The 57671-nt window shown below is 35.1% G+C and carries 26 protein-coding genes and 2 tRNA genes (1 of these 28 running past the window's edge); 2 read left to right on the top strand and 26 right to left on the bottom strand.

The features are described 5' to 3' along the window. Both Z053_RS0120200 and Z053_RS30400 read left to right on the top strand, forming a co-directional pair. A protein-coding gene (locus tag Z053_RS0120200) for a hypothetical protein (RefSeq protein WP_025666784.1) crosses the window boundary here: on the top strand, positions 1-379 show its 3' portion. It extends 299 nt beyond the left edge of the window; 379 of the gene's 678 nt are visible here — the last part of the coding sequence; the start codon falls outside the window, past its left edge; the stop codon is at positions 377-379. 13 nt (positions 380-392) lie between these two features. Continuing rightward, the gene (locus Z053_RS30400) at positions 393-1325 is read left to right on the top strand and encodes a TolB family protein (RefSeq protein ID WP_025666783.1); all 933 of its coding nucleotides are present in this window, start codon (positions 393-395) and stop codon (positions 1323-1325) included. Positions 1326-1401: 76 nt separating this feature from the next. On the opposite strand, the gene Z053_RS0120190 is transcribed toward Z053_RS30400, so the two are convergent. From Z053_RS0120190 to Z053_RS29000, 26 genes are all read right to left on the bottom strand, one after another. Further along, complete coding sequence (locus Z053_RS0120190; RefSeq protein WP_025666782.1) at positions 1402-3495, bottom strand: PepSY-associated TM helix domain-containing protein; 2094 nt, start codon at positions 3493-3495, stop codon at positions 1402-1404. Beyond that, positions 3495-3797 carry a hypothetical protein gene (locus Z053_RS0120185; protein ID WP_025666781.1) on the bottom strand — a complete coding sequence of 101 codons (303 nt, stop codon included), beginning with the start codon at positions 3795-3797 and terminating at the stop codon, positions 3495-3497. Before Z053_RS0120185 ends, Z053_RS0120190 begins: the two co-directional genes overlap by 1 nt. A gap of 3 nt (positions 3798-3800) precedes the next feature. Beyond that, positions 3801-4130, bottom strand: coding sequence for a hypothetical protein (locus Z053_RS0120180; protein WP_025666780.1), 330 nt, complete (start codon positions 4128-4130; stop codon positions 3801-3803). A 64-nt stretch (positions 4131-4194) separates the two neighbouring features. Further along, the gene (locus Z053_RS0120175; RefSeq protein ID WP_025666779.1) at positions 4195-6621 is read right to left on the bottom strand and encodes a TonB-dependent receptor; all 2427 of its coding nucleotides are present in this window, start codon (positions 6619-6621) and stop codon (positions 4195-4197) included. A gap of 508 nt (positions 6622-7129) precedes the next feature. Further along, positions 7130-7816, bottom strand: coding sequence for a DUF4386 domain-containing protein (locus Z053_RS0120170; protein WP_025666778.1), 687 nt, complete (start codon positions 7814-7816; stop codon positions 7130-7132). Positions 7817-8038: 222 nt separating this feature from the next. Then, positions 8039-8248, bottom strand: coding sequence for a phosphopantetheine-binding protein (locus tag Z053_RS0120165; protein WP_160170128.1), 210 nt, complete (start codon positions 8246-8248; stop codon positions 8039-8041). Positions 8249-8507: 259 nt separating this feature from the next. Continuing rightward, positions 8508-9167, bottom strand: a complete 660-nt coding sequence (locus tag Z053_RS30395) for a 4'-phosphopantetheinyl transferase family protein (RefSeq protein WP_025666776.1) — start codon at positions 9165-9167, stop codon at positions 8508-8510. Positions 9168-9169: 2 nt separating this feature from the next. Then, entirely contained in the window at positions 9170-10099 is a 930-nt protein-coding gene (locus Z053_RS0120155; RefSeq protein WP_025666775.1) for a phosphoglyceromutase, read from the bottom strand. Next, positions 10100-11290 carry an ACP S-malonyltransferase gene (gene fabD / locus Z053_RS0120150; protein ID WP_025666774.1) on the bottom strand — a complete coding sequence of 397 codons (1191 nt, stop codon included), beginning with the start codon at positions 11288-11290 and terminating at the stop codon, positions 10100-10102. 34 nt (positions 11291-11324) lie between these two features. Beyond that, positions 11325-12605, bottom strand: a complete 1281-nt coding sequence (locus Z053_RS0120145; RefSeq protein ID WP_025666773.1) for a beta-ketoacyl synthase N-terminal-like domain-containing protein — start codon at positions 12603-12605, stop codon at positions 11325-11327. A 78-nt stretch (positions 12606-12683) separates the two neighbouring features. Continuing rightward, entirely contained in the window at positions 12684-12944 is a 261-nt protein-coding gene (locus Z053_RS0120140) for an acyl carrier protein (protein WP_025666772.1), read from the bottom strand. Between the two features lie 55 nt (positions 12945-12999). Next, the gene (locus Z053_RS0120135; protein ID WP_025666771.1) at positions 13000-13725 is read right to left on the bottom strand and encodes an MBL fold metallo-hydrolase; all 726 of its coding nucleotides are present in this window, start codon (positions 13723-13725) and stop codon (positions 13000-13002) included. Between the two features lie 33 nt (positions 13726-13758). Continuing rightward, positions 13759-13833 (bottom strand) — tRNA-Cys (locus tag Z053_RS0120130). A gap of 56 nt (positions 13834-13889) precedes the next feature. After that, a tRNA-Cys gene (locus Z053_RS0120125) sits at positions 13890-13964 on the bottom strand. A 68-nt stretch (positions 13965-14032) separates the two neighbouring features. Further along, a complete protein-coding gene (locus tag Z053_RS0120120) occupies positions 14033-14983 on the bottom strand; it encodes an acyltransferase domain-containing protein (RefSeq protein ID WP_025666770.1) in 951 nt (316 codons plus the stop codon). A 180-nt stretch (positions 14984-15163) separates the two neighbouring features. Next, positions 15164-16516: a DUF1302 family protein gene (locus Z053_RS0120115; RefSeq protein WP_025666769.1), complete on the bottom strand. Its 1353-nt coding sequence runs from the start codon at positions 16514-16516 to the stop codon at positions 15164-15166. A 185-nt stretch (positions 16517-16701) separates the two neighbouring features. Further along, on the bottom strand, positions 16702-17493 hold the full coding sequence (locus Z053_RS0120105) for an enoyl-CoA hydratase/isomerase (protein WP_025666768.1): 792 nt from the start codon (positions 17491-17493) through the stop codon (positions 16702-16704). Then, positions 17481-18740, bottom strand: coding sequence for a hydroxymethylglutaryl-CoA synthase family protein (locus tag Z053_RS0120100; protein WP_025666767.1), 1260 nt, complete (start codon positions 18738-18740; stop codon positions 17481-17483). Before Z053_RS0120100 ends, Z053_RS0120105 begins: the two co-directional genes overlap by 13 nt. Positions 18741-19165: 425 nt before the next feature. After that, positions 19166-21160 carry an aminotransferase class V-fold PLP-dependent enzyme gene (locus tag Z053_RS0120095; RefSeq protein WP_025666766.1) on the bottom strand — a complete coding sequence of 665 codons (1995 nt, stop codon included), beginning with the start codon at positions 21158-21160 and terminating at the stop codon, positions 19166-19168. Positions 21161-21228: 68 nt separating this feature from the next. After that, positions 21229-21849 carry a class I SAM-dependent methyltransferase gene (locus Z053_RS0120090; RefSeq protein ID WP_025666765.1) on the bottom strand — a complete coding sequence of 207 codons (621 nt, stop codon included), beginning with the start codon at positions 21847-21849 and terminating at the stop codon, positions 21229-21231. A gap of 167 nt (positions 21850-22016) precedes the next feature. Continuing rightward, positions 22017-23228 carry a cysteine desulfurase family protein gene (locus Z053_RS0120085; RefSeq protein WP_035096486.1) on the bottom strand — a complete coding sequence of 404 codons (1212 nt, stop codon included), beginning with the start codon at positions 23226-23228 and terminating at the stop codon, positions 22017-22019. A gap of 17 nt (positions 23229-23245) precedes the next feature. Beyond that, positions 23246-24067, bottom strand: coding sequence for a C-GCAxxG-C-C family protein (locus Z053_RS0120080; RefSeq protein WP_025666763.1), 822 nt, complete (start codon positions 24065-24067; stop codon positions 23246-23248). A gap of 192 nt (positions 24068-24259) precedes the next feature. Beyond that, the gene (locus Z053_RS31145) at positions 24260-38119 is read right to left on the bottom strand and encodes an SDR family NAD(P)-dependent oxidoreductase (RefSeq protein WP_025666762.1); all 13860 of its coding nucleotides are present in this window, start codon (positions 38117-38119) and stop codon (positions 24260-24262) included. Positions 38120-38355: 236 nt separating this feature from the next. Continuing rightward, a complete protein-coding gene (locus Z053_RS0120070; protein ID WP_025666761.1) occupies positions 38356-39591 on the bottom strand; it encodes a hypothetical protein in 1236 nt (411 codons plus the stop codon). A 23-nt stretch (positions 39592-39614) separates the two neighbouring features. Then, positions 39615-53807, bottom strand: coding sequence for an SDR family NAD(P)-dependent oxidoreductase (locus Z053_RS31140; protein WP_025666760.1), 14193 nt, complete (start codon positions 53805-53807; stop codon positions 39615-39617). Positions 53808-53840: 33 nt separating this feature from the next. Next, on the bottom strand, positions 53841-57671 hold a 3831-nt coding region (locus Z053_RS29000; protein ID WP_035096475.1), incomplete at its 5' end, for a type I polyketide synthase.

The following is a 57671-nucleotide window of genomic DNA, read 5'->3' as shown; positions in this document are numbered from 1 at the left end:
TCATCCAATTCATCATGGTTTCAACGACTTTTTAAAATTCGTAAAGAAAAACTATAAAGTAAAACATCAAAAAATTCATTTTATAGGATATAAAGATGGTTGTATTCCCGCACAAACATATATCACTGCTTTAGAATATCCCCCAGCCTCTCTTACCCTATTCTCTAGTAATTATTGGGAGCATTATAACAATAAAGAATATACCCTATTGACACAACTAAAAATCCCGATACGATTGTTTTACACTAAAAAAGATAAAAATGCATCACAAGTAAAACAAAACATAGTTAAAAAATTAAAGAGTTTGAATATAGATGTACAATATAAAATAATTGACACCTATACTGAAGAGTTAGATAACTTGCTACTTAAAAAATAGAGAATTAAAACCAATGAATTTACCTAAAACAACCTTTCTTTTCTGTTTAATAACTATTGTAGGATATTCTCAATCCAAAATTCTTTTTGCTAGAAAACAAGGCAATGATAGAGGATGGTCTATATTAAGTATCGATCCAAACGATTTTAGCGAAAAAACAGTTGTTCCTTATTCATCTGGGATGGGAGAATATAACCCCGATATTTCACCAGATGGGAAAATAATTCTTTTTAACACCTATCGTTATGGTGGCTGGAAACTGGCTATCCATGATCTTACCACTACCTCTACAAAAAAAATTAGTCATTCGTCAAGCTACTACACTAATGGTGTTTTTTCTCCAAAAGGAGATATGATCGTTTATGAAAAAAACGTTGGAAGAAACACTCATATTTTTATAGCCGATAAAAATGGAAAAAACGAAGTAATACTTACCAAAAATATGGGTCAAGAAAACAGAATTCCTGTATGGTCGGCAGACGGTCGTTATATAATTTTCTATAGTAATAAAAACGGTGTAAACGATATCTACAGTATCGCTTTAAAAAGTAAAAAAGTTACAAATTTAACTAACAATATATCTGGAAATGATTTTGCACCATCGGTATCTCCTGATGGAAAATATATTGCTTTTTTTTCGGATAGAAATGGGTATTTAGATCTGTACAGAATGGATATTACCGGTGCAAATCAAATTAATTTAACCAATACACTACAAAGTACATACAATAGGTACAATTATTATAAAGATCGTAATATGTATTGGAGATTTAAATCATCTTGGTCTCCCGACAGTTCGGCTATCGTCTTTACTAATATAACAACTGATAATTTTGATTTATTTGTTACCAAAATTGATGGAAATGATATACAACAAATTACAAATTCTTCAAGTTCAGAATATACTCCAGTTTGGGCTATATTACATTCAGGAATTCGGGAATAAAAAAACCTGGAAAAATTCCAGGTTTTTTTATTGTTGATCACCAACATTTGCTACTTCTGCAAATTGAGAAACCATTTTATGCTATTTGAATATTTTTCCACTTATTCAAGTTTATAACCAGAAAGATACTTGCAACTGCCATTAGCAGTAAAATAAAAATCTCGGAGTAATTAGCTGCTTCATGCATAATAGCTTCAATAACATGATATACATTAAATAAGGCTACAATAAGTCCCCAAATAAATGAAATCCATCTAAACCATTTTTTAGATACTTGTACAGTCATTACTGCAAATAAGAAGGCCAATCCTTCCATTAAAATACGCCACTGATGTGCCCAAAAAGGTGTTTCTCCGGTTGAACCTTCGATAAGCACCGATTCTTTAAAAAACACATTAGCTAATCCATAAATGTGATGAAATATAAATCCAAGGATAATAAATATCCACAATATGATAATTTTTGTTCTCATGGTTATCGAATTATGATTTTCGTCTTTTATATTTAATTTAGTAGCTTCTATATCATTGCTACTATTTTGTTTTGCTTTAGCTTTTTTAATTTCTTCAGCTTTTAAAGCTGAAATATTTTTATAATCTATCTGATTTTTATCAAAGGAACTTTGTGCTTTTACTTCTGGTTGTATCTTAAAGTAAAAAACAAGTGAAATTGAAGCAATTATGCCCCACAGAACATCAACCAATACAATTTCAAATTGATGTTGATTAAACGTATTCCATATCCAATTTCCTGATATAACTCCGTTACTAATCGGGATCAGAAATCCAAAAATGGCTCCAAGTAACAAACTGTATTTATTGGTAGCATAATTATCTCTCTTAAATCGAAAAAAGAAAATAGCGATCAACCATGTAATAAAATAGAAGTAATAGATCGCAGTTTGCTTATCTTCAAAATAGCCATTCGAAAATTTGACAAATAAAAATGCTAGTGCAGTTACAGGAAGCATTGACAAACAAATAGCTAAATAAATGTGACCCACCCTAGCGGTATATAATCTTTGGCTAATTGTCATGCTCTTTTTATTACGAGCCTCAATCCAAATTAAAACTCCGGTAATAATAACAAAACACGTTATCATTGCTAAAATGAAATAGATAATTTTCATTGGGATCCCACCATAATCTCCAAAATGTAAGCGACTTATAACACGTTGAACATCTTCACTATAAACCGCTTTATCAGGACTTTTCTGTTCTTCTATTTCTCCCGAAAAGACATCAAGCACGGTACGACCTGTGCCAATAAAGCGTTTATTATCTTTATACTCACCAATTAAAACATATTTCATATTGGTGCCTCCATAGTTTTTTATAAAACCTCTCGTTAAATGAAAATCAGACCGATCATTTGTTGTTTTTTTCGAAAAGGCATTAAAACTGGGGATTTCTTTTTCGGCTCTAGCAATCCACTCATACGTTTTTCGTTCAGGACGTAAGTCCTCCATTAATTTGGTTTGATTATTATTATATAAAGTATTAGCAGGAAGCAATACCAAAATACTTAAACAAAAATAGGCTCCGGTAACTGCAAAAATAAATTGAAAGGGTAACCCTATTACTCCAAGAGCAGTATGGGCATCTACCCAAACACGTTTTAAAGCTGCTTTTGGATTAAATGTATAAAAATTAGGAATGATTTTTTTCCAATGTACAATAACTCCGGTAACAATAGCAAATAAGAAAAATAATGCTACAAAACCGGCTAGATATATCCCAATTGAAGGTAGTTGCGCAAAAAAATGTAATCGATATAAAAACTCTCCTAAACTGTATTGCTCTGGATACGTTTTGGTATCGATAGAATTAATATCAACATAGAAATAATTAGGTTGTTTTCCTTTTTCTGATGCCAAGGAGTCTTTACTCGCTCCCATGAAAACATAGATATGGTCACGATCTTCTCCAAAGCTAAGCTGTAAATCTCTACCAGTTAGTTCATATTGATCATCCAACGTTTTAAACATTCTATCATAATCAATGTCATTTCTTTCAATATGACTTATAGGTTTTCCTTCTTCCCATATTGCAATTTCTTCTTTAAATAAAGCAAATGCACCCGCAAAAAATATAATGTATAAAGCGACACTAATCACAATACCGCTTACAGTATGTGTATTAAAGAATATATTATGATTTCTCTTACTCATTATACAAAAGGATTATTTTGATTTCCTAAATAATATATCCCAAACAATACTATAGCTACTAGTATATATAATAACCACGCTTTCCAACCATTTTTAAATAAAAAGGGAACAATTAGAAGTGCACACCAAACGATGAACAATGTAAATATCGAGGTAATTAAAATCTCATGTGGATTAGGCAACCAAAGTGGTAAACACATATGTAATAATGCAGAAATGATATAGCCTCCTATAATTCCTGCTGAAATTTTAGCAAATTGTTGCCAGGGAGATTTATCTAAATATTTTGGGTTTGCTGGCATAATTTATAATATTAATTCAAGTATTAATAGCCCTAAAAATAAAACTGAAATCTGTTTGTATGTTACTTTTTTGAATGGAGCCATAATGATGATTAATCCTAAAATCATCATCATCAAAAAAAGCCAAAACAGTATCCCCGATGTTCTTCCAAAAGAGACAACGATAATAATCAATGAAGTCAATAAAAATATAACTGCTATTACCTTTGAAATGACTTTGTTTAATTGAGCCCATTTTTCAGCAGGTAAATCATAGCTTATTAGTCCCTTTTCTGAGGTGTGATATAATAAAAAACTTCCAAAAAAAATTAATAATATACTAACTGTTATCATTCTATTTTTATAAACCAAAACCACTCTAAATAAAATATTTAGAGTGGTTTTCTATTAGATTATTTTAAAACTTATATATTAAATTTGCATATATAGCTCTCGGAGATTGGGGTGTTATAGTTGACCAACCTTTGTAATATTCTTTATTAAATGCATTATTCAGTTTTAGGCTAATTCTATATTTTTTAGCCTGATAAAAAATAGAAGCATTAGCAACAGTATAACTCGGAAGAATAAACTCTCCGGTAGATGCATAGTTGATTGCAAAACGCTCACTCGCACCGTTGAAGCCTAAGCCCAGTCCAAAACCATCTAGTTTACCATTTTGAAATTCATAACTCGTCCAAAAGTTATAAAGCGTCTCAGGGCCAGCTTCTAATGGTCTACGATTTAATATTTCTGCATTATCAGATTTTGTGGTTTCACTATCATTATTACTAAAGCCTGCTCTAATATTAAGGCCATCAATAGGACTAGCGTTTACTTCAATTTCAAAACCACTACTTTCTACTTCTCCTCCTTGTATTTTATTGAACGGTGAAGCTGGATCTGTAATAACACGATCTTTTACTTTAATATCATAATAACTCACCGAAGCATTTAATCGATTATTAAACAAATTAGTCTTAACACCAAATTCTAATTGATTAGCCTGCTCTGGATCAAAAGTTTGTAACGTCTGCGGACCAGCATTTGGATCTCCTACTAAAGCAGGTGCTACATTGGTGAATCCATTTTGATAATTAGCAAATACCGATAATTTATCTATTATAGGTTGATATAAAAGACCGAATTTTGGGGAGAAAGCTGTTTGATCATAATCATCTTCAAAGTTTGCAAGATCACCTTCATTATCGAATACGTCTAATCGTAAACCTACCATAGCCGATAAAGATGGAAGAATATTAACGACATCAGAAATATAAGCACTATATACATGTGATTTAGATTTTATATTAGCGATTCCCTGAGATGCAAGTGCGGCATCTACACTAGCCGCTGATAATGTATATGTATCAGTCTCAACATTTGGTGTAAAAGGATTATCCCCACTAGAACCTCCCTCAGGAGTTATATTTCCATAAAAAGCAAAGCCACTACTATTATCCGTTTGTGTTGAATTAAAATAGTCTATACCAAAAACAACCCTGTTTCTAATTGATCCTAACTTAAAATCTCCTGTAAAGTTTTGTTGAATATCCGTTGTCTGGGTGTTAGAATTTTGTTTACTAATAAAACGAGAAAAAGTGTCATTACCCAAAACTCCAAAATCAAACAAATAAGAATAATACCCCTTTGTAGATGTTGAACTTTTTGACAATACGGTTTGTGACTGCCAAGTATCAGAAAGCTTATAATCCATTTCTACCCTATAATTCTGCGTAGGGTTTTCTAAGGTTAATTCATTACTAGTAAATGATAATTTATAATTGTATCCTAATTCATCTAAGTTATTCGCTTGAGTCGGTGCACTTCTATTCAAAAACAAAAACATAGGATTGGTTTGTTCTGCCTGTGAAATTTCTCCATAAAACGAAAAGGATAATTTATTATTAACACGATAAGATAGTGACGGGGCTACAAAAAAAGATTTTCTAAAACCTGCATCTTGAAAACTCTGTTCTGTGGCATAAGATGTATTCAATCTAAAATAAATGTTATTATTCTTATCTAATGGTGTATTAAAATCCCCACTTACTTGATTAAAGCCATAGGTGCCAGATGTAAAAGAAAGTTCACCCCCGAAACCTATATATGGTTTTTTGGTAACGACATTTATAAGCCCTCCATATGAAGTTACGGCACTACCAAATAGTGTTGCAGAAGGTCCCTTTACCACTTCTATTCTTTCAATATTTGCAGCATTAATAGTTCCGTTTGTAAGACCTGGTATTCCATTAACCAATTGAGGTTGTACCGAAAATCCGCGTAAAGAATAATATCCGGCTCCATCTCCGCCTCGTCCTGTAGAAGACCATAATTTTTCAACACCAACTGCATTTTTTAATGCATCTTCAAAGTTTGTTACCACTTGTGATTTTAACAAATCTGTGGTAACTGTGCTATAAACCTGAGTATTCTCTAAGTCTTTTAAAGGTAATTTAGCTACATAAGCTGTTTTTTTTCTTGAAAATTTATTTCTTCGCTCTCCTTCTATTATAACTTCGGCTAAAATTTCATTTCCTTCATATAAAATAATAGCATCCAATTGTTTGGTTTCATTATTAGATATAGTAAAAGGAATTTCTTTTGTCTTAAATCCTAAATAGGATACAACAAGAATATGATCCCCGTCTGCAACGTTTGTGATTTCAAAAGCTCCGTTTTCATCAGATTGCACTCCTTGAGTCGAGTTTTTAATGATAATATTAACTCCTGGTACTACAGTTTGAGTATTATCTACAGTTGTGCCTTTTATACTTCCATTTTGTGAAAAAGAAATAGAGGTTGATAATAGCAATGCTAAAATGATAAGTAATTGATTTTTCATTTATTATAATTAATAGATTTAGAAAATTATGTTTATTTATTCTAAATAAACATAATACATGCCCGCAAATCTATTAAGAATGATTATAAATAAAAATATTCTACCCTGTTTTTTTAAAAAACTTTACTGGTATCAAGTAAAAAATATACTGTCAAATTGGAAGAACTAGTAGAGCAGAATCGATATCAAATACGTTACTGTTCGAGAAATCAGAGATCTATATTTAATTTATATAAAAAAAGCTGCTACTATATCCAAAGGTCATAATATTTGTAGGTGTTTTTTTAAATTCTCATTCGAAGCTTTAAGCAATACGTAGTGATTACCAGCACCATAATCACCAATAAAAAAAACCTCTATACATGTTATATGTATAGAGGTTTATTAATAAAAATAATACCTAATCGAGATTAACATCGAACTTTTTGCCCAAAGATTATATCCTATTCAACATTCTATCGTATTACAGAATGCTTGCTTATGCATTTTGTGTTTTCTGATATTTTCTTTATTCGTGCATTCCTGCACCTGCTCTTCTGTCAAATCCGTTTACCATTAACCATATCCCTAGAATCAATTCTAGTATTGCTGTTGGAATATTTAAAATTAAGTATTCGGCTGTGATAATTTCAATAACCTGAAATAAAATCAAAATACTTGCAATTGCAGACAACAATGTACCTAATACCCCCCAAACTGAAAGCCAACGAGGCACTAGTCGCGATTTCACTAATAAAATATACAACATAAAATTTCCTATACACAAAACCAGAACCATAAATACATGGTTTATATAATCCCGCATAACTTTGAATACATTTCCTAATGCTTTTAAATCTGGAGAGCTTTGAGGTGAATTATATACAAACTCTTGACTTAAAGCCAATATTGACAATAATAATATTGTTCCAAAAATCACGAGTGTTGCAGAAATTATCCTAAAACTAAAAAAGCCAATTGCTAAACTACCATCAAACCTTCTGATTACAGGGTATAATAAAATTGCAATTCCTAAGTATGCAAGCGACATCATAAATTGAAAGAAAGCATCTATGATTACATTATTAGAATTTGCAGCGGCTTCTGTTAAATATTTTGTAGAATCAATTGATGGTGCTACACTAAAAACCCCTGCAACCATACCAGCGATAAATAACAAACCTGCTAATCTTACTTTACTTTTTATCAAATACATAAGCTATTTTTTTGCTATAAAACTTTTTTTAATAAGTATTAATATTCAATAAGTAACAAAAAACACGACTAACTGGTCTTTCTAATTTTGTACAAAAGTACAAAGCGAAAACAAAAAACATATAGATATATCTAAAAGCTTTTGAAAGCCTTTAGTCAAAAAAATCAATTCTGGTTCCTAATGAAAAGTATTCGATTATTAATCTTAATCAACTAACAGGATTCACTGTTCCTTCAGCTTATTTGCAAATAACGCTGCAAGTTCACCAAGATTATTGGCTTTATAAAATTCTCTTGCTGAAGCTGTCAACGATAGTTCTTCGAGCATCCTTGCAATTAGTTCTGCTCTACCAATAGAATCCATTCCAAGAGGAGATAACATTGAAGAACGTATGATTGGGCCATCAGCAATGTCCAATGAGATATCAGCCACGTGAGCAGCTATCAAATCAAAAATGTCGTTTTCGTTCTTATTCATAATCTATAATTTAATTTGAATTAATTTTTAATTAATTTGCTAGCCAAGCTAACTTGTAAGTGTGATTCTTCAACCAGTGATACATTGTAGAGGCAACCGCTATCACTATTTTCTTGTGTATAAGCACCTTATCCCTTATAAAAACGAAAAAAGGTTATCACAAGATTAAAAAAATATGATCGAAAGATTGAAATTATAAATGCTATACATCGAGCTAAACCATATGAGAGGTATAAAAGTTAATAGCCTGCATATTAAATGTTGATGATTGATTGGTTGCTAATGCTACACTATACCCTTTTGTAAATACAAAATCGTTAACAAACCATAATTTATCCTCAAAACGAACAGTGTTATTCTTTACTTCTAGTTCATTAAGCGGTATATAAAACCCGCGACCATCTGCCTTAATCACACTTTCTTTAATGGTCCAGTATTTATAAAACGTGTTTAACGGGCGACTTGCACTGTTAATTTCGTCCCATTGATCTGCGGTCATTAAATTCCTGAAATCTTTTAGGTTTCTCTTTCGGTGTTCTTCAATATCAATACCAAGTCTGATATTTTTTCCTATTGCACAAATCACATAATCTCCAGAATGGGATATATTAAAATCATATTCTTTCAAGGTTAAATATGGTCGTTTGTGTGAACTATAAGCAATAAGATCCCAAATGTTGTTTTCTATATCATAACTCTTTAATGCTTCAATCAACAGTAATCGACCAAACAAATGCGCGTGTCTATCTTGCCAACGAAGGTATTGTGAGTTTTTTTTCCTTAAATCTGGTGGTAGCATGGATAGATAATCCGAAAAAAGGCTGTGCTCTAGTGGTTCTTTAAAAGATGTAAAAAAAATATCTATAGAATGCATTCTCAAATCTTTTCAAACTTAGTAATAGAGGTCGTATCAAATAGTTTTGTAAATATAGTATGGAATAGCTCATTAATAGCGCTTACTTTTAAAAAGTGATGTGTTTCTTTTCCCATAAAAATAAACGGAACCTCATTTTTACTATGTCCGCCAAAGGAAAGGTCTTCAATATTCCCATGATCACTGGTAATTAAAACATGAATATTCTCTGGTTTATCATGAATTACTCCACGAAGAAATTCATCAAACATCTCCAAAAACATGATGGATTTATTCATATCCTTTCTATGTCCTATTAAATCTGGTAAAAAACATTCATATAAAATCAAATCGTAGTCATTTGTTAAGTTCTTTAAATTTTCTCCGGCTATAAATGGAGTTATCAAAGGTATCTTATTGTTGGGCATATCTTGTAAAGTAAAGTTGGTAATGTCCCAATGTACAGCTCTGCCTTCAACAAGGTCATTCATAGTATTAAAATTATTTTTGGCAGCTAATACGCAGCGCGTAGTTACACTATAATTTGAAGAATTCTTATCAAAAGATTTGAAAAATCCATCGGTATAGGAATTAGCAAAAATGCTTTTGATATAATTCTCTTTGGCATATTTAAAAATTGATCTTTTATTGATCAATGCAATCAATTGATCATTTGGATATGCCATCAAGTGATGTCCTAAAAATGCCTGAGCGTTATACCCGGTAAATAAAGATGTTTGTCCTGTGGCACTTTGAGGTATTCCTTCAACTCCCAGGCAAGCATCAATTCCTCTCACCAGGAAATTTTGCTTAACGACATTTGTGGTATTGGTTAGTTCCTCTCCTACCAGGTTAAACAGTGTAGGCATAAAAGCTTTGGTAAATGGATTGGATTTCACATTTTCTCCTAAACCAACTCCATCTAAAAAAATAAATATTAATTTATTTTTCATTTAACTGCTTTGAACAGGTTTCACCTCTCTTAGATCAAAATATCCATTATATCCTTTGATGTATACCGCCGCTCGATGACCAAACAGTATTACTGCCTCTGACCTGGTTTCTAGTTCATTTTCATAAAAATCTGAGATTACTTGTGTTCCTATCGGGTAAACTTCGTTCCATTGCTCTACAAGCTTAATAGGGTCTGATGTTTTCTTTTGTTTTGCTACTTTTGTTACCGATTTGCTTTTTTTAATTGGTTTGGTCGTTTTCTTTGAACTGCTGGATATTGTTTTAGAATGCTTTTTTTGGCCAACTTCTGCCTTTTTACTGGTCTTTTCCTTAACAGTTTTTGCGAAATCTCTTTTGATATACCCAATCAATTTGGTCAGTACATCGCCTACTCCCAGTTCTTCAAACTCTATCTCTCCCTGATGCAACAAATATGTCATGCTTTCGGACCACCTTACACTGTTGGATAACTGATCTATTAGGTGTTTACCTACATTACCATGCGCATAAGGTTTCCCGGTAACATTAGCAATTACTTCAATTTTTGGCTTATAGAATCTTGTTTTCTTTATAAATTCTTCGAATTCGGCAGCTGCTTCTTTCATATATCGGGAGTGAAATGCTCCGCTGGTATTTAAAGGTATAAACATGATATCTGCTTTTTCAAAAAATGGATGCGCCTTTTCAATATCTTCTTTTAGACCAGAAATGACAATCTGAGAAGAAGCATTTAAGTTCGCAATATCAATAGTGGTTAGATTTGCATCCTTTAGTATTTCCTGAATTTTTTCTTCTGAAGAATTTAAAATAGCAGCCATCCCTCCATTTTTGGCCTGGCTCATAAGTTCTCCCCTCTTTTTAACCAATTTAAGGCCGCTTTCAAAACTAAACACACCCGCTGCTTGCAATGCATTATACTCACCCAGACTATGGCCTGCTAAAAAATCTGGTTGTTTTTCTCCGTCTTTAATTTTCTTCTGATAAGACAAAGCGTTTACAACATATAATGCCGGCTGAGTATATTGTGTTTGATTTAACTGATCATTTGCATCTTCTAAACAAAGTTCTTTAATAGAGTATCCTAATATTTTATCTGCTTTCTTTATCAACGCAGGAAACTCATCAAAAAGTTGCTCTCCCATTCCTTTTCTCTGGGAACCCTGACCGGGAAATACATATGTTTTCTTCATTTTTATCTTGTTTTTTATATTAGGTTTATAAATCTTAATTTTTTCCTCTTTTTAATACGATCGAAGTATTTATTCCGCCAAAGCCAAAAGAATTACTTATTGCCACATTGGACTGATAATCAAAAGCCTCAACACCACAAAACTGTAAACTGTTACAAACTGGGGTTTCCAGGTTTTTATTCGGATGTAAAAACCCTTGTCGCATTTGTTCGACTGTTGCGATGATCTCTACCATACCTGCCGAATACAAACAGTGCCCCGTTAATCCTTTAGTAGAATTTAACCACAAACCAGAAGTATGATCTTTAAAAACTTTGTTAATAGCTTCTGCTTCGGTTTTATCCCCCAAGGGAGAAGAGCTTCCATGAGTATTTATATAATCAACATCTGAAACTGATAACCCGGCTTGATTTAATGCTGAAAGCATTGCTTTTGCTTCACCATCTACATTTGGATTGGCAGCACTATTGCTATCTAGATTTAATGCATAACCATTGATTTCAGCCAGAAATGGGACACCTCTTTTTTCAGCACTTATTTCGGATTCTAGAATTACACAAGCACTGGCTTGTCCGTAAATAAAACCTTCATGTTGCGAATCAAAAGGACGGCAAGCTTTTTCTGGTTGATCTAAATATTTCTTACCTCCCATAGCTCCAATGTTAATAAAACCTTGAATATCCATCGGAGAAAGGTCTGCAACAACACCGGTCACTACACATGCATCAACCAAACCTGCATGAACAAGTTGATATCCTTTTATAATACCGACATTCCCAGTGGCAGAAGCTCCTCCCACTGCAAATCCTTCTCCTTTAATATCAAATAACTCACTCAAGACCCCAACTTGATTGGTCTCTAAAAATTCTAGAGCGTACCGAGGAGAAAGATATTCTGGATTTTTCTTAAATTTTGAAATTAGATCATATTGATAGTTCTGAGTACTGTTTTGTCCTGCTACAACCAGCCCTACTCGTTCTGGCAAAGGCTTATTATCATGTAGTCTGGCACTTAACCACGCTTCTAAGGCAGAAACAATAGACGTTTGGATACCAAAAGGGGCTCTTCTACCTAACCGCTTGGCATGTTGGCATTTCTCTTCTGATACATTTTGAAAACGATCTACAAAGTCAGAGAAGGAAAACCCTTCTATCTTAGCAGCAATATCAACAGATACTTTTGGTTCCTCTATAATAGGTGTTTTTTTAACACCTGATTTTCCGCTCCTTAAGGAGTTACAAAATGTAGAAACATCATTACCTATCGAAGAAACTGTTCCCATACCGGTAATTCCAACTTTATTTGTTGTCAACATTGTCTATCTCTTTTTAGTCACAAATCAAAATGATTAGATTCGTTTTAAATACTCTTATTGGCAATATTATTAGCGACATTAATTACTTTCAACAGATGTTGTATAGTTCTCTACCAATACGTCTACCATACCTTGAATATTGCTTACTTGAGCGAAGCTCATTAAAGGTATTTTCAGATCTAATTCTTCCATCGACATGGTAACTACCTCCATCCTGTCAATTGAGTTAGCTCCCAATTCTCGTAGGTTTTTTTCGATGTGAACCTGCTCCGGTTTTATATCCGGAAGCACTTCTATAATTACATTTTTCACTACTTCAAAAACATGTTCTTTTGACATAATTTCTATTATTTATTTAAATATTATACACTTCTTTTTGGTTTAAGATTTTACCTTACTGAAAATCAAAAAAGTTTAACTTATTCTGTCCCTTTCTTAAACGATATGCAGTAAAATCATTTTTGTTTTTAAATTGCAGATATATATTATGCTTCAATACTTGCGAAAATTCCTGACCAGGGGATCTACCATAACTATGACCTGGAAAAATGAGTGTATCTGGTGCAATCCTTTTTTTTAAATGTTCAATACTGTCAAACATCTTATGTGCTCCTTGCACGTCAAAACATAAGCCACAACCTTCAGCAAATAATGTGTCCCCAGAAAATAGACTGTTTCCTATTAGATAACACATACCACCAGGTGTATGACCCGGAGTAAATAAAGGTTCGATCTGTATTTGGCCAACTGACCATGGTGTAATATTAATACCCTCTAATTGTGGAGCATAATAACCAGAATACGCAATTTCTTCGTTTGACATCCATATGGGACAACTGTATTTTTCTGCAAGTGGTTTGGCTAAATGAATATGGTCAAGATGAGAATGGGTTAGTAAAATCCCACTTAAGACTGTTTCGGTATTCTCCAGGGCCTGCTCTACCTTTCTAATATCCCAGGCTGGATCTACAATAACAGCCTGATTATTAATATGGTCAACCACCAAATAACTATAGTTTACCATAGACATATGAGTCATTCTTAATATGACAACCTGTACTATACCGCTATAACCAGTATCCGTATATCCAACATTCATTATCAGATTTTCAAATTTCATTGATGTGTAAATTATTGTGCTTTGTATTTATAGAGGCGCCGAGTGGATTCGAACCACTGAAATAAAGGTTTTGCGAACCTTCCCCTTAGACCACTTGGGTACAGCGCCATTTGTGTAAGTCATAGTTTCGAACTTCAAAACATATAGATAAAAATGTTCTTAAGAGGTGCTGAGTGGATTCGAACCACTGAAATAAAGGTTTTGCAGACCTTCCCCTTAATCCACTTGGGTACAGCACCTTTTCTTATTATTCTTTATAAAATACTTTCTGTAAACAATTCTGAAAAATATTTATTACAGTAGATTACTAACATAAACAGGTTCTTAACTTTTGAATGACATTGAGATCACTTCCAAATTGATTTATCATCTGTAGTGAAATAGAATCTGAATCTGAAGGAAGTATATATTTAACAAAGGTTGATAAAGTTCCACTAGGTCCCATATCTATAAAAGTATAATCTCCAGTTTCTAGTATTCTTTCTATGGTTTGCTCAAAATTAACAGGATAACGGATTGCTTTCCATACGTAATCCCCGTTAAGTTCCCGAACTGTTCCTGCTTGCAATGACGATATCATCGGAATTTTGGGAGGTACTACCTTAATACCATCGAAAATACGTGTATAAGCTTCTTCAATTGGGTCTATAAGCTCAGTATGAAACCCATATTTAACCGGTAATATTTGTGATATAATATTTTCTTTATTTAGGTTTTGATGAAGATTTTGTATAGCATGAGGTAAACCGCTCACAACAAAGTTCTCTTGAAAATTTCCTGCCGTAAGCCAACAGTTATGAAAAAGGTCTGGGTAGCGAGTCATTATTGTTTTTGATTCCATAATGGCCAACATACCTGCGGGTTGGGTTCTTTCATGAGTAAGTTTAGCGATATCAACCGACACTCTGATCCCGTCTTCTAAAGAAATGGCACCCGAAACAACAGCAGCATGAAGCTCCCCCATACTATACCCCAAAAGAAAATCTGGCTGAACACCCATCTCTTTCAGTAATTTGAACATACTGTACTGGATACTCAATATAGCTGGGTTCGTATAAAGAATATCGTCAAAAGGTTCACTCTTTCTTTTTCCTCTATATAAAACATCAACTAAGGAAGTTTTTTGTAACGGAAAAATCATTTCATCGCAATGATCCATCCAATATCTAAATTGTTCATTATGTTCATAGAGTTCTTTACCCATTTTGTAGTATTGAGAACCCTGGCCAGAGAACATACATATAATCTGTTTATTCATTTGATTTTTTTATTTTAATGAAAGGGTTTCCTAACCCATTGCATTTTCTGTACAACTAGTATTAATAGAAAATCTTAAAAACCTTCTGATTACCTGGTTAGATATTATACATCTATAGTGCCCCAGTTTTTCTTTTTATTTATAGCCAAGAAAGCATCATGTAGTATTTACCATAAGCCATTAAAGCTGATATAAAATCCTAAAGGCAACTTGTTTTTGATCACGATACGGGTAAAAACCACTTCTATTATCGTCTACTATAGGAATGAGTGCATCAAAATTTAGAGTAATATGGTCATTCCAATTGTAAGAAGCTGATACTACATTAAAAAAATTAGTATAAGGCCCATTATACATAGAAGCCCAACTAAAAGATAAATCATTTTTCATTAGTTGTTTGCTCAAGGCCATCAGGATTATGTAGTTGTTTCTAGGCATTCCCTGGATTTGGTTAGACCAATCCATGATATGGTAATTTACTGCTTCCATACTTAATGTAAAAGTACTGTTAGGAGAATAATCAACACCAAGTGAAGCATCCAGAGCGTTTTTCTTTATAATCTGAAACGATGCATTATTATATGCTTTTCGGGATTTTAAAGCTACTTCGCCCTTAACGAGTAAATTATTGATTGCTCGATTTAGGGTGACACCAGTCATAAAAAACCGATGCTTACTTTTGGCGATAAGATCAGGAGTGACCATTCGTAAAGCATATTGATTATCTATCAAACTGGCAGCCATAATACTAACATCACTTTTTCCGTAGGTTTTTCTCCATCGTAAACCATATTCAAAAAAATTTCCTTTCTGTTTTTCCTTTAGATACTCAACTTTTCCGTCAAAAGGATCGTAATAATACCCTGTTCCTTTTCTTGGTTGTTCGTTAAATTCGGGATAAGGCACAAAAAATGCACTCCAATATCCAAATGATGAATATTGATCTACCGTTAACATGGGTTGCCCAATCCTAAGGTCATCCATATTGAGGCTTAATGGTTCCCGATAATCCAAACGACCTATTTCATTAGTAACAATTGCATAATCTGATTCTCCCCATACAACTATCTGAATTCCGGCTTTAATACTTGTTTTATTAAAACTAGTTTGCAAGTAAGCTTCTCTGGTTCTTCCTTCAAATACTATATCCTTTTCATCCCTAATCCTATGATCATTTTTGAGAAAGGCAAACATTTTTGTGTCTATATGAAGTGAAAGGTAATCCATGAAAGATTTAGAATATTCTAGTCGAAATGAAAGCCGGTTATTCATGATTTTATCCGGTTTTTCAACTTTATAAGTAAATCCATATTGTATACCCAAACGCATTGCACTAAACATATCCGAAACCCATGAGGGAGAACCCTCTTTTTCTTCAATCATAGTAGATCCCATATCAATGATATCAAAATCCTCACTGTCTACTATACTATCATTTTCTATAGGAATCTGGCCATAAACATATGTAATACTTATAAATGAGATGATAATACTAATTACAATATTATTGGTGAAGTTGGAGCAATTCTTCATGCTTCTCTCTCTAAAAAATAAATTAATAATAATTTGGTTTCTTCATAGTGTTAACGATGTATTAAAATCAGTTAAAATCACACCCAGAAAGCTAATTGAGTTTGGTTTTTAAAAGGTTTAAATAGTGCGAGTAATCCGATTCTATAGCTAACCTTACCAGAAGATATTATATCTCTATTTATCATTTACTCTTCTTCCCAGGGAAATTGCCCCGTTTTTACAAATCTTGCTATTTTATTCAGATTGCTTTCATCAGAAAACACTTCAATATTTGCTGCAAGAGCATGTGATTTAGAAGTATCTGGAAAATCATTCAATTTATTCAGGTAACTCTTATAACTGGCTATTCCCTGCTTAGAAAGCAGGCGTAGTCGTAATAAATGTTTTCTCAACAGATTTTTACTATTCTCGCCATATGCATCTACCAATCCCCAGTCATATGCTTCCTTTGCCGATATAGGTTGAGTCATTAATGTCATATAATGTGCTTTTGAAAACCCTATTCGTCGGATCAGAAAAGGCAAAACACACGCAGGCATCAATCCAAAAAGAAGTTCTGACAAACTGAATACTGCTTTCTGTTCACATAGAACTATATCACAAGCAGAAACAAAACCCATTCCACCGGCATTAGCTTTCCCTCTAACATGTGCAATAGTAATATATGGGCCTGAGGATAGTTTTAGCCATAGATTATACATTAGTTCTGGATTTTGTTCCTGGTGCAGAGTTCCGTTTTCAAGACTTTGTTGAATCCCTTTAAAATCTGCTCCAAAACAAAATACTTCAGGAGAACCTTCGACAACCACAATTTTTGCCAACTCTTCACAATGATCGAGTGCATTTGTAAACTCTTCGATCAGTCTATTATTAATTGCATTTTTAGCTTCTGGACGATCGATTTGAATAAAACAAATATCTCCTTCAAATCTGGTTTTTATAGTTTCGTATGATGTTGCATTACTTATGATATCCATTCGTATTCTCTTTTAAATTCTTTAATCTCTTTTAAAAAAAGTGTCTCTCTATCAAGTGTTTTTCTGGCTTGAGAAATAAAATCAGTATCTAATTTTACATTACGTGTACCAAATTTTACTGCATTGCTTCCTACCAGTAAATTTTCGTATTCATCCATTTTTAATTCATACCTTTTATCAAATTGCTCTTTGATCTTAAATTTCTGTATACTTTCCTTACTTTTTTCGCCTACAATACCGCTAAAAAACTCAGAACAACAGCCTGACCCATAAGAAAAGCACCCTACTCTTTGTGGTGCGTCAAAACTGCCATTCTCAATCGTACTAGCAAGTGACATCATGGCTGTCGCTCCCATAATATTACCAATACGCTGACAGTAGATCAACCCGGGAACTACTCGATTTTCAAAATCCATTTCTATATCCTTAGGTTTTGCTTTCACTGCTTTTCGCATTAAATTACGATGTGCTCCTTTGACCATTCCTCCAAAAGGAGTATGAAAGGCTAGGTAGCTAAAAGTCTTGGCATAGTTTGCTTCGGGAACACGTTTTTGATATTCATAAAAAGAATTCTCACAACAGTCTAAATAAGAGAGTAATGACAGGTCAGAATCTCCGGCTTCGCCATCTGTAGTAGGTCTGCAGGTATCCATAACCTGATAACCATAATAGCCGTTAGCACCAATATCTACTTGAAACACATAAGGTTTCTCGCTAACCAGCATAGCAACCGCTCCGGCACCTCCGCTAGGTTCTGCAAATGACCATTCCATAGTGAGTGCATCTCCACCTTCTTCTATCATAAAACGAGATACATCTGTAGCAATTACCAGAGCTTTTGCCCCAGGTGAGGTTTGAGATAAGATAAAATTGATTGCCATTTGAAAACCAGCCACTCCAGAATAGCATGCATTTTTTAATTCAAACAAACGACAATTACGATTCAAGCCCAAAATTTCATGAAAATAAGTACTCATTGATTTCCCAAAATCGAATGACGATTCTGTACATGAGATTACCAGTTCGATTCGATCTTTTTCTTCCGGACTAAGAGCATCTATAAGAGGCTTGGCTGCATTTACCCCAAAAGTAACTGGGTCCTCATAGGGTAATGCCACCGTTTTCTCTTTCATAAGAAGATTTTTAAAACGAGATGTATCTAATTTACGATATTCTGCAAGTTTTTCTACGTCCAAAAATGTTGTGCCTCCGAAGACATTCATTGCTTCAATTCCTGCTATACGCATATATTTTTCTATTATTAAGTGGTTAAAAATTAAGTTTTTGTGTGATAGGTATACGAATCTTTTGAGTATACCAGATTAAGCTACATTACCTGTATCTTAGTTTTTAATTATAATGTATGTTGATGATATTTGATTCACGACAGGTCATTGACCATCATTTAATCAATAGAACATTGAGTCTCGATTATCAAGTATTCAATCAAGATCATTTATTTTTCTTGATATTTATCCTGAATATTGAATTACTGATATGATGATCTGACATGAATAAGGTTATCGGGATATGTAAACAAAATCCTGCCTCAGCATATCTAATGAAATTTTTGTAAATAAAATTTGAATCCTAGGAATTTTCCAAAACCAGATTATGTTTTGGGGTAAGGTGATTATTTCCTATTCATGAATATTAATGTTCATCTTAACAACTAAGCATAAACTTTTTGAGCTGCTGCCTGAGAGAAATTATCCAACTGTTTCTGGAAATCGGCTTCTGCTTTTGAGTTTGCCTTTTTTTGCGCCCCACTAGGTTTCTCTTTGATTTGTTGAATTAGTTTATGTAACACCTCAATTAAGATGTCTACATCTTCTTCTGTATTTTCTATTCCAAGACTAACCCTAACAACTCCAGGTAATTGAGTCTTTGGGGCTACCGTTAAAACGACACGTTGTACCTGTTCGAGTACAGGACTAATACCTGTTATTTTCTTAACCAGTAAATGGGCACAATGGCAACCGTATCGTACACCGATACCTCCTTTCCTGAACATCTCTTCTGCTAACTTGTTATGCAAAATTCCTTTTGTTTCAAAAACAATAACTCCTATCCTATCATCAAACTTAGGGGATTTAGGATCATTTACCCCAAAAACGGTAAGCCCAGGTATTTTTGACATCCCATCTAATATTCGTTTAGTCAATACTTGTTCTTCTTTATGAACCACATCCATACCAATACGTTGTAAAAGCACAAGTGCTTTACCCAATGAAGCAATCCCTCCTATGTTTTCTTCTCCAGACAATTGGATACGTTTCTTATCATTCAGGTTATAATTGAGTAATCCTTTTTTAACTACCAATACCCCGGTACCAAATGGCGCATATACTTTATGAGCAGAAAAAGCCATATAATCGATCCCTTCTTTTTCTATATCAACCTTAAGGTGAGCAACTACCTGGGCACCGTCTACCAGAAGTTTTGCACCATATTTATGAACAATCGAGCTTACTTCCTTGATATTATGACATGACCCTAAAACATTAGAAGCACCACTTAGAGCAACAATTTTAATACGCTTCTTTGCATACTTATACTCCAGATTATATTCTCGTAGATTTTTTTCTAGCTCTACCAAATCTATAAAACCTTCTTCATTCACTCCTAACCTGATCAAAGAGTTTTGGGAAATCATACGCCATGGTAAATCATTAGAAGAATGCTCCAGCAGAGAAATCAGTACTACTGGATCAATATTATTTTCGGGATTATTGATCAGATTTTCAGATACCAGGTTGATAGATTCGGTAGTGTTTTTGGTAAAAATAATATCATAGTTTTCGAGAGGTGCTCCCAGGATTTCGCTACAAATAGTTTTTACTTCTTGCACTACTTCTTGTCTTTTTTTCTCTGGTAGACGTAACGCCTCACGAAATGTGTTCCAAATTGGAGTAAACGTAGGTGTACTGGCACTATTATCCAGATTTACGAATCGTCTCTCACCTTCCATAGTCGGTACAATCATACCTCGTCCTATTAAAGTTTTTTTAAGTTCCTTCATAAGTTCTAGTCCAGAGTATTTCTCCAACTCATCCTTATATATCAATTCATTTACACTCAGATCCTTTTGAGATAACCTCTTAAAGATATCTTTTCCATATTGCTTCATTAAGAGAAGTGCCTTGCTAAATGCAATGACATTAACAATGGCTGGAGTACCTGCCTCAAATTTGTCTGGCCCATTATTCCAGATTATCCAGTCTGCAGCAACAAGTCTGGCTGTTCCACCACCACATTCTGATGGTCTGCCTTTAGGTAACGCTTTTTTCCCAACTACCACTGCAGTTATGCCCAACGGCAAACCTACTTCTTGGCTTGTCAAAAACTGATAACTTCCTGACTTAAGTTGAGATGTTAAGTCATTTGTTCTTTTGGAAGAGCAAAAAATGACAATATATCTCTCTTTATTAAGCCCCATATATTCTAAAACAATGTCTCTGGCATGCTCATATAGATGAGAAGATACCATTGAATTGTGTCCACTCCCACGATGTACGTTGGAATAAGTTTCTAGTGCTGCATGCACTCCGCGTTCCAGCTCAGCAAATGCTGTTTCTGATTCATTACCCTTTTGGATACCATTTTCTTCTTGTTTGAGCTGGCTAACGTTTGATGATCCATACTCGTTGTACATAGTTGTTTCCATTTGAACCTCGTTTTATTTGATTTTTAATCTGTTCTTATTTTTAAATAATTTTCTTAACACTAAGCTTTTTAATTCTTTCTTACTGCAATAAAATGTTGCTGTCCTCTACGGTGTAAACATTCGGTTTCAAAAATTTCAAATCCTGTATCCTTTATTGAATTTTCTAATTCTGAAACAGTATATGTTTTCAGTTTTGGGATTAATCCGATTTTACTAACAAGTGATAGTCCAATACCAGTAAGAGATTTTTTTCCCAAACAAGGTGTTACAGAAATAAACATCCCTCCCGGTTTTAACAATTCATAGATCCTTTCCAAAACCTTAGGCAGGTCTTCTAATAAATGAAGCATATAGACTGCTAATATCATATCAAAGTCTCCTGATTTATAGTTTTTATCGAATATTGTAGTATGCAAATAATCCACATTTTGAATATGTAGTTCATTGGCTTTGTTTTGGGCAATTCGGATCATTTCAGACGATATATCAATGCCATAAACCTTATCAACATTACTAGCAATTTCATTGGCTAATATTCCGGTGGCACATCCATAATCCAAAACATTATTCTCTTTTTTGAGATACCCTTTGATTTTTTGAAGAATTTTAATTCGCACCTCCTTATCTTTCATTTCTTCCTTATCATACCCAGTAGCACTTTTATCCCAAAATTTTTCAGACTTATACATTTTTACACATTTAAATTTTAATAATCACTTAGTTACAAATTAGTTATAAAATTGAGACTAAGTGTAAACACTTCTTTATTACATTAAAAATTTAATCATTTCTTTACATTAAATAATCGTTCAAAATTTTTAATGCGCTATTTTATTTTTTATCCGAGTGAATATCTTTACCTATTATAATTAAGGCCTGATCTATTGATCTTCACAGATGAGTTTAGTTTTTCACTTTCTATTTCTTCAATATATTCTTTTATCACCTTTAATGCGTATCTGATATGTTGGTATTTTGTCTTCGATCCAAAGCTTATCCTGATCGATTCCTGTGCAGCCTCATCTGTTAAGCCTATTGCTTTTAAAACATGAGAAGGTTTATTAGATGATGTACTACACGCAGAGCCAGAAGAAACTGCAATTCCTTTATAATCCAGTGATTTCATTAAGTCACCACTACCAATACCTGGAAAGGTTAAATTAATAGTATTTGTCAAACAGTTATCTATTGGAGAATTAATAATTACATCACTTTTTATTGCTTTCAATTCATTAATAAATGTTTTTTTAAGAGGCTCATTTTTTATTGAAAGGGATACAAGTTTATTTACATGTCTGCATGCTTCTCCAAAACCTGCGATATTATGAATGGATTCTGTACCTGCTCGCATTCCTTCTTCTTGATGTCCTCCATGAATATAAGGTTCTAAAGGGCAACTAATTTTGGCATACCAGGCACCTATCCCCTTAGGTCCATAGAGTTTATGAGCAGAAAATGTAGCATAATCGACTCCTAGTTCCTTCACGTTTATAGGGATTTTGCCTAATGCCTGCACACAATCAGAAAAAACCAAAGCACCTTTAGCCTTGGCCATTTCAGATATTTTTTTAATATCCTGAATCGTTCCTATTTCATTATTAGCCAACATACAACAAACCATAGAAGTCTTATGATCTATCATAGTTTCTAGTTCTTTAAGCAATACACGGCCAGAACTATCTACAGGACAATATTGAACATCTATATTTTTGGTCTTCAAATATTCTAGTGTTTGAATCACCGATGGATGCTCAATAGGTGTAGATATTATTTTATTTTTATCGGGATAGAAATGATTACTTATTGTTTTCAATAACGCATTATTGGATTCGGTTGCACAACTAGAAAAATACACTTCATGTGAATGAGCTCCGATCGCAGTAGCAACCTGTTCTCGAGCTTTTTCAATAATTTGTGCAGACATTTTCCCTTTTGAATATCCCGATGAGGGATTTCCCCAATAAGATTTCAATACCCGGTTCATTATACTTCTTACAGATGGTGCTATATGAGTCGTTGCATTATGATCGAAATAAATATTTCGCTTGTTCAATATTTGTTTTAGCATGGTAATCATATTTTAAATTATAGTGCGGCAAGTGCGTCGATGATCTTCTTACAACCTCCATTCTTAATATATTCGGAGTGATCATCTATATCCTTAAACTCTTTGTTTGTAATTTTACTGCATAATACTTCGGAGTCTGTTTGAACATAAAACGCTCTCAGCATCTTTTTGGTCTCCAGGTCATCAAATGACGATGGTGATTTACCAGGATTCTTTTTTATCCAAGCCACCATTTTATACCAAATCGCAGCACTAAGCGCTCCACATTCTTTTCCACTTAAACCAAGTCCTCCGGCATATCCAGCTACCATAAGCATTTCTTCTTCTGTGGCACCCATTTTTCTAACCACCTCAGATGCACAACTTACTGACCCCGGACAGAAACTTACAGATTCATCCGATAAGCCTTCATCGGCCGATTTAATTGCTTCGGGAGCCCATCTTCCTGCCAGCTTCATACAACCAAATGCTTTTCCCGTAAACAATACTTTTAGAGGGGCTAATTTACCCGTAAGATCCATATCTGTAATTTCCCGACAACTGATCGTATCCGTTCTTTTTTTAAAAGATTCCATCAGATGTTGTGTAGCTGTTATAGCCATTGCTATTGCTTCTCCTGTGTCTTCATTCCTTCGGTATGATTCTGCTCCGGCAGCCAAAACAGCTCCTCCGATCATTCCGCATTGAAATCCTCTATTCAATAGTCCTCCTGCAAAAGGAGATGCTGCAATCTCTGCTATTTCGTTAGGAACACCATACTCGCTATTTAACAGAGAACAAAATGCTGTACCACAAGTTCCTCTGGATAATACTTTTAAACCTTCTTTAATAGCCTTCATAATGGAAATTTTAGTGAGTTTTTAATTATATATAGTTCATAATCCATTTCTTCTTCTAAAAAGATTAGATCGGATTGGATTATGTTTATTGAAAAGAAACCCTTTGTATAACTCGGGTACTTTTGTGTGTTTATTAGTGTAACAGTTTTGTAGTTTTGAAATGTGATTTTATTGAATTCACACCTGCCTATATTATGAGCTTACGGCAAAAGCCATACTATTAGACTCCTTAACCTGATCAACATCAGCATTACCAAATGCTCTCACATAAAAATTTTTAATCTTAACTAAAACATCTCCTGCTTCATTGATAATTTTTATATTGAATTTTTTGATGTTTGCTTGTGAACGAGCTTCTTCTTCTACGTGTTCTACATAGGCATAACAAGTATGAGGTAATGAGCGAAATATTTCTATTTCATCAATTGCAAAAGGTACATGTGGAGTTACCGATTTCATCTGCCCAATCAATCCTGCAACAGTTTGTAAAGCACCATCTACAATACAAGGGTGGAGAATGAATCGATCAGAATCAACTAATAAATGGTCTGTTAATTTTAACTTAGATAAAGCAAAGGATCCATTGATATAAAATTCCTGAATGGTTTTAAATGCTAAGCCATAATTAAAACCTACTTGGTTAAAAATAGTATAGTAGTATGAACCATCTTGAGGTTCTGGACATTGTTCTTTAAGTTTTTGTATTGAAATATTTTCAATATCGGCTGAATGTTTATTACCGCTTTGGAAAAATAACTTCCCTTCAGAATGCACTATTTGTTCATTTTCATCATCAAGTGACGTAATTTTAAATTCGGTACCAATACCATTAGGTTTTAATAATGTATTAATAAACTGCGAACCTTTCTTAAAACTTAATGGGTGAGCCCACACAATATCTTTAATCTTGCCAACCTTTTGTTCTCCTGCCAGGTTTCCTGAAATATTAGCGATTTCTATAAACCCTGAACCTGGAAAGATTTTCTCTTTATTAACTTGATGATCTGATGCATAAAACTCGCTATCGGATAACCACGAACTAAAACGAACTTCTTTTAATGTAGATGAATTATATGAAATTAAAGGGTGTAGTTGAGCATTTACAGGTTCGGTTACCGTTCTCTTTTCTTCAATTACTCGATCTGATACCCAGTACCTTTCTTTGGCAAAAGGATAAGTGGGTAGTGATATCCGATTAGGTTTATCATGAGTATATAACCTTTCCCAATCTATTTCAACGCCGTCAACCCATAATTGTGCAAGTTTATCCAGATCACTCCTATCAAATAGAGAACGAAACTCCTCTTCTCTATTAAGAGTTTTCTTTCTTCTTTGGTTAGGATTCAGTTTACCCCAAAAAATATGGTTCGACTCATTTTGTTGTTTCCAATCTTTCAATCGAATTATAAGCTCTTCTCTATTTGAAGCAACAATTGCCAACCTCTCTGACATTGCTTCCCGACCAACCTGTAGGGTAAAAGATAAATCTGCAAGATTCACTTGCTCTTCTTTTTCTATATAATTAAGTACTCGATTTGCATATTCCTGAAGACGTTCTTCATTTTTTGCAGAAAATATGACAAGGTGTGGTCCTTGTTTGGAATATACCTCTTTTACTTTTCTATATTCTTCTAGTATTAAACATGCATTCACTCCTCCTGCTCCGAACGAATTTATAAGTGCTCTACGAGGATAACCCAAGGGAGATTCCCATGGCGTTAGCTTATGTTGAAGATAGAATGGTGATTCTTTGAAATTAATATTTGGATTTACTTCATCAGAATTAATTGTGGGTACCAGCTGTTGATGTTTCATTTGCAGCAATACTTTTGCTACACCTGCAATTCCTGCGGCAGACTCGGGATGCCCAATATTAGATTTAACCGATCCAATAGCAATAACTTGTTTTTGAACGGTCTGTTTTTGAAATGCATTGGTTAAAGCCACAATTTCAAGACTATCTCCCAGCTGTGTACCTGTACCATGTCCTTCTACATAACCGATAGTTTCTGGATGGATTTGAGCCTTTTGAAGAGTATGTTCTATTAAGTTTGCCTGGGCATTAGGATTTGGAGCAGAATATCCATTCGACTTACCACTGTGATCAAATGCACTTCCTGTAAGTACGCCATATATGTGATCTTCATCCTCGATGGCTTTGCTAAGTGGTTTTAATAAAACCGATCCTACTCCTTCACCAGGAACAAAACCATCATCACCTTTACCATAACTATGGCATTTTCCTCCTAGAGATACCATTCGGTTCTTGCATAATGAATGGTATTTGGAAGGGTGCAAATATAAGTTTACACCACCAGCAACAGCAACCTGGCACTCCTGTTTCTTCAAGCTTTCACATGCAAGATGTATCGCCACTGAAGAAGATGAACAAGCAGTATCAACAGGCATACTGGGTCCGTTAAAATCGAATAAGTAAGATATGCGATTAGCAATCGACCAAGGGTGTGCACTAGGAATGGTGTTTCCTTTACTCCATTCCTCAGATGCCAGCAAGTTATAAGTGTTTGTTGTAACGCCCACAAAAACTCCTACATTTGCGCTTTTGGCTTTAGGGTATCGTTTTTTCAGGCTTTCTTTTGTGTACCCTGCATCTTCTATAGTAGCCCAAACAGATTGTAAAAAAAGTCGCTCTTGCGGATCCATTATCCTGGCTTCTTCTGGAGTGATATTGAAAAAATGAGGATCAAATTTATCGACATCACTTATAAAACCTCCCCACTTACCATAAATTTTCCCTTCAGATGCTTTCTCTGGATCTTCATGATAAAATTCTTCAAAATCCCATCGGCTTTTAGGGACTAGATCTGTTAAATCTTTCCCTTGTTTCAGGCTTTCCCAATATGAATCTAAATTTTCAGATTGAGGGTAGCTTCCATGCACTCCGATAATGGCTATCGGTTCTGAATCCTCATATGCAATTGGTGTATCAATTACATTCTTCATTTCCTGTTTGCTTTCTCTTATAGGTTCTCTCTGTATTTTCGTTTCATATAGTGGTTTAACGTGATTACTTGATACGTTTGTCGAATCTTCTATATTCAGAAATTGGATTAACGTCTCGTGATCCTCCCGGATTAAATATGTAGCCAATTCTTCTATTGTAGAATATTCATAAAACAACGTTTTTGGCAAATCACCTAAATCTCTTTCAAGGCTCAAATTTATCTGGTTAATACTTATAGAGTCGATACCAAAAGATTCAAAATGTTCTTCGGGATCAATTCGGTTTGGATCAAGTTTAATTTCTTTTCCGATCAATATTTTAAGATATTCTACTGTATTTTCGAAAAGAGTATCAGTATCTATTGTAGTAGCTTGAGTTTGTTTATTTTTCTCAGCTTTTTTAGCCGTCTGATCAATATACATCTTGATTTTGGAAGGAAAACCATATAGTGGAATACACCGAGATATATCAGATAATAGAAACTCTTCAAAAAATTGTATACCTTCTGTTACAGGTATAGGACAAAGACCTGTTTCCTTTTGGATCAAAGTAACTTCTTCATTAGAAATATGCATCCCTCCTTCTTCCCAATATGGCCAGTTAATAGCTAATGTTTTTCCATAGCGTTTTTGCTCTCTTACCAAGACTTCTCTGTTTTCTGCAAATGAATTGAGATAATGGTTTCCATAAGCATAATCAGATTGTCCTATATTACCCAATACACCTGCGATTGAAGAAAACATGATAAAGACATCCAAGTTTTCGTCTCTTGTAGCAAAGTCCAAATTAATTGTCCCATAAATTTTGGGAGCTAATACTCTATCTATCTCTTCTTTAGATTTTTTGAGAATAAACGAATCCTGGTTAGTTCCTGCACTATGAATCACTCCGTTGATTTGTGAAAAATTGGTCTTTGCTGTTTTTACAATGGTCTCTACATCTTCTAATTTTGACGCATCGGCTTGCAGATATAGGATTTTAGAACCATAAGCTTTAAGTCTATCGAGTTTTTCCTTTTGTGCTGCTTTGAGAGGAGATCTGCCAAAAAGAACCAAATTACTCTGATAATTTTTAACTAAATACTCGCTAACAATAAGACCTAACCCACCTAAGCCTCCCGATACAATATAAACACCATTCTGCTTTAATGGCATACGATTTATATTATTCTCAATATTAGTAAATTGAGCTAGTTCCTTTACATAACGAACATAGGTTTGTTCATTTTTTCGGAGATCATAACGAATTTCATTCCTCCTCCAGTTTTCATCACTGAATTCATTCCTAATCATACGAATCTTCTCTACTATAGAGATTTGCTTACTATCCTTAACCTCAACAATCTTTCCTTTATAGTAAGGGTTCTCTAGAGCTAAGGTTTTGAAAAAGCTCCCTAGCGCAGCATTGCATGGAACAGTTAAGTTTGTATCCCCTAAGAAAATTGATAAAATCTGAAGCGGAATCTGATGTTTTTGTTCTATTAAAACCTTACATAGGTTAAATAGAGTGTAAATATTATAGTTGAGTTGATGAGTTATATTTTCTTTTTTATCTAAACTAGCTGCTTCTAAACCATTGTGAATAATTCGATAAGGAAGCTGTCCTTTTATACTAAGGTGCTCTACAAGTTGTTTAAAATGTTCTTCCTTCTGAAGATCAATAGTAAAAACAGATGGTTCTATTTCCTCAAAAACGGATCCGGGTTTTAACAAAATATAGGTGTTTCCTTCGGAATATTGATGTGATTGTTTTTTTAGAGCAAGGAACAGTTCATCTGAGGTATCCAGAATTAGTATGAAACCATTTTCGGGAGATTTTTCTTCAGACACATCAAGATTCTGTTCAATCCATTCGGTGCTATAATGTAATTTCTTTTTCTCTTCTTCAGATGTGTTCTCTGCATTACTTTCTTGTATTCCTAATGAATTGGTAGCTATAGGAAATACAGGTTTAGTAATCCAATATCGTTCTTTAGCAAAAGGATACGTTGGAAGAGAAATACGCTTTGGCCGAACATTCTGATAGAGCAAAGACCAATCAATATCTGCTCCTGATATCCATAGTTTAGCTAATTTTTCCTGATTACGGGCTTCCATAATCACTTTCAGATAAGCTTTGCCTTCCTCTCCTTCCAATAAGGTAACGGTGTCGGATGAAGCATTCTTAATGTTTCCATAAAATACACCTTCCAACTCATCTGCACTTCTTTTTAATAATGCATCATCTTCTGTTTCCTGTATGGATAACCATTGGTCCAGTTTTTCGATAAGCTCATTTATACTGGTAGTTACGATCACAAGGCGTTCATTCATTGGTGTTCTTCCTATCTGTGAAGTGTATACCAACTCCTCTAGTTCAATATTTTTGTTTCTTCTAAGGAAGTCTGCCATCTTCTTACCATACCTCAAAAGCGTATTTTTATCTCTAGAAGAAAGAACAAACGATTGTGGTCTATTGTAGTAAGATTCGGTTTTCTTGTTATTACTATTATTATATTCTTCTATAATAAGGTGTGCATTCGAACCTCCCGCACCAAAAGAGCTTATGCTGGCACGTCTGGGATGTCCTTCATAATCTTTCCAGGGTGTTAATTCCTGTTGTACATAAAAAGGTGATTCTTTAAAATTGATATTTGGATTTAATGTAGTTGCATGTAAAGAAGGAACTAGTTTTTTATGTTTCAACTGAAGTAATACTTTAGTAACTGCAGCTATTCCTGCTGCTGATTCCAGATGCCCGATGTTTGATTTAACAGAGCCTATCGGACAAACTTGTTTTTGTAGCATTGATTCTCCAAAAGCTTTATTTAATCCGGTAATTTCGATAGGATCTCCTAATGCCGTACCTGTACCATGAGTTTCAATATAACCCAATGTCGAAGGATCAATTTTAGCTTTTTTAAGCGATTCCCGAATTAAATCACCCTGTGCATTAGGGTTTGGAACAGAATAACCGTTGGTTTTTCCTCCATGGTTAATTACACTGGATTTCACTACACCATATATATGGTCACCATCTTCGATAGCTTGATCCAAAGATTTGAGTAAAACAGCTCCAACGCCTTCACCTGCAACGTATCCATCTCCGCCTTCTCCAAAGCTTCTGCACCTCCCATCACTAGCAGCAAAATTACCCTGGCTTAGCATAAGGTATTTATGGGGATGTATAGAAACATTAACTCCTCCTGCAATGGCTGCTTCTATTTCACCTTTCCGTATTTCTTCACAAGCCTGATGAATGGCCGTTAAAGATGACGAACACATAGTATCTAAAGCAATACTGGGTCCATGTAGATCTAAAAAGTAAGAAACTCTATTTGCAATTGATGCATAAGATGAGCCCGGAACCACAGCATTACCTGCCAACATAGCTTCTGCACCGTAGAGTTGGTATTGCCCATACATAACCCCGACATATACACCGACTCTTCCAAGTGTAGAGATACTTTCTTTACTATACCCGGCATCCTCAATAGTTTGCCATGCAGTTTGGATAAAAAGTCGTTCCTGAGGATCAATTAATTCAGCCTCTTTTGGTGATATATTAAAAAACAACGGATCGAATTTATCAACATCAGAAATAAACCCACCCCATTTACTATAGCTTTTTCCTACTTGATTGCGTTTAGGATCAAAAAAACGATCTGTATCCCAACGTCCCTCTGGAATTTCTGTAATACAATCTCTAGCATTTTTAAGGTTTTCCCAAAATTCTTCCACATTCTCTGCCAGTGGATATTTACCTCCTAATCCTACAATAGCAACTTCTTTCTTAATGTTGGTTGTGGTATTAAAGAAACGGTTACTTGAATATATTGGAGAAACCGGTGATTCTTTCTTGATTGCATCCTGTATTGATGAAGATACGGTTTGTTGAATCCCTGTACGTTCCTGAATAATTCGAGGATAGGTCTTGGCAAAGAATTCTGCTAAGCTTTTTATGGTCTGATACTCAAAAAACAACGTTTTAGAAAGAGAGCCAAAAGTTTTTTCAAGTATGTTGGTTAACCTCATAGCGAGTATAGAATCAATACCATAATTCTCTAATGGAGCTTTTGGATCGAGTTCCTGAGTCTTAATTTTTAAAACCTCTGCAAACAGTTTTCGAAGATAATTTATCGTTTTATCTAAAAGTGTATTTGAATCTATCGCAGCAATTTTTGCAGTTTCAACATTTTGACTACTTGTAGACTTTGACATCTGTTCTACCTTACGAGTTTGCTTAGAAAGCAAGATTGAGCGCATTTTATTAACATTTCCTTCCATAACCAAAACCTGATTACCTTGTAAGGTCATACTACGATATAAAGTCTGGATACCTGATGAAGTTTGCATAGGAGATATTCCTGTTTCTTGCCAGAGCATTTCAATATTTTTCTGAGCAATACTCAAATTTCCACTTTCCCATAATGGCCAATTAATAGAAAGAGTATGTCCTTGTCTTAATTTTTGATCCACCAATTGGTTACGGTATCTGGCAAACTGGTCCATAAAAGCATTCGCTGTTGCATAATCCGATTGCCCCAGATTACCCATCGCACCTGATAATGATGAAAACAATACTAAGAAGTCAAGATCTATATCTTTAGTGGCTTGATCCAGATTATAAGTTCCTGTAACTTTGGGAGCTAACACCTTGCAAAATTCATCATTGGTCTTCTTTAGAATAAAGTTATCTGATATCATACCTGCACTGTGAATGATACCATTAAGCTTCCCGTTTTCCTTTTTAATAGTAGCTATGAGTTTTTCTACTTGCTCTAAGCTATTAAGATCTAGTTGTTGATATTCAACCTGATCGGTATCTGAGTTCAGTTCATTTAAAATTACCTGCTTTTCCTCTGTCAGCTCAGAGCGCCCGGTTACTATGATTTTTGTCTCTCTGGCTTGTTGTAAAATTTCCTTGGCAAACAATACCCCTAAAGCACCGAGGCCTCCGGTAATCAAGTAAACACCTTGATTTCTGAATACAGGTTTACTGTTCTCTTTATTTGCTTTTACTTCATCCCATTGTAGAATATATGAGGTACTGTTCTCATATTTTATAATGGATTCTTCTGGTATTGTTGCTGCTTTATGAAGTTGTTCTACCAGCTCTTTTATCTGTATAGTTGATTTTGTGAGGATCATTTGACCTGTTAGCATAGGGTTTTCCTGAGCTGCGGTTTTTAGTAATCCCGATAATCCTGAAAAAAGTGCTTGTTCCTTGTTATCGGTAATTACGATTTGAACAAGGACCTTTTCTTTGGGTTTATTCTTTAGTATTGTTTGAACATATTCAAAACAAGTTAAAGCATAATCTGTATAACGCGCTGCTATATTTTTTTGTGATGCTTCAAGTTGTATACAATGACTATTCTGAATTGATGTTTCAAACTGACTTGTTTCTATATCAGACATTTCACACAGAATAATATGTTTCTCTGCAAATTCAATTTCGATAGTTTCTGATATCTGAGGTATTTTATAGTTCTTCCATAGAGGTTTAGCCATTAAAATTCCGATATCTTTATTTTTTAAATCAATAGTATCTTCGCTTAATTGCCTGGAAGAAAGTCCTTCCATTTGAACACATATATTTCCTTCTTGATCACATATATCAATATCTAGTTTGGTAATGGTATCGGTAGCCACACTCCCTTCTGAGTAACGAACCCAGGCAAACATGTGTTCGGTAACAGCAGATATTATTCGAATAGTCTCTAAAGCAAAAGGTACAGAAGGTTGTGAAGGAATCGTGGTCAAATCATCTATCAAACCAAAAGCTGCTTGTAAACTACTATCCATTACACTCGGATGCAACAAGTAGTCATTCTGATTTGTTTTAACAACCGACGGTAAACTTAATTGTACCAAGAGTTGTTTTTCTCCTTGATAAACCTTAGTGATTCCCTGATATGCAGGACCATAAATAAGTCCCATAGACTTAAATATTGAATATAAGCTAGCTGCTTCCATACTACCTCTATTCATTTGTCCTTTGAGTTGTTCTATACTCAGTTTTTCGGGTGAAAGATAAGTGCTATACTTAGCTACTCCTTGGCTATGAATAATGTTCTGCTCATTATCCACACTATAAACTTCATAATCTATCTGGTTTTCATCTTTGATAAATAAAGCTATTTCTACCTGCTTATCTTTCTCTACGACGAGTGGTTGTGTCCATGCGGTATTATGAAGTTCTAGAATACTAGATTTGGTTTTAACAGGAATAGCTTTCTCTACTGCCACTCGTGCCATTTCGAGGTAAGCTACTGCTGGTAATACCTTGCTTACCTTACCTTCTTTAATTTTTACCTGATGATCGGCAAGAAAAAACTCTTCACCGCTAAAGATAGAGCTATAACTCTGTTTGCTAAGATCTGAGGTATTACTATGTAGTAAAGGGTGTAGTACCGATGTGATTTTTCTATCAACTGTACTTTGATTATTCATTTTTATATCAATCCAGTACTTATCCTTAGAAAAAGGATAGACAGGCAAGCTTATACGTTTGGGTGTATTATCTTCATAGAATTTATTCCAATCAAGATTTAAGCCTTTAACCCATAAATCCAGAAGTTTAGGCAGTTTTCTTCGAGCTATCCATTTATCTACAGTTTGCTCAAAATCTACATCTGCATTAAATACTAATAGAGTGTCTTTATCTTGGTCTGTATGTCCCTGATATGTGTCTTCAATATTCTTTTCACCATTAATATATGCTTTAAGCTTTTGGATCAACTCTTCAACTGAGTTTACCATAAAACCAAGTCGCATATCCATCGTTTCTCTTCCTACCTGTAGCGTATATGCCATTTCGGTAAGGTCAATCGATGTAATAGCCTGTTTTTGTTTTTCTATTTTAGATTTCTGAAGAAAATCGTAAAGATCAATAGCTTTTTGTTTAAGTTGATCTGGCGTTCTAGCTGATAAAGGAACAATTACTTTTGAATCTAAATCAATAGAAATCTTAGGCTGGCTTACTTTTGCTGGAGCTACATATTCCTGAACAATAATATGTGCATTTGCTCCTCCGGCGCCAAAGGATGAAACACCAGCTATCCGAGGTTGTGGGATGCCATCAATTATAGGCTCTTCCCATGTTCTTAATGTTTGGTTGACAATAAATGGTGTCTTTTCAAAATCTATATTAGGATTTAAATTTTTTGAATGTAGTGATGGAACTATTTGTTGGTGTTTTAATTGCAGTAATACTTTGGTTAGTCCGGCAATACCAGCTGCTGACTCACAATGACCTATATTGGATTTGGCAGAGCCCAGTAAACAAAATCCTACATCAGATGTACTTTGTTTAAATGCCTTACTTAGGGCTGATATTTCAATAGGATCGCCTAGTTTGGTTCCCGTTCCGTGTGCTTCTATATAGCTTATACGTCTAGGGTTTGTGTCTGTTTCTTTTAATACATTACTTATGAGATTAGATTGCGCCTTTGGATTAGGTACACTATACCCATTGGTCTTACCTCCATGATTAAGGGTACTACCATTAATAATACCGTAGATATGATCTCCATCCTTTTCAGCTTCAGATAATTTTTTCAATACTACCACACCCACACCTTCACCTGGGATGTAGCCTTCACCTCCTTCTCCAAAACTTTGACAATGCCCTTCACTTGAAATATATTGCCCCGCACTAATCACCGTATATTTATTGGGATGGATACTAACATTGACTCCTCCTGCAATTCCCAAACTGGTTCGTCCCTGTTTTAGATCCTGACATGCTAAATGAATTGCTGTTAATGACGAGGAACACATAGAATCGACCGTCATACTAGGTCCATGAAGATTTAACACATACGATACTCTATTGGCAATACTGGCATAACTTCCGGGCACTCCTATTCGATGCCCTCTTTTACTGGCTTCGATCCCATAGAGTTGATATTCACTATACATAACTCCTGCATACACACCAACTTGTCCTGGCTGCCCAAACTTGTGTGGTATTTGCAAACCGGCTTTGGTATAACCTGCATCTTCTATGGCCATCCAGGTATGTTGCAAAAATAATCGTTCCTGAGGGTCCAGTATCTCTGCTTCGAGCGGCGAAATATTAAAAAATAAAGGGTCAAATTCGTCAACACCATCAATAAATCCTCCCCATTTACTATAATGATATCCACTTTTACTACGATCTGGATTGTAATACTCTTGCCAGTCCCATCTATTCTTTGGTACCTCAGTAATACAATCTTTACCATCACGTAAGTTATTCCAGTATGCTTCAATATTAGTAGCTTTTGGATAGCGACCACTTAAACCTATAATTGCGATGGGATCTGTATCAACATTATTTTTTTTATCAACAGAAATTTCAATCTTCCGTGAACGTTTAATACCTCTTGAATTTCCCTGTTCTGATCGCGTGCCGATAGGTGAAGCAATAGGTATATCCTTATTTTTTTCCTGACTATTTTTTTCAGAAGCAGAAGTAAAGAGCGCTGTTAGTTTTGCTAAATGTGAATTTATAAAGTAGTCTGTAAGCTCATGAATTGTTTGATATTCGAAAAAGAGTGTTTTTGGTAAAGAACCAAAAGTTTTTTCTAACTGATTGGTTAGATTCATTGCCAAGATAGAATCAATACCATATTTTTCTAAAGGAGCAAGTGGGTCAATCTTATGAGATGGAAGCCTGAACAATTCAGAAAGTTGTTTTTTAATATAATTCTGGGTTTTCTCTTCCAGATTTTCTTCATCCGTTTCGACAACTGATTCTTTTTTCTCAGAAGTAATACTACTAGACAAAGAGGTTTCAGAAGCATTATCATTAAATAATGTCTGATGTAATTTTTCTACATTGCCTTCTACAACTAGTAATTGATCTTGTGTTAGTTCAAAACTTCTATAAAATGCATGAACACCAGTCTCAGTACACATAGGCAACATCCCTGTACTCTGTTCTAACATTTCTTGTTTCGACTGATCAATTTTCATTCCCCCTTCTTCCCATAAGGGCCAATTGATGGTCATAGTTTTCCCTGATCGTTGTTTGGTTCCAACCAGTTTGTTACGGTAAATCCCAAACTGATTCATGAAATCATTGGCTGTGGCATAATCTGCCTGACCACCATTGCCGGTTATAGAGGATATTGATGAAAATAAAACTAAGAAATCAAGATCAATATTTTTACTGGCTTCGTCTAAATTATAGGTTCCTAAAACTTTAGGTGCAAGAACTTTGCTAAACTCTTCTGATGTCTTTTTTAGAATAAAGTTATCTGAAATCATTCCTGCACTATGAATGATACCATGAATTCCTTTATATTCTTTTTTTATTGAAGTAATGATTTGTTTTACCTTATTAAGATCTACAACATCTAATTGTTTATAGGACAGTTGACCAGTCTTACCTCCCATTTTATCTATCAAGGTTTGTTTTTCTTCGGTAAGTTCAGACCTACCTGTTACGATGATTTTGGCATTCTGAGTTTGTTTTAAAATTTCTCTAACAAGTATTTTCCCCAGATTTCCTAACCCTCCTGTAATGAGATATACACCATTATCTTTAAAAACGATCTTAGGTTTATTATGTACTACTGGTATTTCTTTCCAACGCAGAACCTGTCGGGTTTCTTGTTCATATTTTATAATTGTATCCTGCGTCTTGTTTTGATTTTCCTCTAATTGTAGTATCAGTTCTTCTGCTGTTATTTTTGGATGAGTAATGATAACCTGACCAGTTAACTTAGGATTTTCAAGGGTCGCAGTCTTAATTAAGGCAGAAAGACCAGTAAATATAGATTGCTCACTTTTATTAGCAGTTACAATTTGAATGAACACTTTTTCCTGAAGTTTATCACTTAGTAGAATACGAAGCTGTTCAAAACAAATTCGTGCATATTCGTTAAATCGTTCTGCTATATTTTTTTGTTGAGTATTTTGCAGAGCTATCACTTTACTGGAAGTAAGAAGAGATTCTAGTTGTTTTGTATCTACCTGAGGAACTTCACATAGAAAGACATATCGATGCTTCACTACATCTGTTCCATTTTGACTGAAAGGCTTCATATCTTTTGTCACTTGCCAAACAGGAGCTCCATATAAGGCTCCTTTTTCTGTTACAGTGACTTCTTTGGTCACCGAATCTTCATTAAGTATACGTGAAGAAAATCCTCTCATTTGTATGGCGACCTCTCCTTCTTGATTACATAGGTCTATATCGAGCTTGGTAATTTTATCTGTAGATTTATTTCCTTTTGCATATCGAACCCATGCAAACATTTCTTTAGTACAACCAGAGAAAACCTTTAGTGACTCCAAAGCAAATGGTAACGATGGTTTATCAGGGATTTGATCTAAACCTCCAAATAAGCCAATAGCAGACTGCAACGCGCTATCCATCAAACCTGGATGCAAGATATAGTCATTAAAATTTGATTCGGTAACCTCATTTAACTCTAATTGTGCCAGTAATTGTTCATTGTCTTGAAATATTGTTTTTATACCTCGATAAGTCGGCCCGTAATTCAATCCTAATTTTGAATACACAGCATAAATAGGTGCTGATTTTAGCTCTCCTTGTTGCATTCTCATCTTGAGCTTATCAATATCTAGTCGTACAGGTTTTGAAGTATTGATATAGACAGCCTGCCCCTGACAATGAATCGTTTCTTTGACACCTTCTTCTGTTTGAGATTCTGTACTATAAACTTCATAATTTATCTGTCCATTACCTATTTCGGTTTCATCAGCAAATAAAGCAATAGTGACTTCTTTAGGGTCTTGAACTATAATTGGTTGAGCCCATATAATATTACGCAATTCAACAATTGATTCTTCTTGAAAAGGTAAAGCTTTTCTAAGGGCCATTCGAGCCATTTCTAAATAGGCAACTCCAGGTAAAACTTTTTGATCTTTAACCACATGATCTCTCAGAAAGGGTTCTTTTCCGTTAAATATTGTACTAAAGCTTTGCTGGCTTAAATCAGATGTATTCTTATGTAACAAAGGATGTATGACATCCCTGTTGGTATGACTTACTGTATGGTGACTAAATTGTTTAATAAGATCCAGAGCATTGGCTTTTGAAAGTCTCTTGCTCTTCAATTCTAAAACTATATATTCTATGAAATCAATCATTATAGTACTGGCTATTGATTAAACCCGCTTTATGAATTAGAAAATTTATTACATCTTTGAACTACTGCAAATACTGTCGTTTCACTATACTTTTCAATTTCACCATAGCGATGCTATGCAAAAATTAAGAGACTATCAGTATTTATGGCAACTCAAAGCTTCATCACAAAGTTCTAATTCATAAAGAGGGTTAAAAGGTTTTAAGGTGCTATTTAAAAAAGGCTCGTAAGCGTTTTTTAATCGAAAATTTTTGATGAGATGGTATCATCGATTTCACAATTCGACAAAAATTTATTTCGTTCTACTGTTTTCGAAAAGTATATAACTGCTAATTGTTCTGGTTTGGCTTTGAACACTACTGCAGAGTCTAATGGAAAAGCTTTCTTAGCTTCATATAAAGGAATATGAAATAATTGTTCACATTTTTCTAAATCATGGCTTTCTTGAAAATCGGCCCAACTACTGATCAAACCAAGTTTACATCGTAACGCTTCCCAAAATTTGGGAAGGGGTTTTACATTAGCGGTAACAGGTAACCCTGCTTGAAAAGCCTTACGAATATTAGCTGGATGGTAACTTGTATCATCATCGAACAGAAGTCCTCCTGCATAGTTTCCGATATCATCACTACCAATATCTTTAATCCAGCTTCTCAAATTAACTGCCATAATACAAATTCGTGAATTAATCACTTTTGCAAAGCTTGAAGTAAGAATATCATTGGTTGAAACATAATCTACTGATGATGAATTTTCCTTAGCTTGATTTTTGGCTATATTGATTTTTTCGGGCTCTACATAAAACCCATAACATTTTGTTTTTTTACCAAATATGGCTCCTTTTACTAAATTTAAAATAAACGGTGCAGAATGAAAAAATTTAAATGATTTCTTACCGACAACTTCGGTTACCCTATCAGCAGCTTCTTGATTTCGTTTTGCTTCCAATTGTTCTACGGGTTTATCGGTAAACAGTTGGTTAAAGATTTTGTAATACGTATATCCATCTGCTACCACATGAGAAATTGAAAAAATAAGGGCAAATCCTTTTCCCTGAGAATGCTGATCAGGAACAATAGTTAATTTGGTTACAGGGTCAGATTTGTTAATCAATTTTACTCCTTTGTTTACTATGGCCGGTTTAGATATGTTAAATAATTCTTCATATTTTATTTCAGATCCGATTTTAATATCAGAAGGATTATCAAAGAAAGTTCGTTCTATTATATCATCTGGTATAGGCCCTGAAGGATATGCAAGTTGTAAATTTTTATGTTTCTTATTTTTTACCAATCGTCCTGCCAACCAAGGATTACCATTGATAATTTCTTTTAATCGGGCGCGTAGAGCAATAGATGCGTGCGTTTGGTCACCTTTATAAAAAGTTATTGTGGTTATTCCATTTTCACCTTTTATTATCGTAGATGATTCTTCTTTTAACAAGGGTATGATGGTTTCATTTATACTTTGCATAATCAATTTATCTTAAGTATTTATTAATATGTGCTATATTTCTTTAGTAAGCCAATAGCTTGATCTGTTGCAATGGATTCACTTTCAATCTGATCGACAAGATTTTCAATGATTTCATAATTCTTATTAATCGCTATAGGTGTATTTTCTATAATATGCTTTGATGTCGTTTCTTTGATCCAATATCGCTCTTTGGCAAATGGGTATTTGGGTAGGTTAATGCATTTAGGTTTAACTTCTCCATAGAGTTTGTTCCAATCCAACTCCAGACCTTTAACCCATAATTCGAGTACTTTCGAAAGTTTTTTATTCTCTATCCATTTGTTAATAGTTTCCTGTAAATCGGTATCTGAATTAAATATGGATATCGAGGTATCATAGTGTTTTGCTTCTCCTCTGTAAAAGCTTTCAATATTTTTTTCTGAATTAAGATATGCCTGTAGTTTATCTACTAACTCCTCAACAGAGTTTACAATACACCCTAAACGTATCTCCATAACTTCCCGGGTTACCTGTAAGGAATAAGCTATGGAAAGCAGATCAATAGTTTGATCCGGATTTTTTATTAAAGTTAACAGATCACTAACTTTTTGTAGTAGTTGTTCCTCTGTTTTAGCTGATAGAACAATCATAACTTGTGCATCTTCTCTGGGGTGTACAGCAGAAGAAAATTGAAGAGTTATTGGTGTTGTATATTCTTCAATGACTACATGAGCATTAGTACCACTACGTCCAAAGGAACTTATACCTCCCATACGAGGTTTATCTTCTTCTTTTTTCCATTCTCTGGTGATCTTATTAATATAAAACGGGCTGTTCTCCCAGCTTATATAGTCATTTTCATCCTCACAGTTAATAGTAGCGGGTATTTTATTATGCTGTAGCCCTTTTAACAAACTAACCACACTTACCAATCCTGAGGCCGCCATTGTATGCCCCAGGTTACTTTTACAACTTGTTATGGCACAATTAGTCGTTTGTTTTGAATCTGGTCGCTCCTCAATGAGTTTTTTAAAGGCATCATTTAAGGCATTTAGTTCAATAGGGTCACCCAATTTTGTTCCGGTACCATGCGCAATAATATGTGAAATGTCCCGAGGGTTGATATCATAATTGGTATAAACATTTTTGATTAGTGCTTCTTGGCTTTTACCGCTAGGTGCAGTAACTCCATTAGTTTTCCCGTCAAAGTTGATACCACTGGCTTTAATGGTTCCGTAAATAGGGTTACCTGCTTCAATGGCTGCTGATAAGGGTTTTAGCATAAGCACTACAACTGCTTCACTAGCACCAATACCGTTAGCTTTTTTAGCAAAGCTATAGCATTGACCATCTTGTGAGAGCATTCCTGCCTGACTCATCTTAACATAGAATTCTGGCGATAAAATCAAAGAAGAGATACCAGCAACTAATGCTGATTCACATTCTCTGTTTCGTAAACTCATGATTGCCTGATGCATGGCTACTAATCCTGAAGAACAGGCTGTATTGGTCGCAATTGTAGGCCCTTGTAAATCGAGGTAGTATGACAACCTGGAAGATATCATGGCATTGCCACTATTACCAACTCCTTGTTCATCAGAAATAAGTGAACTATATTGACTTTCTTCCATTCCTGCAAAAACACCAATCGGGGTTCCTCGTAGTGATGAAGGATCAATTTGAGCATCTTCAATTGCTTTATACGCTTCAATTAAAAGCATCCTTTGACCGGGATCCATAGCTTCTGCTTCTCTAGGTGTAATTTCAAAAAACAAAGGATCAAATTCATCCACATTGTTAATAAAACCTCCTTTATTAGTACTGATTTTATTATCTGAATCTCCGGATTTTGAGAAATAATCACGCCAGTCCCAACGGGATAAAGGAATCTCGCTAATACCACTCTCTCCTTTTTCTAGCATTTTCCATAATTGATCTGGTGTATCGGCTCCTGGAAAACGTCCCGACATCCCTATAATAGCAATAGGTTCCTGAGTTGAGCTCGAAAAGTATGACGTATCTTTGGACTTAGTTTGTAAGAAGCGTTTTGGGATTGCGGTTTTCTTTAATACTGGTTTTTTCGTATCTACCTGTTGTCTCTCAATTACTTTATTCTGTGGTTTGTTATAAAATTCTTCTAAGTGACTATGATAATCCTGAACGAAGTAATCGCTTAATTTCTTAATAGTCGAATAATTATAGAATACAGCAGGAGTTATTGTAATAAAAAAATGTGTTCTTAGTTCTTTGGCAAATGTTGTTAAACTAATAGAATCAAAGCCATAATCTGCCAGATTAGTTACCCCGTCCAGTTTTTCTGAAGGTATTTTCAGGCTTGTAGATACAAGCTTGATAAGATCAGCATAAATACATTCTTGTAGTGAAAGGTCCTGATATTGCGCCTTCCACCCTTTACCCATGTGAGCATGTTGGTTTTGAATATTCGATGGTAATTGATCAAGTGGTTCTGCTGCGTAGGTACGATCTAAGAATTGTTCAACACGTTTAGGTTTACCTTTAAGTACTAGTGTTTGCGTTTGATTAGATTGGATAATGTCATTCCATATTGTTATTCCTTCTGATGTTTCGAGTACCTCCTGGCCACTGCTTTTAAGATAAAATGCAGCTTGCTCAAAATCGCCTTTACCCATGCCACCATCTTTCCAAAAAGGCCAGTTTATAACGACAGATTTTCCATTATTTTGGTTTTTCTGCTCACGATAATAAGCATAAGCCATTAGAAAACGATTTGCTATTGCATAATCACAAGATCCAAAATCGCCTAACATAGCAGCTGACGATGAAAAATAACACACAAAATCCAGAGGTTGTTCATTTAGTATTTCATCTAATACGATTATTCCCTTAGATTTAGGTTGAAGTACCTCATTGATGCTTTTTGTTGTTTTTTCATAAAAAACTTCAGAACCTTCAACTCCCGCTGCATGAATAATACCTGATAAATTAAAAGGAAGATTTTTTGCCCAGGACGTTATTGCTTTTCTATTACTAATATCAACAGAATAATAGTAAACTTCTTTGGCTCCTTCTTGTTTTAATTGATCAATCTTTTCCTGAATTTCAGAGACTAATGGCCTTCTACCAAGTAGTAACAGTTTTGCCTGATACTCTTTAGCCAAATAACGCGCCAACTCAAACCCTAGTTTTCCAACACCTCCGGTAATTAAATAACTGCCATTTTTATGGAGTACTGGTGTTTTTGTAGTATTACTAAGATTAAATGGCCTATACGATAATTCAAACCTTTGCTGATCTTTATACCAAATTACTCCAGGATGTTGTATGGCATCTAATAATTGCAGAGGCGTACATCCGGATGAATCTGTATAAAGTAATGATATCTTTGAATTAGGCAATACCAATTTTAGGGAACGCTCAAAGCCTATCCAGGAATAATCCCAGCATGTTTCTACAGATAAAGGGTCATAGTTACCTACTAATGTAATATCAACGGGATTATCAAATCTTTTAATGGCTTTAAATACATTAAACAATGCATGAATCCCTTTTTCTTTATTATTTTTTGCCCAAGTATATATTAGTCCAATAGACTTATTACTTTTATCGTTTACATCTTTAAGCACTTTTTGAATATCTGATACATTATTGAGGCGGCAGTGATAAAAGTTTTCAGAAATTTTTTCGTATTTCTGTTCTTGAAATACAAAAATTGCTTTTGCAAACTGACTAGTATTATCGGTATTTACAATACTCTCTTTAAACTCTTTATCTGCAAAAATAATAATCTGCTTGTTATTAGTTAATGAATTACCTAAAGTAAGAGGTTGCTCTTTCCAATATTCCTTAAAAAATAAACTTTGAGATACTTCTTCTGGTTGTAGAACAGCAGTATCATACTTGTCTTGGTATACTTCAATCGCTTTTTCTACATTTTCGGAAGTATTGTTTTTTTCGCCAAGACTCTGTAAGGATAGCCCTCTCATTTCTATACAAATATTCCCTTGCTGGTCGATAAGGTCAATATCTAGTACGTGATTAGTCGTCTTTATATCTTTAATGCGTACCCAGATATTCATTTCCTTCGTACAGGAAGATATTATACGTACAGCGTCTAACGAGGTCGGGAATAATGGTTGACTTAGAGATTCGATATCAGTAACTAAACCGATACATGCCTGCATCACTCCTTCTATGATCGAAGGATGGAGTACAAATCCTTTTTGATCATTTTCTTCTAGAAGTGGTATGCTTACTTCTGCTAATAATTGATTATCCCCTCGATAAATACTTGAGATTCCCTGAAGAGTAGAACCATATACATATCCTTTTTTTGATAGATCCGTGTATATGTCATTAGGTTTCAGAGCAATCTGTTTCATTTCATCTTTGAGTTGCAAAATATCAAGTGTAGCAGGTTCATTTAGATGACTATACGTAACTTGTCCCTGAAAATATATTTCTTGTTCTTCTTCAGTACTATAAATTTCAACACCTATTTGCTCACCTGCAAACAATGCTATTCTAACTTCCTTTGTTTCTTCAACCACAATTGGTTTTGTAAACAAAACATGATGTAATTCAATTACTGCAGATTCATCCTGGGGAGCATTTGCCAATATCATAGCTGCTTGAGCCATTTCTAAACAAGCTAATCCTGGTAAGACGTTATCGCCCTGAATCTTATTTTCTCTGATAAAAAATTCTTCACCATCAAATATGGTGTTATAGCTTTGCTGACGAAGGTCTGAAGTATTTTTATGTACTAATGGATGAAGTACTTCTAGAGCTTTTTTATAATTATCAACCGTTTTTTCAATCCAATAGCGCTCTCTTGCAAATGGATACAATGGCAAGTTGATACGCTTAGGTTTATGGTCTCCGTAGAGTTTGTTCCAATCTAACTCCAGACCTTTAACCCATAAATCCAGTAATTTCGATAGTTTCTTTTGACTTAAATAGTTATCTACAATGGTTTCTTTCATCTCATCATCATTACTAATGATTTGCAAACCTTCTTTATTGCGCTTCACCTGCCCCAAATAGACACCACGAATAGAATCCTCTCCTTCACTATAAGCTCGAAGTTTTTCTGCAAGTTGATCGATATCCTTCACCATAAAACCAAGGCGTTCTTCCATCGCTTCTCTACCTACCTGTAAAGTATATGCGATATTAACCAAATCTAACTCACCCTTCTCCTTTTTAATAAACTCCAATAAATCTGAAACCTTTTGTTTTAACTGTTCTTCAGATTTGGCTGATAAAGGAACTATAAAATCCGAGTTTTGTGTAATGACCTGAACAGGTCGTTTAACCGCTTCCTGGTTCTGAGAAACGTACTCTCCCATTACCAAATGTGCATTGGTACCGCTAAATCCAAAAGAACTGATCGCGGCCTGACGTTGTTGTGATTCCCTAACCTCCCAATCTCTTAATTCTGTATTTACATAAAAAGGACTATCATCCAGATTAATATGTTCGTTTAGTTGTTCAAAATTTATAGTAGGTGGCAACTGTTTGTACTTCATAGCCTGTAGCACTTTAATAAAACCAGCCACTCCGGCTGCTGTTAAACAGTGACCAATATTGCTTTTTACTGATCCCAAGGCACAATATGCTGTTTCTTCGGTATATTTTTGAAAAGACCTACGTAACCCTTCTACCTCAATAGGGTCTCCCAGTTTGGTAGCTGTACCATGCGTCTCGATCAACTGAATATTATTCGGATCTACATCAAATTGATCATACACTTGTTGTTCTAATTGTATTTGGGATTCTGTATTAGGAGCCGTAATCCCATTAGTCTTTCCATCCTGGTTAATACCCCATCCTTGTACCACTCCCAAAATAGTGTCGTTGTCTTTTTCTGCATCTTCTAACCTTTTTAGCATCACCACTCCAACTCCTTCGCCTGGTACAAAACCATTGGCTCGCTGATCAAAAGTATGGCATCTACCATCTGGAGAAAGCATACCAGATTGTGAACTCATAATATGCATAGAAGGTGTCGCCATTATATAGACGCCTCCTGCAATAGCGGAATCAATACTACCCGATACCAAAGCATCACATGCATTAGCAATAGCTACTAATGAAGAGGAACAGGCAGTATCTATAGAGACACAAGGCCCTTGTAAATTTAAAAAGTAGGAAATTCGTGATGCCAAAATAGAACCGGCAGCACCAGTAAATCCCTGAGCACTCAATTGATGTTTTTTTGATTGCTGAAGATAATCTCCGGCTGCACATCCTACATATACCCCACATTTACTACCCGAAAATACATGCGGATTATATCCTGCATGTTCTATCGTATGCCAACAGGCCTCTAAAAATAATCGCTGTTGTGGATCCATACTTTCTGCCTCAATAGGAGATATATTAAAAAACATTGGATCAAAAAGGTCATAGCCTTCTAAAGCTCCCATCCACTTGCTATACGTCTTGCCTGCAACAGCCTCTCCTGCCTGATAATACTTTTCAATATCCCAACGCTTCTTAGGAATCTCACGAATACAATTTTTTCCCTGAGCAATATTCTGCCAAAATGATTCTACATCACCTGCGTTTGGAAACTGACCCGACATGCCTATAACTGCAATAGATTGTGATCGAGAGGATGATTTTGCGAATTGATTAGCATTTCCTTGTAAACTTTTACGTAAAGATGTAAGACGTCTACCTTTAACTGCTTTTGGAATATCACTTTGAAAAACCTTTTCTGGGATATCAGTAGAAACAGTAGAGTTTGTTATAAGTACTCCCTGTTGTTTTATTTCATCCTGAATATGAGCACTAAGAGCACTCAGAGTTGAATAACTATAGACAATGGTAGCTTGTAGTGAAAGCCCATATTTTTCGTTAATGGTACGTATAAAAGTTACTCCTACAATCGAATCTAATCCTAAGTCTACAAACTGACTGTTATCATCAATCTCATCTTCTGATAAATGTAGCTCTTTGGCCAGTAGTTTCTTTAAATCTAAAAGAATATTAGGAAATATACTTTGAGTATTTGCCTCTGGTTCTTTTTTGGGTATATCTGTGATTTTTGATGTCACTGATCTACTTACAGATATTCCCTGTTTTTCTGATACTTCCTTAATATGCCTCCCTAATGCTGCCAGTGTAGCATAACTATACACAATAGTAGCCTGTAAAGAAAGGGCATATTTTTCGTTAATGGTACGTATAAAGGTTACCCCTACAATAGAATCCAGCCCCAAATCTACAAACTGGCTATTCTCATCAATCTCATCCTCTGATAAATGTAACTCCTTGGCCAGTAGTTTTTTAAGATCTGAGATAATATCTGGTAATACATCTGTACGTGAAACGGTATCTTCAATATTTACAGCAGGTAATTTTTCTGTAGCATTAATAGCTTCTTTCGAAATTGTACGATCTTGATAGAAATGACTCTCAATCTGTTGTAAAGTATCCTGTCTTCCTACAAATGTTTTTTCATGCATTGCCAGTTCATGACTATACGTTGTTTCCAATCGTTTTTTAAGATGCGCTGTCAATTGATCTTTGATCGCAACTAAATTTTTGCGAGAATATCTTACTATTTGTCGAGCTAGTACAAGTGCTGCTGAATGGGTCTCTTTTCTAGGAAAAACGGGGAAAAACATTCCTTTATTTTGTAATGCTTTTCCGGAATATTCAACTCCTCTCAATAAGGTCTCCCGAGAAAGATCATATCCTATTTTATCTGGAAAGATCAAAGTAGCTCCTGCTCCAGGAGTAAATCCATATCTCATATATGGGCTTACATAACGACTCTCTTCACTAAACAAAACAAAATCTGAAAACATACCCATAGACCAACCTGCTCCAATGCCATGACCCTGCATCGCCGAGATCACAGGAATCTTACAGTCTAGAGCTAATTCAAAAATCTTAGTATCTGTAAATTTAGCTTTCCCTTCCTGGATTGCCAATAAACTATCCTTGGTACCTCCGGATGCAAAATAATTGTCATAACCTGTTAATACCACCACCTTATAAGAAGGGTGTTCTGCAATATGCATAAACACCTCTATCATTCCTGCTATAAAAGCATCTGAAAACATATTCTTTGCCTCCCGATCTTCCATCGTAACCTCAACAATACCTTCTGGATAACTCTTTGCTTTTATAACTTTTGTGCTAAGAGTAATGTCTGTTATAGTTTTCGGTAATAACTCTGAAGTTTTTGTTTGCTCCTCAAACCAAACCGGTAACTCTTCTATCGTTTTCTTCTGTATTGAAATTTGTGCATTTTTCCAATTCCGTATAGCTTCTAAAGGTAACTTCACCCACCTTGATACCTGATTTAATGCTTCTGAAAAAACATCATCTGTTACAATCAATGAACCTACCTGATCTTGTAACTCTGTACCAGTATAGGTTTTACCTGCCAGCAGTAATTCTTTACTCGTAGTACATCCTAATCGATGACTAAATAACATAGCTGATCGTATTGCCAGCTCAGGAACTTCTATAAGACCTGATACAGAATACTCGCCTTGTGCATGGTAAATACAAACATCACAAGATAAACTGATCAACCAGCCGATATCTTTAGCATTAGAATTTATTACAGCAACTATGGGAATCGGAGATTCTAGAATCAAGTCCTGAAATTCTAAAACGACTTCCTTCGAACCCTCCAAATCAGATACTGAAACAAAATCAGCAATATCACTACTTAGAACAATCACTTTATAATAATTGTCTTTATCTAGTTGAGTAAAAATAGTTTTTAACCCTGAAATAATATTTTCTAGCGAGTAGTTCTTCCCTCCAGTATGTAATGTAATTGTTAATACATGATCTGTATCTGTTTCTAACTTCAAATACTTTGAATCAAAAGTAAGTTGTGGTTTTGTAGTTACTGTACTTTCTACCTGTATTGTAGGTACTACAACCAGTTGTTCTGTCAATGTAAATAGCTTACGCCCCAAATGTTGCTTTAATAGCTGCAGAGCGTCCTTTGATTTCTCACAAAGATCTAATGCAAAACTCTCTGTAAAAGAACTTACCTGATCCGATACAAGAATGGGACAACTACATCCTTGTTCTTGTAAAGCCTTGCCTGTTAATCCTTCAGATTGATATAGAAAGCTATGAGCAAGAACATTTCCAAACCGTTCTTTAAACCATAACTCTTCTTCTAAGCGAGGAAAAAATCCTTCCTTATAATTTGTATAAGAATATTTACTCTCTTCACTACACATCATAAAATCACACAACCCTCCTATCAGAAATCCAGTTCCAATAGCAGATCCTTTCATCTCGGCAATTATCGGAAAAGGAAAAGATGCTATAGCTTGATATAATCCTGATCTTACTGATTCATTATAAGATGTTCTGTCTCCTTGTAAGAACACATTACCACCACGCAATAACAATACTTTTAATGATGAAATCTCCTTTACATATGCTAATGCTTCTACCAATGCTGAAATCAAATCTGAAGAAAGCGTATTTTTATCAGGTGCAGATATAGCTAGTGAATACAACCCTTTATCGTGATCAAATAACTTAATTAATGAAGCGTTGGAAAGTTCTCTTCTCTGATTATTATAAGGTATTATATCAGAAAGAGTAGTAGTTGTTTTATCCAACACAGAATCTTTCATTTCTTCTATACCAAAAGTATCTGGAGTAACTAATAAAATTTGAGTTGGTTTTTCTAATATACTATCTGTGAACTTTTCTACTTCTGAATTTTCTAATACTATCTTTGAAGGAATCGGTATAGATAGTTCTCGTGGCGATCGCTGAATTTCTTCTAAATCTAACGATGGTTTTATTACTTCTTCTTGACTAAAAGTATTCTCTATGAAGTCGTGAATCACTTCCTGGTAACTAACCCCGTACATCTGTACACATACATTACCTTCTTGATCACATAAATCGATATCTAAAGCATCTGCTCTACCAGAACTATAACGAGCCCATACCCACATATTAGCGACACAACTACTCTTGATTTGTAAAGAATCTATACCAGTAGGTTCTAAAGCTGTACGAGAAAATAACAATAAGCCAGATTGTAATACTTCCTTAAGGATACCTGGGTGTAAAACATAAACTTCTTCTTCTGAAAGCAAATCTTCTGGTAAACTTAACTCTGCCAATAATTGCTTATCTCCCTGAAGAATGGAAGCTATGTTCTTGCGGGAAGAAGACAATACACTTCTTTGCATTTTAGCTCTAAGAGCCTTGTTGTCTAATGTTTTTAAAGGAAGCTCATTATGTAATATAACCTCTCCCTGACAATAAATTACTTCTTTCCCTTCAATATCACTATACACCTCAAAACAAACGCCTTCTTCTGTTTGATCAAATAAAGCGATATGCACTTCTATATCATCTCTAAAAATTAAAGGACCTGACCAAACTGTATTACTAAACTCCAAAAAATGTGGAGTCTTTTCTTTGGGTAATGCTTCTGCAATTGCTGCACGAGCCATTTCTAAATAAACAGCTACCGAAATTTCCTTATGACCAGTAGATAAACTCGAGATAAAAAATGCATCACCTCTAAAAGTCGAACTATATTTATGATTCTTAAGATCTGAAGTATTGCTATGCACTAAAGGATGCAATACTGAGATTGCTGTATTATTTTCTACCTGTGATGCGGTATCACTAACAGCTGTCCAATAACGTTCTCTGGCAAAAGGATATGTCGGAAGACTCATCAGTTCAGGAAGTACATCACCATACAATTGGCGCCAATCCATAACATAACCTTTTACCCAAACGTCTAATAGCTTAGCTATCTTTTTATCTGATATCCATTCTTGAATCACTGTATCAGCAGCTAACTCAGAAAAATCTTCATCTCGTTTGACCTCACCCTGATATATTCCTTCTACTTCTTTCGTATCATCAAGATAAGATTCTAGTTTTTCTTTCAACTCAACTATCGAACTCACCACAAGGCCAAAACGCTTATCCATTGCCTCCCGACCTACTTGTAAGGTATAAGACATCGAAGTCAAGTCAATATCAGTACGCTCCTGATCAGACACCTCAAGGTAACTCAACAGGTCAATTGCCTTTTGTTTCAATTGATCAGAGGTACGTGCCGATAAAACAATTCCTACATCAATAACTTGATCAGTATTTAGAACAGGACGATCTACATTAATGTATTCCTCTAGAATAATATGAGCATTAGAACCTCCTGCTCCAAATGAGGAAATACCTGCGATACGAGGATAAACCTTACCCGAAATCAATGGAGGATCCCAATCCCTTAACTCCTGATTTACAATAAAGGGAGTATTATCAAAATCAATATGAGGATTTAAACGCTTAGAATGTAACGATGGAACTATTTGACCATGTGCCATCTGTAATACTATTTTAGTCAAACCTGCAATACCTGCTGCTGATTCGCAATGCCCAATATTGGACTTGGCTGATCCTAGTAAACAATAACCCTTATCTTTTTCAGTTTGATCTCCTTCAAACGCCTTAGATAATGCGGCTATCTCAATAGGGTCCCCAAGCTTTGTACCTGTACCATGAGCTTCTATATAACTAATATGACGAGGATCAGTATCTGATATTTTAAGTGCCTCTGTAATAGCACTCGCCTGAGCCTTAGGGTTAGGAACACTATATCCATTGGTCTTACCCCCATGGTTAAGTGAACTTCCTTTGATCACTCCATAGATATGATTCCCATCCCGCTTAGCCTCTGATAATCTTTTTAAAACCACAACTCCGACTCCTTCGCCAGGAATATAACCATCCCCTCCTTCTCCAAAACTCTGGCAATGACCTGCACTCGAGATAAACTGACCAGAACTAAGCATCTGGTATTTATTTGGGTGAATGCTTACATTAACTCCACCTGCAATCCCTAAATCTGTACGGCCTTCCTTTAAATCCTGACACGCTAAATGAATTGAAGTTAGTGAAGAAGAACACATCGTATCCAACGTCATACTAGGACCATGAAGGTTTAAAAAATAAGAAACACGATTTGCAATACTAGCCAAGCTTCCGGATAGATTATATTCTCCGTACATCACACCTGCATAAACTCCTACCTGACCTGCCAGTCCTTCTTTACGAGGTATCTGTAGGCTAGAGCGAGTATATCCTGCATCCTCAATCGCCATCCAACTATGTTGTAAAAATAAACGCTCCTGGGGATCGATTGATGCAGCTTCTCTGGGAGAAATATTAAAAAATCTTGGATCGAATTCATCTACTCCTTCTATAAAACCACCCCATTTACTATAATGATAACCACTTTTACTACGGTCTTCGCTGTAATACGCTCGCCAGTCCCAGCGGTCTTTAGGAATCTCTGTAATACAATCCCTGCCCTCTTTAAGATTATCCCAATATGCAGCTATATCAACCGAGTTCGGGTAACGACCACTTAAACCTACTATAGCAATAGAATCTGCAGGAACTGAGTGTATAGAATTGGTTAAACGAGAACGACTAAAGCGTTTACCAGAAATCAGTTTATGCGCTATTCGTTCATCGGTTTCAGATTTAATATTGGCCAATTTTTCAATACTAATGTTATTACCTGGTGTTGAATCAAAAAGTGCGGTTAGTTGATGCTGATATGATTTCACAAAGTATTCTGTAAGCTCTCTAATAGTTTGGTATTCAAAAAATAGTGTTTTTGGCAAAGCACCAAAGGTTTCCTCTAACTGGCTTGTAAATTTCATTGCTAGTATGGAGTCGATACCATATTTTTCTAATGGTTCCTGAGGGTCAATCTTACGAGAAGTCAACTTTAACAATAAAGAGAATTCTTTACACAAGTAATCTTCAGTTTTTTCAAAAAGATCACTATGACCGTTGTTGGTAATCATTGGAGAATTTATAATCTCTTGATCTATTTTTTTATGGTTATGTAATTGAGATAAATCACCCTTTATTACTAGGACCTGATCTTGGTTTAATTCCAGACTACAATAAAATGCATGCATTCCAGCAATGGTTTCCATCGGTTGTATTTGCATAGTTTGTTTTAATACCTCCTGACTTGCCTGATCTATTTGCATACCACCGTCTTGCCATAGTGGCCAGTTGATAGATAAGGTGTGTCCCTGCCGTTGGTCTTTTTGAACCAACTGATTTCGGTACACAGCAAATTGATCCATAAATCCATTAGCCGCTGCATAATCTGCCTGACCTACATTGCCTATTTGCGATGCCACAGAAGAAAACAACACCAAAAAGTCTAAGTCAATATCCTTACTAGCCTGATCCAGGTTGAAAGTACCTGTTACTTTTGGAATGAGTACACTACCAAATTCATCTCTTGTCTTTTTAACAATGAAATTATCAGAGGTCATACCAGCACAATGAAGAATACCATTTAATTGTTTATACTCTTTGGAGATAGTAATTATAAGTTGGTTTACCTGTTCTAAATTACTTAAGTCCAATTGTCGATATTCAACTGTATTGTTACGTATCGGCAATGCTTCAAGAATTGCTTTTCTCTCTGTAGTCAATGTAGAACGACCAGTTACAATAACTCTGGAATGAGTGGTTTGTTTTAGGATTTCTTTGATAAATAAAATACCTAAACCTCCCATACCTCCGGTAATAAGATATACGCCACGGTCTTTGAATGCTATTTTAGGACTTACATCACTCGCCTGTATTTCTTCCCTTTTCAAAACATAACGGATATTCTGATCATATTTAACCTGATGATCCTCAAAACTCGATACATTTTCTTGAAGCTGTAAAGAAAGTTCTTTTGCCTCTATATCAAGCTGAGTACGTATGATTTGCCCTTTCAGTACTGGGTTCTCAAGAGTAGCCGTTTGTAACAAGCCCGAAAGCCCCATAAAAACAACCTGTTCTACGTCATTACCTATGACTATCTGAATCAATATGTTGCCTTGAGGTTTATTAGAAAGTATCTGTTGGAGGTAGTCAAAACACGACATAGCATGACGTTCATATCGGTCGGCAATACTTTGATCTTCTCCTGAGGATAAACGTACAAAATGACAATCTGGTAGTAGCTCTTTTATTTCATTTTCCTTTAACTGAGGTATTTCGCAAAAAATGATATGATGCTCAGTATATTTTATTTCGCCTTCAGATACTGACATATCTTTTCTCCAAACCGAAGTAGAGAGCATTGTTCCTATAACTTTACCTTGTTCTTGTAACTTTATAGTTTTAATTTTTTCTAATGCTTCAGTTTGCGTAAGTTTTCCTTTGGAAATATCTTGGAATATTTTTTTTAGGTTTTCCTTCATCTTTTCTTTCAAATTTTTCTCGAAAATTCAGTGTTAAACTAATTCCACAGCTTCTTCATCAGAAAGCTCTTTATTTAATACGCTTTGGATAAGGCTTTGATAATAGGCATCATTAAAAGTTGATGTCCCATTAATAGTTCTGCTCAATAAATCACCAGTTGTTGTATTCATTGGCTCTTTCTCGTTTTTCATAACACGAAAAGCCATTTCTTTAATTTGCACACATATATTTCCTTCCTGATCGCATAGATCAAGGTCTACTTTAATAAGTTTATCTCCAGGTTTACTACCCTTAGCATACCGTGCCCAGACCACCATTTCTGGCACACAAGCAGAGATTATACGTAAAGACCCTAGTGCAAAAGGGAGTAATGGTTGCTCTGGAATTTGATCCAGATTCTGAAATAAGCCAATAGTGGCCTGCAGAGCACTATCCATTAAACTAGGATGTAACAGATAATTATTTTGTTCATTTTTAGCTGTTTCTGGCAAGGTTAAGTTGGCCAGTACTTGTCTTTCCCCTTGGTAGATTACTTGTATCCCCTGATGTGCGAGTCCGTATTGAAGTCCCATTTGGGCAAAAGCGTTATAAATATTGTTTTGTGCTAACTTTCCAACTGTCATTTGATCTCTAAGTTGATCAATATCTATTTTTTCTAGAATCGTTTGATTACTAAAAATCGCTTTCCCTTGAAAATGTATGATGTCTTCTTCTTTATTATGACTATAGATTTCGTAATCTATTTGCGGGTACTGTTCAGAATTCGAATCATCTAAAAACAGGATGATATTTATTTGTTTCTTCTCATCTATTATAGCAAAAGGTTGAATCCAAATGATGTTGTTCAACTCTAAAATGGCAGATTTTATAGGTGAAGGCATAGATTTTTCGATAGCAGTGCGGGCCATTTCGAGATATGCCACTCCTGGAAGGACTTTCTGGTTAAAAACCTGATGGTCTTTTAGAAAAAATTCTTCTCCGCTAAATGTTGCACTATAACTCTGCTTACTAAAGTCTGAAGTGTTTGCATGTAATAATGGATGTAAAATGGATGATGTTGTGATCCCATTTGCATAACTATTCTTTTCTTCAACACTATCAACCCAGTACCGTTCTCTGGCAAATGGATACAATGGTAAGTTGATACGATTAGGTTTATGGTCTCCGTAAAGTTTGTTCCAATCCAACTCCAGACCTTTAACCCATAAATCCAGTAATTTCGATAATTTCCTTTGATTTATGTAGTTATCTACAATGGTTTCTTTCATATCATCATCATTGCTGATGATACGAAGACCTTCTCTATTTCGTTTTACCTGCCCTCGATATACACCATCGATATTCTCTTTACCCTGGACGTAATCCTGAAGTTTTTCTATCAGTTGATTCACCTCACTTATCATAAGTCCAAGACGTTCTTCCATAGCTTCCCTGCCTACCTGAAGGGTATATGACATCTCTAACAAACTCAGAGAGCCTTTCTTTTCTTTAACAAAACTTAACAGATCAGATGCCTTTTGTAATAGCTGTTCTTCTGATCGGGCTGATAACGGGATCATAAGTGCTTCATCTTGTCTAACAACCTGAACCGGTTTTTGATCTGCTATCCTAGGCTCAGGAACATATTCTTCTAATACCAAATGTGCATTAGTACCACTAAATCCAAAAGAACTGATCGCCGCTTGCCGTTGCTGACCTTCTTCAACCTTCCAGTCTCTAAGTTTAGTGTTTACATAAAACGGACTATCATCCAGATTGATATGTTCGTTTAACTGTTCAAAATTTATAGTGGGTGGTAACTGCTGATGTTTTAAGGATTGTAGTACCTTAATAACCCCTGCTACTCCGGCTGCGGTTAAACAGTGTCCTATGTTACTCTTTATTGAACCCAAGGCACAATATTCTTTTTCCTGGGTATATTTTTTAAAGGTCTTACGTAATCCTTCTATTTCGATAGGGTCTCCCAACTTCGTACCAGTACCATGAGTCTCTATCAACTGGATATTATTTGGGTCTATTTGGAACTGATCATATACCTGTTGTTCTAACAAGGTTTGTGATTCTGTGTTAGGAGCTGTAATACCATTGGTCTTTCCATCCTGGTTAACGCCCCAACCTCTGATCACTCCGAGGATATTATCTCCATCTTTTTCGGCATCCTCTATTCTTTTGAGCATAACCGTTCCAACTCCTTCGCCAGGTACAAAACCATTGGCCTGCTGATCAAAAGTATGGCATTTACCATCTGGAGAAAGCATACCGGATTGCGCTGCTTTAATATGCATATCCGGACCAGCCATTACGTAAACTCCTCCAGCCAAAGCAGCATCAATACTACCCGATACCAGGGCATCGCATGCATTGGCAATAGCTACTAATGAAGAAGAACAGGCTGTATCCATTGATATACAAGGACCTTGTAAATTTAAAAAGTAAGAAATACGAGCCGCCAGAATTGAAGTAGAACCTCCTGTAAAACCTTGAGCACTTAATTGATCTTCTCTTGATAACATTTGATAATCCCCATAAGCACATCCGACATATACCCCGCATTTACTACCTGAAAATGCATGTGGATTGTAACCTGAATGCTCTATAGTATGCCAACAGGATTGTAAAAACAACCGCTGTTGCGGATCCATACTTTCGGCCTCTACCGGTGAGATATTAAAAAACATAGGATCAAATAAGTCATACCCCTCCAGTGCTCCCATCCATTTGCTATAGGTCTTTCCCGGGACAGCGTCTCCATCTTCATAGTATTTATCAATATCCCAACGTCCCTCAGGTATCTCACTGATGCAATCCTTACCTCCAGCTATATTCTGCCAGAATACATCAACATTTTCTGCTTTGGGAAACTGACCAGACATACCAATAATAGCTATGCCTCCTGAAATACCTTTATCTGTTCTTAATGAAGTATTGCGCAATGAAGTATCTTTTCGCCACGAGCTAAGTTCTTTTCTTACGATCTGTTTTAACTGTCTTCTTTTTTCTTTCTGTAGAAAATCAACAGTCGGACTGCTCACTTCCTCTACTTGAACTCCTAATTCTTGTTGTATATGCCCACTTAATGCAGATAATGTAGCATAGCTATATACAATAGTTGCCTGTAATGAAACACCAAACATTTCATTAATCTTACGGATAAAAGTAACTCCTACAATAGAGTCCAGTCCCAGGTCTACAAACTGGCTGCCCTCATCAATCTCTTCTTCTTCCAGGTGTAACTCCCTGGCTAATAATTGTCTTAAATCTGATAGTATATTTGATCGCCTTTCATTGCTAAGTACCGTGTTAGTTGAAGTAATAGTAGAAACTGATGACTCAATTGATACAACAACTTCTTTTTCTTGTTCCCTAGTTTCTTTCAACACATAAGCACTCAAAGCTGAAAGTGTAGAATAACTATAAACGATAGTAGCTTGTAATGAAATATGATATAGTTCATTGATCTTACGGATAAAGGTAACCCCAACAATAGAATCTAACCCCAGATCTACAAACTGACTATCCTCATCAATTTCTTCTTCTTCCAGGTGTAGCTCTCTAACCAATAATAATTTGAGCTTATTAATAACCATAGGTAGTGTGAACTTACCTTGTGGTGTATTTTTAGCTGAAGATAAAACTGGTTTCTCTTTAATGAATTGTTGATTTTTTGTACTTGATGTCGTTTTAAAGTTATCTTCTATTAGAGCTAGAGTATCTAAACGGCCTACAAAAGTCTCATCATGCATTGTCAGTTCTCGTGCGCATATATCCTCTATATGCCCCTTGACATCATGAGTCATCTGATGCTTAAAGGGAATTAAATTATCACGGGTATTACACGTTAATTCTCTGGCCAATGCAAATGC

Source organism: Aquimarina megaterium XH134, assembly GCF_000520975.1.
GTDB lineage: Bacteria > Bacteroidota > Bacteroidia > Flavobacteriales > Flavobacteriaceae > Aquimarina > Aquimarina megaterium.
The sequence above is the reverse complement of the archived record's forward strand: the minus strand, read 5'-3'. Positions and strand labels throughout refer to the sequence as shown.

Coding starts and splice junctions, on each gene's coding strand:
- Z053_RS30400 (WP_025666783.1), top strand. CDS start 393: ATGAATTTACCTAAAACAACCTTTCTTTTCTGTTTAATAACTATTGTA.
- Z053_RS0120190 (WP_025666782.1), bottom strand. CDS start 3,495: ATGAGTAAGAGAAATCATAATATATTCTTTAATACACATACTGTAAGC.
- Z053_RS0120185 (WP_025666781.1), bottom strand. CDS start 3,797: ATGCCAGCAAACCCAAAATATTTAGATAAATCTCCCTGGCAACAATTT.
- Z053_RS0120180 (WP_025666780.1), bottom strand. CDS start 4,130: ATGATAACAGTTAGTATATTATTAATTTTTTTTGGAAGTTTTTTATTA.
- Z053_RS0120175 (WP_025666779.1), bottom strand. CDS start 6,621: ATGAAAAATCAATTACTTATCATTTTAGCATTGCTATTATCAACCTCT.
- Z053_RS0120170 (WP_025666778.1), bottom strand. CDS start 7,816: ATGTATTTGATAAAAAGTAAAGTAAGATTAGCAGGTTTGTTATTTATC.
- Z053_RS30395 (WP_025666776.1), bottom strand. CDS start 9,167: ATGCATTCTATAGATATTTTTTTTACATCTTTTAAAGAACCACTAGAG.
- Z053_RS0120155 (WP_025666775.1), bottom strand. CDS start 10,099: ATGAAAAATAAATTAATATTTATTTTTTTAGATGGAGTTGGTTTAGGA.
- fabD (WP_025666774.1), bottom strand. CDS start 11,290: ATGAAGAAAACATATGTATTTCCCGGTCAGGGTTCCCAGAGAAAAGGA.
- Z053_RS0120145 (WP_025666773.1), bottom strand. CDS start 12,605: ATGTTGACAACAAATAAAGTTGGAATTACCGGTATGGGAACAGTTTCT.
- Z053_RS0120140 (WP_025666772.1), bottom strand. CDS start 12,944: ATGTCAAAAGAACATGTTTTTGAAGTAGTGAAAAATGTAATTATAGAA.
- Z053_RS0120135 (WP_025666771.1), bottom strand. CDS start 13,725: ATGAAATTTGAAAATCTGATAATGAATGTTGGATATACGGATACTGGT.
- Z053_RS0120120 (WP_025666770.1), bottom strand. CDS start 14,983: ATGAATAAACAGATTATATGTATGTTCTCTGGCCAGGGTTCTCAATAC.
- Z053_RS0120115 (WP_025666769.1), bottom strand. CDS start 16,516: ATGAAGAATTGCTCCAACTTCACCAATAATATTGTAATTAGTATTATC.
- Z053_RS0120105 (WP_025666768.1), bottom strand. CDS start 17,493: ATGGATATCATAAGTAATGCAACATCATACGAAACTATAAAAACCAGA.
- Z053_RS0120100 (WP_025666767.1), bottom strand. CDS start 18,740: ATGCGTATAGCAGGAATTGAAGCAATGAATGTCTTCGGAGGCACAACA.
- Z053_RS0120095 (WP_025666766.1), bottom strand. CDS start 21,160: ATGGAAACAACTATGTACAACGAGTATGGATCATCAAACGTTAGCCAG.
- Z053_RS0120090 (WP_025666765.1), bottom strand. CDS start 21,849: ATGTATAAGTCTGAAAAATTTTGGGATAAAAGTGCTACTGGGTATGAT.
- Z053_RS0120085 (WP_035096486.1), bottom strand. CDS start 23,228: ATGCTAAAACAAATATTGAACAAGCGAAATATTTATTTCGATCATAAT.
- Z053_RS0120080 (WP_025666763.1), bottom strand. CDS start 24,067: ATGAAGGCTATTAAAGAAGGTTTAAAAGTATTATCCAGAGGAACTTGT.
- Z053_RS31145 (WP_025666762.1), bottom strand. CDS start 38,119: ATGATTGATTTCATAGAATATATAGTTTTAGAATTGAAGAGCAAGAGA.
- Z053_RS0120070 (WP_025666761.1), bottom strand. CDS start 39,591: ATGCAAAGTATAAATGAAACCATCATACCCTTGTTAAAAGAAGAATCA.
- Z053_RS31140 (WP_025666760.1), bottom strand. CDS start 53,807: ATGAAGGAAAACCTAAAAAAAATATTCCAAGATATTTCCAAAGGAAAA.